Below are 57,671 nucleotides of genomic sequence, written 5' to 3' on the forward strand. Positions count from 1 at the left end.
GCGATTTCCCGCTATGTTTTGTGTTTGTAAACGGGCAGCAATTGCTCTGGCGCGTTGGTCTAACTCGCCGTACGAGAGCCATGGGGTTTCATATTGGCCTTCTTTTAAATAAAGAAGTGCATTATGGGCAGGAGATTTTTGTGCTCGGTTTTGGAGCACAGTAACAATATTGTGCATAGACAATTTCCATTTGCAAAACGATCCCTTTTGATAGCGCCATGCTACCAATACTGTTAAATAAAGTCATCCTGATTTTTCATATTCCGTGCCAGAGTGACACAACAATTAGGTGGAGCTTGGTTTTTAGACAAAGCTAAAAATATCTAAAGGCTAGGTGGTGGGAGAGGGATAATGGAGGTTTTTTAACCAAAAATTCCTATAATATAATAAATACAGGCATACAATAAATTGGGGGAGCCACCCAATGCCCATGAAAAATTTTCACTAAATATTGGATTATTTTAATTATTTTGCCTACGCTAAAACAGCACCTGCTCGTACTATTTAAGGCGTTTTTTATCAAAGGAATTGATAAGGAATAAATAATGAATATTTTGAAAATACAAGTAATGAGAGGCCCTAATTACTGGTCAAACTATCGTAAGCAATTGATAGTAATGACGATTGATTTAAAACAATATGAAGAGCTACCTACAAATTGTTTACCCGGGTTTAAAGATAAATTACTAAGTTATTTACCTGGCTTAAGAAAAGATTTTTGCTCTTTGGGCTATGAAGGTGGCTTTGTCGAGCGTATGGAAGAAGGTACCTGGCTAGGACATGTTATTGAGCATGTTGCCTTGGTAATGCAATGTGAAGCAGGCATGGACTGTGGTTTTGGTAGAACCTATGGGACTGATAATCACGGAGTTTATGAGGTCATATTCTCCTATGAACTGGAAAAAGCAGGTCTTTATGTTGCCTATGCCGCGGTGAATTTAGTGCGTGCTTTAGCTGAAGGCAAAGAATATCCATCTTTTGCAGAGGATATTACTTATTTAAAAGAAATAAAAAGAACAGAAGGATTGGGTCCCAGTACTCAAGCCATTATTGATGAAGCGCGCAAAAGAAAAATTCCTTATAAACGTCATAATAACTCCTCTTTGATAACCTTGGGTTATGGACGAAATCAGCAAAAAATATGGACGGCTCTTACCTCAAAAACTAGTTCGATTGGCGTGGATATTGCGGCTGATAAAGAATTCACGAAGCGGCTTCTTGAGGAGCATTTTGTTCCTGTGCCACCAGGTATTACCATCGAATCAGAGGATGAACTACCGCAAGCTATTGAGCAATTAGGCTACCCTTTAGCGATCAAGCCTTGTGATGGTAATCATGGTCGAGGAGTAACTACTAAGATTCATGATTACGAAAAAGCTGTTTTTGGTTTTGCCTTGGCGAAGGAAATTTCCGATAAAATCATTGTTGAACGCTACATTGCAGGCAATGATTATCGATTTTTAGTGGTCAACCATAAAGTCGTTGCGGTGGCACAAAGAACACCGGCAATGGTTGTTGGTGATGGCCTATCTACCATTGAACAATTGATTCAAGTTGCGAATATGGATCCTAATCGCGGTGATGAACATGAAATGCCTTTAACCAAGATTACCATTGATGAAAGTACGCTTTTGATTCTTTCCCAGAATAATTTAACTTTACGTAGTGTTTTAGCACCTGGGCAAATTGCTTACTTAAAAGAAACTGCGAATTTAAGCGCTGGCGGCACGGCCACTGATGTGACGGATAGGGTGCATCCGCAAAATTTATTTTTTGCAGAGCGTGCGGCAAAACTGCTTAATTTAGATATTTGTGGTATTGATGTGGTTTCCGCAAACATTCAAATTCCACTTAATGAGAATCACGGTGCCATCATTGAGGTTAATGCGGGCCCTGGTTTGCGTATGCATTTGGCTCCTACTTATGGCCAAGCAAGAAATGTCGCTGAACCTATTTTAAACATGCTTTACCCTTCTCCTGCCGAAGCAACAATCCCCATCGTTGCGGTGACGGGAACTAATGGTAAAACGACTGTAGTGCGTCTAATTGAGCATATGGCTCATCGTGCGAATTATGTTACCGGAGCGACGACTACTGAAGGTATTTATTTAAATACGAAACTAATTTACCGAGGGGATTGCAGTGGGCCTTTAAGTGCCGATACGGTTTTACGTGATCCTTGCGTTGATTTTGCGATTTTAGAGTGTGCTCGTGGGGGGATTTTGCGTGCGGGTTTAGGTTTTGATGAGTGTGATATTAGTATTATTACTAATATTGGCAATGATCATTTGGGGCTTAATGGCATTAATACGCTCGAAGAATTAGCCAATGTGAAATCTGTAGTCGCGTTTAGTACTAAGAAAAGCGGATGTGCGATTTTAAATGCGGATGATCCCATGGTTTATGCTCTGCGCTCTGAGTTGAACTGTAAGATTGCTTTATTTGCCTTATCTGAAAATCCTGCCATCCAGGCTCATTGTGATGCGGGTGGCTTAGCTGCTTATATTAAAAATGGCTATATCGTGATTCGGACTGGTCATAAGCGAGAAATTTTAGCCGAAGTTAAAGAAATCCCGATTAGTTTTAAGGGTATGGCAACCAGCATGATTCAGAATATTCTGCCCGCGGTGCTTGCTGGAGTTATTTGCCAATTTTCTTTAGAAATGCTCCGTGATTCGGTATTTAATTTTCACCCCACTCCGGAAAATCTACCCGGCAGAATGAACCTGTTCCATTTGCCCAATAACTGCGATGTATTAGTGGATTATGCTCATAATGAAGGGGCTTTCATCGAGTTAAAAAATTATCTGGATACTATTTATCGCAAGAGAAAAATAGGCATTATCGGGATGGCAGGTGATCGTCGTTCAGAGGATTTTCATGCAATTGGTTGTCATATTGCGACGATGTTTGATGAAATTATTATTCGCCATGATGCCGATGGACGTGGGCGAACGAATGATGAAATTACCGACTTGTTATTAACGGGAATCAAGCGTTCTAACGCTAAACCGGCAATTAAGATTATTTCGGATGAAGTACACGCTTTGGAAACCGTGTTGGATGGTAACTGTTCTGATGCCTTTGTATTTTGTGCTGTTGAAAATGTATTTAGGGTGACTGGCGTCATGCGAGAAAAAGTAAAAGACGCTTATGTACAAAGTGAGGCTTATGATGATACCCAAGGCTAAATTGCTTATTATTGGTGGAGCTGAAAATAAGGGTGATGCTCCACCAGATGTTTCTGAGCAAAAAAAAGAATTTAGACGCTATGAAATTTTGAGTGAATTATTGCCTCCTTCAAATAAAAAGATCGAAATCATCACTACGGGTTCGGAAATTCAAAATGAAGTAAAAAAAGACTATGAGCAAGTCTTTCAAAACATGGGCTATGGCAATATTGATTTTCTCCCTATTAAAAAAAGAGCCGAGGCTCGGGGGAAAGAGTATCTAAAACGGGTTGAGGAAGCCGGAGCAATTTTTTTTACTGGGGGTGATCAATTTCGCTTGTCGACTATTTTAGGAGGCACGCCAATAGTTGATCTTATTAAAGAGCGTTACTATCAGGACAGCGATGTCATTATCGGAGGCACTAGTGCGGGTGCAATGGTGATGTCTTCGGTCATGATTATGGGAGGCGGTTTGTCGGAAGCCTTAATTTATCGTAATTTATCCACCTGTTCCGGACTTGGTTTTTTGCAATCATGCATCATTGACACGCATTTTATTAAGCGGGGACGATTTAGCCGTCTTGCACATGCCATTATTATGAACCCAGAACAATTAGGAATTGGTTTGGGGGAGGATACCGCCTTGGTAATAAAACATGGCTCTGATGCGGAATGTTATGGTTCAGGAATGGTTGTAATCATTGATGGCAGGGATATTAATCAAACAAATATTACCGACGTTGACGAAGGTGGGGCCGTATTTGTCGAGAATCTCAAGGTGCACCTTTTAGTCAAAGGATGCCAATTTTCTATTAGTAATCGTGCATTGAGAAATCCAGCAATTCCTGTGGAGCAGGAATAAAGTTCGAGGGACATTATGAACAAGATTGCGATCGCGGTACATGGTGGTGCAAGCGAAGACAGTAGCTTTTTACGTGAGAATCAACGAGACGTTGAGCAGGGCTTGGCCCTAGCGGTGGAACAAGCTTATGCCGTTTTGGAAAAACGAGGGAGTTCACTAGACGCGGTGGTCGCTGCGGTGCAAGTGCTTGAAGATAATCCATTATTTAATGCGGGTTGTGGTTCTGCTTTGAACTGTCGAGGTGAGGTAGAAATGGATGCCTCCATTATGGAGGGGCGTTTGCTGCAGGCTGGAGCGGTATCAATGGTCGAGTGCGTTAAAAATCCAATCAGCCTTGCTCGCTTGGTGATGGAAAAAACCTCCCATGTATTTCTTTCTGGCTATGGTGCATTAGAGTTGGCAACGGATTATCAGCTTCCTTTGGAGCCTAAATCTTATTTTATCAAACCTCATCAATATGAAGCTTTTCAACGCGCGTTTTTAAGCGAAACCAAGGAAGAGCAACGTAATAAAAAAATGACCGGCACCGTCGGTGCAGTTGCTTTAGATGTGCACGGAAATATTGCTGCAGGCACTTCAACTGGGGGAGTAAGTAATAGCCTTCCCGGACGAATTGGTGATAGCTGCATTATTGGTGCGGGCTGTTATGCTAATAATGAAACCTGTGCAGTTTCAGGTACAGGAGTAGGGGAATATTTAATTCGAGGCGTTGTTGCGCATACTATATCGATGATGATGGAATTTAATATGCCCTTACAACAAGCGTGCGATCATGTGCTCCATGAACGTAATCAGCGATTAAAAGGAGAAATGGGAGTAATTGCTTTAAATCGTCATGGTGATTTTGGTTTTTCTTTTAATTCTGAAATTATGAAAAGAGCGTGGAAAAGTACTACGGAAGCATTACAAGTAAAAATTGATAAATAAGTCGCATAGAACGCTCACCCAATCACAAGGAGAATCGCTATGGGATATATTATTGCATGGTTACTTGGTATTCCGGTTGGCGTTGGTGCCTTTTCCAGTTGTATTGGTGCTTGTTATGGTATGCGTAGTAAAGAATCTCACGTAGTTAAATAGTTAAGGCTGCGCTAAATATAATCGGGGTTTTTCCAGGAAAACCTTGGTTACATTGCGCGGTGAAAGAGCGAACCCGTCAAATAATAGACATCTAGTGCATGCGCGCTTATACTCTGCCCAAAAAATGAAAATGCAATTATAGCTAGGGTTTTACATGCTTGATCATTTGCAGCTCGCAATTCTTAGTAAACAAGTCTATTACAAAAATGAGATAAAATTAGGCGATTGGCAACGCATTTTCTGGAACAGTGCCGATGGGCTAGGTGTTGCTGTTTATCAGAATAATAAAAATGAAATGGTTATTGCCTTTCGAGGCCCGGATGCGAGTACGCTAAGTGATCTTATTGCCAATATTAAAACCATTGTTCCTATGCTTTGGGGAAATAAACCCAACACCCTGGCCTCAGCCAAACAGCTGGTAGAAGAAACCCGTAATCAACGTGGGGTATTCATACGATTGTGTGAGTTTATTCGCACCCAAGCGCATAATCAATTGTATTTAACGGGCTATTCTTTAGGTGGGGTTTTAGCAGGGCTTGTTGGTTATGAATTACTTAAAGAGAAAGGGAAAAACTATGTGGTTGTGACCTTTGAAAACCCTGGTTATGCTCAATATATTGAACAAGAGGATAGAGCGCGTTACGCTCAGGACTTTCAGGCACGATATTTTACCTACCTCACTAATCCAAATTTAATTAATACCTTTAATAATCATATAGGCACTATTTATCGGGTTAAACTCAAAGCGTATAACAATGATTTAGTTTCACAAGGAAATTATTATATTCGTCGAGGCATGGAATGTGTCATTGATGATTTCTTGCGTTTTATGTTGCTCGCCTGTGCTTTAAATGCCTTAGGTATCGTATTTTATGGCCAAGAGATTATTCCACTTAGTTTTTTTTATGTGCTTAATCAATTGATGGAAAATACCGGTAAATTCTTACCTATTTCTGAATTTGATACTCATAATTTTCTCGCGCTATTTATTAGCGTGTTGGGAGCTGTGAGTTATCGTGCTGGAATGCAGCTTATCGATAAAATGGTCATGAGTATTTTAAAAAAACATCCCTTGGATGGAATTATTTTAGAGTTATCTAAGATGCAAGGAAAAAATAATATTTATACTATCGAGCAATGGCCTCGGAGTGGACAATATATGAGGCATCAGGCTCAGCATCTTTTAACGTGGCTAAATCCGCAAGGGCATTCTAGTGTGGTAAATCTCCCTAATTTAGATCGAGTAGAGGAAGAAAATATTCTAGCTATGCCAGGCTATAAGCAAAAATAATGTAGGTGGTGCCCATGGTCCAACATTGAGTTCTGGCTCAATGCCTTGTTGGCACCACATGTTATTTAGCATTCGCCAGTTTTTCATGGGCTGTTTTCGAGTATTTTTTCAAGAGCTTAAAAAATTCTTTAGCCTCTAGGGGCTCACTGAAATAAAATCCTTGCATGATGTGGCAACCGTTTTCTTTTAAAAACGTGACTTGCTCCATGGTTTCCACACCCTCGGCCAGGCATTTAATTTCCATGCTGTTGGCTAAGGCGATGGTGTTGCACACAATGTTCCGGCTGTCGACACTGACATCAATATCCTGAATAAAAGACTTATCAATTTTAATCTGGTCTACTTTGAACAGTTTGAGATTGCTAAATTCAGAATACCCCGTGCCAAAGTCATCAATAGCTAAGGAAATACCCATCTCTCTGAATTTATTAATTATGGGGATGGCTTCATTCTTAAAGGCTTCCGATTCGGTTAATTCTAATTCCAGGTATTTTGGATCTAAGTCTTGGGTGGCTAGTATTTCTGCAATGCATTCGACAAGATTCTGCTGAGCTAATTGTCTTGCAGATAAGTTCACTGACATTTTGAAGTTTTTAAAACCGCTCTTTTGCCATTTTTTTAATTGCAGACAGGCAGAACGCAATACCCACTCGCCAATGGGAAGGATCATATTATTCATTTCCGCAATGGGGATAAACTCTACCGGCGATACTTTGCCTAATATCGGGTTTTTCCAACGCAGCAAGGCTTCAGCACCGCAGATTGTACCCGTCTCCAGGTCAATAAAAGGCTGATAATTTAAGGTTAATTCATTTTTCTCAATTGCACGATAGAGTTGATTTTCTATGTTGAGCTGTCGAGTGGCGTCTGCATTAATCATCGTACTGTATATACGCACACTATTTCCCCCGCTTTGGGCGGCTAATACGCGAGCCGCTTCGGCATTGGTGATCAATGTATCTGCATCACGACCATTGAGGGGAAAGATACTGACTCCAATACTAGCGGTTAATTTCAACTCTTGTTTGGCGACATACACTGGATCTTTGATTACCGCAAAAAAATCTTGCACGCTAGTGCTTATATCCAGTTCATCGGAAATCGCATCAATTAAGATGACAAAGACATCTTGACGTAGTAAGGAAATGAAATATTGATTATTTTTACCAAATAGTAGCGCAAATCGTTGGGCAATGCGGTGAATAATTGTTGCTGCAGCTTGATGGCCAATACTGTCATTAATTTTTACCATTCCATTAAGGGAAAAGCAGGCGATTGCAAAGCTATAATGATTGTTCATGGCATTTTCAGTCGCGTGATGTATTTGCTCATAGAGTAAGCGTTCATTTGGCAGTTCCGTTAATAAATCATGGGTTGCCTGGTAGGTGACTAATCTTAATGAAGTTTCTAATTCTTCAGTTCGTTCTTTTACTCGCTGCTCCAGAATGGCATTCATGCTCGTTAATTTTGCCATCAGTAATTCATTTTCATAACCCAGACGAACGACTTGACGGATGATTTTATTGCCAATAAAGCAGGCAATGGTCATGAATAGCCCGAGCACCAAAAACGCGGCAGTAATGGGCATATTGATATGATGATTGCTCTCCATGCCTGGATACAGAAAAATTGCTGCATAAAAATGATAAAGAATGGTGGGGGCGAGTAAGCAGACGATACTTGATAGCCCCATGGTCAAATCCATCGCTGTTGAGAATGAAAAGCAAATTAAGACGGCAGATAAGAAGATAATCGTAGTAAGTTGTTGTTGTGGGCCATCCATAAATAAGATGCCTATACTACCCCAGATCAAACAGATTGCTATGAGGGGTCCTGTGGAAGAACTGACAAAAAGTGGGATTTCAAGATTTAGCCCAACAATCCGTGCAATTTTATTGCAAATAATTAAAAATGAACGCGTTACTTAAGTAACTTTCCAAAAATGCTGCTTTAAATGTTTTTCCAGTTCCTCAACCATTGTTGCAATATTAATATCACCATTACTTTTTTTAAAACTGTACTTTCCGGTAAAGGCAATATGCGCCCAAGCAATAGGTGATATTCTAATAAATTCATCAATAATGTTTTGGCTAACTCCTTCTTTAAGCATTTTTTCATAAATAGTATTCAAAATAATACCGTTGTAGGCAATGATACAGTTTGCAACAAGTCTTACTGCATGTGCACTGACTCGATTATTAACAATTTTCTTTCCCTTAAAGACCCCACGATAAACTTTCCTAATGAGACCTTGCAATTGGTGATAAGCCTCTGTTCGATTTCTTGCTGCACGTATGGCCTTCCTAAGCGCCATGTTATCTATTAAATTTAATACATGCGTAGTTTTTAATATTTTATTGTACTCAAAAAGTGCTTTTTTTAATCTTCCATACCGAGCAGAAGAGTTTATTTTTTTAACGATGATGCTCTGAGTATTTTCCTGCAAAAGTAAGGAGAGTAAAACCCGTAATATCCCTCTTTCCTCAGATTTAATCAGACCTTTATTAATAACCCCACTAGGACGAATAATTCCAGTGTAGTGATCAACTGATTTAACTGAAAACAAATCATTTGTCGCTTCTTTAACATTTTTTATACTTGGAACATATTCAATATCTATTGAATCCAGTATAACAAAATTGAGTTGATTTAAAGAGTGGTTGTCTCCAGTCACCATGTCAATATCAATGTCTGTCTTATTGCCAAAGATTACATCATAGAGACAGTGTCCTTCATACTCGTTAGGTCCAATATTCTTGGCATTCACAGCAACAAAATTTGCAATTAATGTATACACAGAAAGCCCAGGTTCCTTACCAAGAAATTTTTTTGAATATCTTGACTGAATTGTACTTTCACTAGTTGGAAGCTTTTGCCCGTCTGCATCAGCTAATAATTGTAAATCCATTAAATTCCATTGTTTAAAAATAGGCAATGAATGGAGTAAATTGCTTGCTATATCATTCGCAGGGCATAAAGTATCCACACGAATGAAATCTTCATGAGTTGATCGCAAAAGATTATGGCTAAGATCTGACATATCAGCCATTTTTTCCTCACCAATACCAAAGGCATCGGACAGTACGCACGCATTAACAACCAAAGGAACAGGCTTTCTTTTTTTATGATAACGGGTTTTCATGTGGGTAAATGCACGCCACATATCAACGTGATTACCAATATGCATAGTAATATCAGGGATTTCTACTTGTGTGAGGGTCTTAAAAAAAGCATCATCTAGCTTATCCAGGCTATCGTAGCCTAGACTCCACTCTTGCTCACCAGATTTAGTTTCTTTTATCAGAAATCCAGGATTTTCGCCAAGACTAATGCGTTTTGTTGCCCTATCCCACGTGTTATCTAGGACGTTAAGCACTTCATCTAAGTGCTCACTGCAATAGATTGGAATATTTGGATAACCAAATTCATGGGCTATTTTTTCTACATCATCCACTAACGCATCATCAATTAAATCATGGTCTATGTCACAATAAGAGACACTTTCATTGCAACAGAGCAGTCCTTTATCTAAACGACGATACATTTTTTGATAGACAAAAAATTCAAATAAATGGGGATCTACATGCTCATCAGTTGGATTTGCTTTCAAGTAAGGAATCATTGTTTTAGAGATGGCGTCCTCCAAATCCTTTGGCAGCTTAAATGATGATGGACTTTTATCAGCACCATAGTGTTTTTTGAGTAAATCGATAAGCCTCATAATATCGCTGTCTTTTTTATAAAATACGAGCGGTACTGCTAACATAATAGGCCGGAGATACAATGCAATTTGCCTTGATGATTCCAGAAAAAATGCCCATTTGGCTGCTTTTTTATCAAATACACTGCCTTCCAAAAATTGTGCAAGAGCAGGGAACTGTTCCACTGGTAAAATATTATAAGCTTGGTGGTTTAGCTCATCATGGGTTAAATTATGCTTACGATTTGGAAACCATTTTAGAAATCGAGCCAATTTTGGTAAGTCAACAACCAAACCTGAACTATGCTCAGCCATTGCCTTTTCAGCATATATTTTACCCTCATTCATTATACCTCTGGTGTGATATATAAAGCTGGTAATTAAGTGATCCATAATTTGTTGATAACGATGATATACAAAACACAAAGCTTGAAGCCATTGTTGTGGCTTACTTAAACGTCTGAGCCTAGAAGCCGCGTACTGTTCCGCTAAATCAGCATAATAGCGAATAGAGTTCTTGGATATTTTGAGTCTTGGGAGGAAGCTTTTTGCAAAATCATATAATTCGGCAAGTCTCAAGGCCTTATCTACCTCAGCCTTGATAGCCTTATATTTAAAATTCTTCTGATCCAACCGGATTACATTCAATGGAGTTATCCCATCCTCTTTATTGATTAAAACCGACAGTTGTTCTTTTTTTGATTCTGGAATAACTGAAATAAGTGCATCAAGTCGAGCATCTTCTATTGAATATGCATTGGTAAACATATCCTGTATGGTGCGATACGAAGGTAAAACAATCTGTTGATTACTAAAGTAGTTTAATAATTGTCGTAGAGCATCATGTCCTTTTGGGTACAGCTTGATCAGCTCACTTAAATGAAGCTGAATTTTGGGCTCATACGGTGGCTGCCAATCTTTAAAGCCAAACAACAAGAGAATATCAGTTTTTTGTTTTTGATAAGTTTTAAAATCGATTTGACCTGTAAGTCCTAGTAGGTGTTCCCCGAAATATTTTCCTAAAATAAATTGTGAGTCATTATCTTGGCCTAAATTAAATTTATAAAACTGTTGCTTGGCCTTAAAATACCCAAGCAATCGAATAAAATAAATCTGTGCCTTCGTAGTGCGATATTTTTTGACGATGAGCATTTCCTCATCCGTTATTGAAAAATACAACTCTCGTTCAGCTTTATTAAATTCAGGGATAGCATAAATGGCTTCAATTTCTTGATCAGATAACAGGTTTATTCGATTAGGGCTATACATTAATTACTTGGATACCTATTATTGAAAACGTTCGTTTTTGAGTAGATTAAACTACGTTAGGGTAGATCCCCGTTTTTATTGGATTCTGTTATTCTCAATAACCATTCTTGATATTGCTTTCTTACTGCATTATACTTGATATGAGTTTTGAGAAAAGAGGACAACGAGTAAATGCCAACAATTAGTGCATTTTATGGAATACTGATTCAAATGTTTTGGGGTGATCATGCGCCACCTCACTTTCATGCCTTATATGCAGAATATGAAGTGCTCATTGATATACATACACTTGAAGTAATTAGGGGCTCTATGCCTCGTCGAGCATTGGCTTTAGTATTGGAATGGGCATTTGCACACCGCGCAGAGTTACTTGAGGATTGGACATTATGCGAACAAAATCAGTCACCAAAGAAAATATCGCCCCTGGAATAGTATGCACTGCTCCTTGGCGTTTAACAAAAGTAAAACCACTACAAAATTATGAAATTGAAGTCGAATTCAATGATGGCACACATGGTTTTGTTGAAATGATTACATTAATAATGAGTGAGCGAGCGGGCATTTTTGCTGCACTTAAAGATAGAGACGTCTTTAATCAAGCCCATCTTGAATATGGGGTATTAACTTGGCCTGGAGAAATTGACTTAGCACCAGATGCGATGCACGATGCAATCAAACAAAAGGGTCGCTGGGTTTTATCATAGAGGATTTGTTATGTTGGTTGGTTATGCGCGTGTTTCAACAATTGATCAAAATCTGGAACTTCAACTTTCTGCATTGAAGGAAGTGGGCTGTGAGAAGCTATATCAAGATCACATATCAGGAACCAAAGCAAATCGCCCAGGTCTCGATCTAGCTCTTGAAGTATTGAGAAAAAATGACACTTTGGTTGTTTGGAAATTAGATCGATTAGGACGAACTGTTAAAGGATTGATTGACTTAGTTAATCATTTGCATCAGAAAGAAATCCACTTTAAAAGCATTACCGATAATGTCGATACGTCCACACCAGCAGGCCGTTTCTTTTTTCATGTTATGGCAAGCCTTGCACAAATGGAACGTGAATTAATGGCCGAACGAACTAAAGCGGGCTTAGCTGCTGCGAAAGCAAAAGGTAGAGTTGGTGGTCGTAAACGAAAAATGACTCAAAGCAAAATTGAGTCGGCTAAACAATTACTGTCTTCTGGCTCGTTACCTCGGGATGTTGCACAAAATCTTGGGATATCTATACCAACTTTGTATCGATGGATACCTGCTTCTAACCAGGGATAGGAAACAAAGCTCCGTATAGTTACTATAATAATAGAATAATTCTTACAAAACAAAACCAGAGAAAGACCATGCCTGAACCTATTGCCTATATATATAGACAAGCTCGCGACTCCAAGGGGAAGATTAATGCTGATGCTTTGGGTAGTCTGATACCTAAAGACACGGTGGAAGAAACAATGGAAGGTGATCGCATTCTTTATATTCATCAGCCACCCTCTACTGAAACTCAACCAGGAGTTTTAATACTCATGGATGGCGAACAAGAAATGCGGCCAGGGGATTCTGTTAAATCTACCCCTGCAATTTTAGATGAGTTGTGTAAAAAGAAACAAATATCTCCACAAGTCACTGTATATATTCCTGCACCGGAGGATAGGATAGGTGAGTACGCTTGTAATAAAGAATTCGCTGATTTTTTAAGTAATAAACTTGTCCCTCTGCTTCAAGAACCTCCATTTGGATGTAGTAAACGCCGAGAACAAACAACAATAGGTGGCACCAGCTTTGGTGGGCTTGCAGCAACACATGCTGCACTTACAAATCCTGAAACATTTGGTAATGTTCTTTCTCAATCAGGTGCTTTCTGGTGGAATAAAGATTGGAAAGGATTTGATAAATTTGAGGAGTGGGGAAAGGCAGCCAAAACATCAATACTTGAAACAACTAAACAAGCAACGGCGATGGCGTGGTTGAGTAAAATACCTCATAAAGATGGCTTGCCAATAAAATTTTATCTAAGTGGTGGTGAAATTGAGGAAGGTAAAACTCCTAGTTTAAATGGTGAATCATTCCCTGGAGCAATTACATTAAACAAGGGGTTGAGTTTACAGTTAGCCGAACGTGGACATATTGTAAAAACAGAAATTAAAAGAGGAGACCATAATTACGACTCTTGGCAAGCTGATAAACCAACGGCGTTGCGAACGTTGCTCCCTAAACCAACACCACAGTTAATATCCGAGAAAGAAAAAACAAACCAATATAGAGATCATGTTAGAGAAATGAGGCGACCTGAGCCAGGATATATGGCACCTACAGAGTCATCTAAGGCAAAAGAAAGAGAAAAATTTAGTCCTTTGCACACAACACCAAAACCATGGAAATAATACATATCAATGGCTATTATTTTTATTTCCTAGCGCTTTAATTAAAACCGAATTAATTGTTGGGGTTTTCCTGAAATCCCACTTTTTGTCAGTTCTTCCACAGGACCCCTATGAGCAAATAGAGGAATCCTTTGCGGCACTTACGGATTTCAGCAGAGGTGATATGGCTGTATTCAAAACGAAGACCCCACATGACATTGAGTAAATTTGCCGCGACTAGAATAATGTACCAATAGATACTTAATCGTGATTCAGTGGAATGATACAGTGCCAGAACATAAAGGAAGGCTCCTATTATATTTGCAAATGCACCAAGTTTAACCATGCTATGAAAAGAGAGTGACGTTTCAAACTCTATTTTTTTATCAATTTCTCGTTGTTCACTTAATGTTAACTGCGGTGTTTTAGTAAAATTATGTTTATTAAGGGGCTTAGACATTTGTGATCCTTGCCTCATACGAAAAAAATCCATGAGCGCTGTTGGTTTAATCAACATAATTAATTTATGCGTATTAAATCGCTTTTTTTAAGTATAGCGTAATCGGCAAAAAAGAAAGGGATTTTGAAAATACGTTATTTTGAGGGTGGTTATGATTTAATTATCTGCGTATGAAAGAGAGCTTATTCACGTGAGCGTTCGCGTGAATAAACTATACCCCTTGCAATATCAATGCAGCCGCAACTGCCCCCGCGGCAGGGATAGTCAATAACCAGGAAAAGAAAATCCGGCGTATCACGTTCCAATGAGCTCCCTTGAATCCGTGGGTTAGGCCTACGCCGGTTATGGCCCCGGTTACGGTATGGGTCGTGGATACAGGCACCCCAAAATGAGTGGCGATGAATAAGGAAATTGCGGCCCCACATTCTGCAGAACAGCCTCTCATGGCATTTAGACGGGTAATTTTAGTACCCATGGTATGGACAATGCGCCATCCTCCACACAATGTGCCCAGGCTAATTACTGCCTGACATGAAATGACTACCCACAAGGGAACATAAAAAGGGCCTTCAAGCCAAGCGTTTGAAAATAATAGTATGGCTATAATGCCCATGGTTTTTTGAGCATCGTTACTGCCATGAGTCAAACTGAGTAAGGCTGAGGTACACAGTTGGAATCCACTAAACAGTCGTTTCATACCTTTTGTGCGTTGGTGTGGGAAAAATTTTTTCAAACTGTAAGTAATCAGCAGCCCCACTATTAAACCTAGCATTGGGGAAATAAATATACCCGCAATGACCTTAGTAAAGCCGAGTATTTTTAATGAAGTAAAACCGCTTTTGGCAATAGCCGCTCCTGCCAGGCCACCGATAAGGGCATGGGAGGAACTTGAGGGAAGGCCATAATACCAGGTGACTAAATTCCAAAATATAGCTCCAAGTAAGGCTGCTAAAATTACATGTGAATCAACAATTTGAGGATCAATCAACTCTTGACCAATGGTTTTTGCCACCGTTAAATTAAATACTAAGAAGGCAATAAAGTTAAAAAATGCAGCCCACAGAACCGCTTGCCGAGGGCTCAGCACTTTGGTTGTCACAATAGTTGCTATTGAGTTTGCCGCATCGTGGAAGCCATTGATAAAGTCAAAGCAAAATGCAGCAAAAATTACGACGAGCGTAAGAGCGGTGGTATGATCCATATACAATAATGCTCCTTCTGTATTGATGTTGTTATATATGGTAGCTGCTGTGCGTCATCAACTTAGATACCAAGCTCATCATCTGTTTAATCGGTATGGGAAGCTCAATGCCGCCTGATTCTATAGCTGTCTTTGCGTGTTGCTCTTCATCTACTTGCATTTGTTTTAGTATGGCTTGTGATTTTTTATCGTGTACCGGTAATTTTTGCAAATGATTTTTTAAATGTGCCGTTACTTGGCGTTCGGTTTCTGCAACAAAGCCCAGACTGACTTTGTCTCCGGCAAATCCTGCGAGGGCACCGAGCAAAATGGAACCGCTGTACCATATTGGATTAAGTAGGCTGGGTTTTGAGCCTAATTCATAGAGACGCTCTTCACACCATGCGAGGTGATCTACTTCTTCAGCGGCAGCATCACTCATTTGTTGCTTTATATGTGTCAATTGAGCGGTTAAAGCTTGCCCTTGATAAAGGGCTTGGGCACATACCTCTCCAGCATGATTAACCCGCATTAAACCCGCGACATGTTTTTTTTCGCGCAAACTTAATGGCGTGTCTTCAATTTCCGCTGCTGGAGAATATCGAGTACTGACCCGTTTGTTAGGAGGTAATATTGTGCGTAGCGCGGTGTCTACTTCAGATATTAGGGCATCAATAAAGCTTATAGTGCGCATAACCGTCTTAGCTAGGAGAAGATTATCATATATTAGCTGAATGATGGCCTTTTTTAAACTACTCTAAATGATGGTGTATTGCGAATGCGGGTAGTGCTTAGGGTTCTCTATTTTGCGTTTGGAATACCAACTAGATCTTGCTAGCTCCATTATGGTTATTTTTGATACAAAGCTTAAGAAAATATTAAGTGTTTTTATGGCTGTTTAATTTTAAATCATTTATACTAGGGGATTCCGGACTTCTCGGCATCAGGATTGGCATGTTTTTTTGCGTTGGTTAGATTAATAGATAAAAGGGTTAGTTCAATGAGAAACCTTAAGACCGCTTATAAACATAACATAATTGAACTATTTGAGTCACAGGTACAGCTCCTGCCGCAGTACCCCGCTATTAGTGAATGCGATAAACAACTAACTTATAACTCCCTCAACGAAAAAGCGAATCAACTCGCACGCTGTCTAAAAAAACACAAAGTATGTGCAGGTGAGTTTGTCGGTATCTTATTAGAACCTGGGATTGATTTTATTGTTAGCGTACTGGCGGTGGTAAAGCTAGGGGCAGCTTATTTACCCTTAGATGCTTTAGCACCACAAAATCGATTAGTAGAGCTCTTAAAAGATGCGCAGCCGAAAATAGTCATTACTAATGAGCAATACTTATCCCTGATTAGTGAAGATAAAACCGCCGTTCGACTCATCAAGAATTTGAATATGGAGTCCATTAGTTTTTCGCGAGAAAACTTAGCTATTCCTCTGGCACCTGATGCCCCCTTGTATATGATGTACACTTCGGGGTCTACAGGAAGACCTAAAGGGGTTATTGTTCCACATCAAGCAGTTGTTAATTTGGTGTGCGAACAAAATGACTTTGGTTTGCGTGCAGGAGATGTTATTGCTCAGTTTAGTAATCTTGCCTTTGATGCCAGTCCCTTTGAAGTGTGGAGCGCGTTGCTTAATGGCGCCAATCTAGCCATTGTACCTTATACCATTAGAACGGAACCCTCACAGCTTAAACAGTTTATTGACGAGAATCAGGTACGTTATTTATGTTTGCCTACAGGCTTTTTTCATCAGTTGATTAAATCAGCCGCGATGACTCTTGATGGAATTCGGGTCATTATTTTCGGTGGTGAACAAGTTAATGCCGGCTTATTAAAAAAATTTTTAGCTTATCGTAAAGAACACGCTTTAGCGATTGAGCTTATCAATGGTTATGGTCCTACTGAGGCGACAGCGTATACTTGCCGGCAGCGTAGCGATGAACACAGCCTCCTGTCAGATGATTTGTTATCTGCTATTGGTACCCCCATTAAAAATGTCAGGATGTATGTTCTTGATGAAAATAAACAACCAGCTATTGAGGGGGAGTTGTATGTTAGCGGGATTAATTTAGCGTTAGGCTACCATAATGCACCAATGCAAAATGATGAAAAATTTATTGCCAATCCTTTTTGCCAAGACGAACCGTTCCAGCGGTTATATAAAACCGGGGATCGCGTGCGTCAACTTGCATCTGGGGAATATCTGTTTCTAGAGCGTTTTGACGATCAGGTTAAAATTGGCGGTTTTCGCATTCATTTAAGCGAGATTGAAACGCAGCTCATGCGCTTTCCTGGTATTAGTCTGGCTGCCGTTAAAGTGGAGCTAGGTGGTAGCTCACACAAGATGCTTACCGCCTATATTATCTTATCGACGCCAGAAACAGTGGTCAGTGCCGATGAGATTCGCAATTTTTTAAGTAAGACCTTGCCTCCTTATATGTTGCCTGCCAAGTACGTCATGGTCGACGAATTGCCACTGACTTTGGTTGGCAAGGTGGATAAATTCAAATTGGATTCTCTACCTCATACGGATTTGTCATTCCATATTGATACTTCCTCGTCCAGTATGATTGAAGGGACAATCAAAAAAATTTGGCAACATTTGCTAAATCGCAAGGCCATTGATGCTCATAAAAATTTATTTGAATTGGGCGCCAATTCGCTATTAATCACCGAAGCGTGCAGCAAGATTAACAAGGAATTACAATCGGAATTGCAGGTAGCGGATATTTTTTCGCATCCAACTATTTATAAATTAAGTTGCTATCTTGAGGGGCAGATTGAGACGCCAAAGGTAAAAGCCATTAAAGACGCAGTCGACAATGAGGTTGCGATTGTCGGTATGGCTTGCCGTTTTCCTGGCGCCAACTCGCTGCAGGAGTATTGGGATAATTTGTGTCTAGGTAAGGAAAGCCTACAACGATTTGATAAGGAGCAATTAGTCAATCAACCCAGGCAAGTTACAGAAAAGAATTTTGTTCCCGTACGGGGAATTCTTCAAGGGATTGAGCAATTTGACGCAAACTTTTTTGGTTTTAACCCTGGGGATGCACAAATCGCTGATCCACAACAACGCGTTTTTCTTGAATGCGCTTGGGAAGCCCTAGAACATGCCGCCATTGCTCCAGAAAAATTACAGGCGCAATCGATTAGTGTTTTTGCCGGAATGTCGGACAGTACTTATTTGCAAGAGAATCTGTTAAAAAGCACTTGGTTTAATAAGGAGCATGATCTTTTACAACAACGAATTGCTACCAGTGCCAACATGCTCAGTACCCAAGTTTCCTATCGTCTTAATCTTAAAGGCCGCAGTATCAATGTGAATACTTCCTGTTCTACAGGTTTAGCTACGGTAGACTATGCATGCCAGGATTTAATTCTTGGATACAGTGATATTGCTTTGGCGGGTGCTGCATCGATTGTGGTGCCGCAGAGCGATGGTTATGTTTATCAACATGAGAGCATTGTTTCTCCTGATGGGCATTGCCGTCCCTTTTCTGATGCGGCTAATGGTACGGTTTTTTCTAATGGTGTGGGTGTCGTTATTCTAAAGCGCTTAGCGGATGCTCTTGCTGATGGTGATACTATTTATGCCGTAATTAGAGGGCGTGGTGTTAATAATGATGGTTCAGACAAGCTGGGATTTACAGCCCCCAGCACCCGTGGGCAAATGTCGTGTATTCGTGACGCGTTAGGGCAGGCACAGATAACGGCAGACGAGGTGGGCTATCTCGAGGCGCACGGTACGGCCACTGTGCTAGGAGATGTAGTTGAAATAGGGGCTTTAAGTGCCGTTTATCGCGAGCAAACAGAACGAAAACAGTTTTGTTTCTTAGGCTCTGTTAAAGGCAATATTGGTCATACGGATGTAACTTCCGGAATTGCGGGGTTGATTAAGACGGCTTTATGTCTGCATCATCGGCAAATTCCCCCTATGTGTGGTTTTCTGCAGCCTAATCCTGATTTATTTTTACAAGACAGCCCTTTTGTGATTAATTCCCAATTACAGGATTGGCAAGCCGTGGGAGGGCAACGTTATGCAGGAGTTAGTTCCTTTGGCGTTGGGGGCACCAACATCCATATGGTATTGAGTGAGCATAACCAAGAATCCAGCTCTATGGCCGTCAATAAAGAACAGCTCTTTGTTCTATCTGCAAAAAGCAAACGTGCCCTGCAACAAAATACGGAACAGCTAGTGCACTATTTAGCCGCACAAGCGCCAGCGATTAACTTGGCCGATGTTGCTTATACCTTGCAAAAAGGACGAGAAGATTTTTCCTGGCGTCGTTTTGCGGTTGGTAAAACCGTAGATGAATTAATGCACAGTTTAAGTCAAAGCCCTATCGTTCAATGTCATGAGCATGACCAAAATGTGGTATTTATGTTTCCGGGACAGGGGGCGCAGTATCATTTAATGGCGATGGAGCTGATGGATAAAGTACCCCTATTTACTTTGCTGGTTGAGCATGGGGTAAATCTTGCCAGGAATTACATCAATTGTGACCTATTGGAATTGCTTCACACCCCAGATGATGTCCGTCTAAACCAGACGCAGTACGCCCAACCCATTTTATTTATCATTGAATATGCTTTGGCTCAATTATTAATGAGTTATGGGGTGAAGCCGGATGTACTTATTGGGCATAGCATTGGTGAATATGTCGCCGCGTGTTTAGCGGGTGTTTTTTCTTTTGAAGATGCGATTATTATCGTTTGTGAGCGTGGCCTATTAATGGCTAGTGCCGAGCGCGGCGATATGCTGGCTATTGCCTGCAGCGCAGAAGAGTTTAACGTATATCAGCAGCTTATTCCTGTAGAGTTGGCTTTGCATAATGCCAGTAATCATTGTGTTGCTTCAGGATCTGCAGCGGAGATTACGGCCTTGGCCCTGCATTTGTCGAGCATTGGTAAACCGTACCAAAAATTGAAAGTGAGCCACGCCTTTCATAGCCGTTTTATGGAGTCAGTGGAGCGACCTTTTAAAGAAATGCTGACTAATATTTCGTTGTCTGCACCGACTATACCACTCATTTCTAACGTGACTGGCACTTGGTTATCCTCAGAGGAAGCCTCGAATCCTGACTATTGGTATCGCCATATGCGCCAGACTGTAAATTTTTGCGGTGGTTTGCGTACGTTGCTTGCGGATGCGCGCTCATTTTTTATTGAAGTAGGGCCGGGCTGTAGTTTAACTACTTTTCTTAAAGAAGTGGCCGAGGGGGAGGTATCGGGTATTTCTATGACGCAGGTTTTGGCCGATCAGCATGCTGCGTCACAGGATTATCAACAGCTCTTGTCTGCTTTAGGTGCCTTGTGGCAGCAAGGTATTCACATTGATTGGAATAGTCTTCATGCAAATGAAAAAAGACAACGTATTCCATTACCCACTTATGCATTTCAACGGCAGCGTTATTGGGTTGAGCCAGATAATGTATTGCATGGCGAGGTCAGTAAGGAGCAAATGTATGTTCCTGCTTGGTCGCACCAACCCGTATATTTCGACCCTTTTGCGCTCAATGCAAACGAGGTTTCGGCTCATAGTTGGATTGTTTTTCACGATCAACATGGTTTTGCCTCTCAAATCGTTGCTTTTCTTAGGGGGCATGGGGTAACGCCTATTTCGGTCGACTTTGCTAAAGAGTATGCAGCGCATTCCGCATCTCATTTTAGTATCAATGTTAGGGAGAAGGCCCATTATGAGACGCTATTTAAGGCACTAAAAAATAGACTGCATCAGCCTATTATTGTGCATTTATCTTCCTGCGATAATGATGCTGTAAGTGTGCTCAATAATACAGAAGTAGAACAGCAATTGGCGCGAAGTTTTCATAGCCTGCTTTATCTGACACAGGCTTATTTACAACAGATTGGCGAGCAAATGCCCTTGCAATGTGCGCTGCTAACGCGAGGCACACAACGGGTCGTTGGTACAGAAACCATGGTCCCGACTAATGCCAGTTTAATTGGGGCTTGCCGGGCGCTCATGCATGAACATCCCGCTCTAACGTATCGGATATTTGACTTTCACCCTGATGAGTTAGCGACGGCAAGCCCATTGTTAGTGAATGAACTTGTGCAGAGCTGCGTGCAGGGACAATGGGAGCGGCATCGCCCCATTGTTGCCTATCGTCATGGCTTGCGCTGGGAGCTGGCTTATACTGAAAGTAAGGCTCTAGGTGTAAAAAATCGTTTTAAAGATAACGGGGTTTATCTGATTACCGGCGGTGTTGGGGGAATTGCTTTAATTTTATGTGAGGCCATTGCCAGGAAGGTTGCTCAGCCTACATTTATTCTTTTATCGCGTAGTTCAGTTCTAACTCCCTCAGCCTGGACGGCTATTTTGCAAGACAGCCAACATCCGCTGTATGCCAAAGTAAGTCGTTTGCAACAATTGCAGGATTTAGGCGCAAGGCTTTTCTTCCATCAAGCCGATGTCAGTCAGGAGGCGTCGCTCTGTGATGCCGTTACCTATTACCAACAGCAGTTAGGCCGTATTGATGGAGTGATTCATGCGGCAGGAATTGCTGGAAGTGGGCTGGCGCAACTAAAAACTAAAGCTAAGGCTGATGCCGTATTCGTACCTAAGCTCCAAGGTACCTACAATTTAGCGCGCGCATTGCGAGGAAACGTGTTGGATTTTGTGGTTTTAACTTCTTCCCTTGCGGCAATTACCGGAGAAAGAGGGCAAATTGATTATTGTGCAGCTAATGCAAGCTTGGATGCATTTGCCCATGCTGGACTGTTTTCTACGCGGTTTATGCTGAGTTTGAATTGGAATAGCTGGCGGGAGCTAGGCATGACGGTTGAAACCCCGCGCCCGCAGGAGGTTCGTTATTTGGGGCGTGGCAATGATATTTCCCCTCAAGAAGGACAGCAATTATTTTTACAGGCAATGGAGCGCAATCATGCTCAAGTCATAATTTCCAATTATGAGCCAGAGCGTTATAGTGTGATGTTATTGCACCCGCCCTTGCAAACGTCATCTGTACAACCGAAAATAACACGCCATGATTTAAATGTGGTCAGTAATTATGCAGTGCCTACCAATGAGGTGGAAACGCAATTGGCACAATTATGGCAAGATAACTTGGGTATTGAGGATGTAGGTATCCATGATGATTTTTTTGCCTTAGGAGGGTATTCCTTAAAGGCCTTGAGCTTAATTGAAAAAATAAATAAAACCTTTGTGGTTTCTGTATCGATCCACCATCTGTACACAGCACCTACGATTAGGCAGCTCGCTCAACTCATCCAGACGAATCAAGATTGCAGATAAGAAAAGTATTGGGAATAAATAGATGAATATAACTCGACAAGAAATACCAAATTTTGGTAAAGCCTATGATTTACTCAATGTATCTTTTATTATCCTCAACCCACAACTGCATATTGATTATATAAATGATGCGGCACGTAACATTTTACACTTAACGTCAAAACCAAAGCATGCTGCCCAGTCTTTCTTTGAGTTATGGTCTGCTTTAGAGCTTCCGGCACTCTTAGATGAACATGGCAAAATAATTAATCCAAATCCGACTGAAATTAATGGGATTTTTCTTAGTTGGAAGTGCATTGCGGTGCAGGTTGATAATGAGGAAAAACTCTTCTTGCTGGGAAAAGATGTTACTGAGAAGGAACGCATGTTCCAATCGATGGAACGTGCTTGTGAGCAGATTTTAGGTTTTAAATTCAAGCAACGCTACGCGCTGCCTTATTATATTAATGAAGTGTATAATTATTTAAACGGAATTATTAATAAGATTCCTTGTTATGTTTATTGGAAGAACCGAGATTTGCAGTATATTGGTTGCAATCAGATGGCTGCTGATTTCATTAATTTACAATCGACCGATGACATCATTGGCAAGACTGATTTTGATGTGTTTAATGATTGGGAGCTAGCCAAAGAGTATCGCGCAACGGATGAACAGATTTTTGCGACCGGAAAAGCGGTAATTAATGAGCCTGGGCAATTGGTTAATGATGCAGGGGATTTGATTCATACTTTGGTTAGTAAAGTCCCTATTTTTAATCAGGCTGGCGAGGTTATGGGGCTTGCAGGGATTTCAGTCGATGTCACTGACTTAACCAAGGCGCAAGTATCTTCAGAGTTAGCCAACAAGGTCAAAACGGAATTTATCGCCAATATGAGCCATGATATCCGTACTCCCTTAACTGGAGTAGTGGGTATGGCCAAGTTATTAGAAGATAACCTAAGTGATGCTTCGCAAAAGCAATATGCTCACTGGCTTGGTGAAAGTGGTACGCAATTACTCTCCATGCTAAATGGAATTCTAGATGTAGTGTCTGCGGATAATGTGAATGAAGCGGATGTGCATGAAGAACCCTTTGATTTGCGTCAACTGGTGCACAATATCGAGCAGTTAGAGCGGCCCTCGACCTTGATTAAAGGCTTGGATTTTGTGGCTAGTATTGATGAGCGGGTTCCTTCATGTTTAATCAGTGATGCGACTAAAATCCACCGTATCTTACTTAATTTATTGGGTAATGCGATTAAATTCACCCAAGCAGGTCGGGTTGAAATCACACTAGACCTTTTAGCACAAAATGAAACGCATTCACTGATTCGCTTTCATATTACCGATACCGGCATTGGTATACCTGAAGAGTTGCAAGATAAAATATTTGATCGTTTTTACCGGGGAACTCCATCAAATAAAGGAACTTACACTGGGCATGGTGTCGGTTTGCATATTGCGCAGTCTTATGTGGCGTTGTTGGGAGGTGAAATTCAGGTAAGCAGTGAGCTTGGCAAAGGAACAAGCTTTCATTTTGATCTGTCATTGAAAACGGGTGAATCTAGGCTTAATATAATGCCCTCGCGCGTATCTGATGGCATGAACAATAACATGGCGACCGCCTCAGGAATAAGTCCAACGCCCAAACCTTATAAATTATTGTTAGTTGAAGACAATAAGATTGCTTTATTTACCTTGGAAAATCTAATTAAGCTCGCAGGCTATCAATTCACTAGTGTGATGGATGGCGAAAGTGCGCTGCATCTGGCAAAAAACCAAAGCTTTGATTTAATTATTACGGATCTCGGCTTACCTGGTCTTTCAGGTATTGATTTGACACGAAAAATTCGTGAATTTGAACGAGAGTTACACAAAGAACCGATGCCTATCATTGGCTTAACAGCGCATTCAGAAGAGAAAATAAAAAGAAGTTGTTTAGAGTCTGGTATGAATGAAGTGTTTACTAAACCGATGACTACTGAAATGTTAGCGGGGATTAAAACCACGTATTTTTCCGAAACAGCTCCCCCCCCCGTTTCTACTAAACCTTGGGTAAAAACGGAAGTACGAGACTCCAAGTTGCTCGATAGCGAAGAGTATTTATTTCAATTGGATGGTTATAAACTCTTTAATGTGAATCGAGCTTTAGAAGATATGGGTGGTGATATTAATCTACTTAGGAGTATTTTAACGTCTATTATTGACAAAGAAACTCCAGCGGATTTATTTGAGCTTGAGCAGGCTCATCGCCAAAACGATTGGCACTCGGTACAAAAATTAGTGCATCGTATCAAGAGTGGTTTTGTGTATTGTGGGGCCGAAAAATTGGTACAAGCCTGCCAATATTTAGAACGGTATTATAAAACAGGCCATAGTTTCTTGTTGGAAGCTTTATATAAGCAATTGCTTACGGTGGTTGAGGAAACAAGGAGGGCAGTGAGGTCTTGGTTATTAAGTAATTGATTTGAAATTTATGCACTAATTACCACGGTTTGACCGTGGTAATTAGTGCATAAATTTCAATGTTGTTTTTATGTATTCACTCAAAACATCGATAAAAAGCATGATCGGCATAATTGAGTAAAGCCATATCATGAACACTATCTCCATAAGCATAAAGCTCATAGTTCTCTCGAACAGCATACTGTTTTATAAATTCATCAACCTTTTGTTGTCCGGTACAGTAATTATTGCGCATACGGCCAGTGCTTTTATTACTCTGTGTATCAAATTCTAGTTCGGTACAAATTAGGTGTTGAAACTGATATTTTTTGGCTAAGGGTTCCAGGTAAATATCCCAACCGCCACTAATTAAAATACAGCGGTGGCCTTGTTGCTGATGAAACTCGAGACGGTCCATCGCTTCTTTACGTAATTTTTTGATAAGTACTTGTTCGATAAACTGCAAGGCCTGCTTATCGAGCTCCTGCTTGTCTCGACCTTTTAAAATAAGGCTATCAAGATAATTATGCCAACTTAAGTGTTCCTGGCCTTTTGTTGAGTAAGCAAAACTCGACACTACACTACTCAGCATTTTCGGTAAACCGGCCAAGTAGTTTAAAAAAAGTAGCCGACTTGGCAGGCCCGTAGTTAATGTCCCATCAAAATCAAAGAGTGCAAGTACTTCTTTATCCATAATGTCTCATTAAAAAGGTAAGACCAATGAAGGATTAATGGTCGTAATTAATTTGCCAAACAAATCTTTAATGTTTTGCAGGGCACTATAAGTCGTTGCTTCAAAGCGCAGAGTTAAATAAGGTCCTGTATTGGATGGGCGAACCAGTCCCCAGGCATCAGCATGTTTTACTCTCAGTCCATCGATCTGCACCAGTTCTCCTCCTATGTACATCGGAGCATGGGTAATCAGCTGTTTCATGAACTCGTCTTTGTGCTGCTCTTCAATGTCAATTTTTAATTCACTAGTACTTAAGGATTTAGGAAATTTTTCAAAAAAATTATGACTATCTTCCTGCTGTTCACTTAACATCTCTAGTGCTCGGGCGGCAGCATAAATACCATCATCATATTCCAGCCAGCGATCATGGAAGTAGAAATGTCCACAATATTCACCACCGATTGCGGCTGTATGTTCTGACATACTTGACATGATATGGGCCATACCAGTTCGCGTCATGATCGGACGTCCTTGGTTGGCGAGGAGGTGTTCAGTTAAATGTTGGGTACATTTAATATCAAATACCACGCCTGTATTCGGTTCTTTTTTCAGTAAGGCATCCGCAAAAGCTAGCAGCAAATAATCGGAAGGAATGATGCAGCCTTGGTTATCCACAATACCTAAACGATCACCATCGCCATCAAAAGCCACACCTAAGTCTGCATGTTGTTCCACCACCATTCGGCATAGGCTAGTTAAATTTTCTTCTACGGACGGGTCGGGATGATGATTGGGAAAGCTGGATTGTACGTCACAATATAAGGGAATAACCTCACAACCTAAGGCGCTTAATAATTGAGGGGCCACATGTCCAGCTACAGCATTGCCACAATCGACCACAATGCGAAGTTTTTTAATGTTTCCCGTGCGCTCTTTAACGAGGCGAATATATTTATTAATGATTTGTTCCGAGGGATATTGAATCAGCTTTCCCCGTCCCTCTCGGTCAATTAAAAATTTTTCATCCATAATACGTTGGTATAAAGCATAGAGCCTATCCCCATAGTAGTTCTGGTCTCCTAAGGTCATTTTTAAGCCATTATAATCTGCTGGATTATGGCTCGCAGTCACCATCAATCCAGAGTGGCATTGCAAATCATACATCGCGAAATGCATTATTGGCGTTGGTAAACAGCCAATATCGATGACTTGAGTACCACTTTCTAATAAACCTTTAATCAAGGACTCTGCAAGTGCATCGCTACTTGCACGGCTGTCGCGAGACAGTAAGAGGGTGTGTAATCCGTGAACCTCTTGTAGTTCACTTCCAATCGCTACCCCTAAGGTATAGTAAGTGTTTTCATTTAAGTCTTCGCCAACTTTACTGCGAATATCATACTCCTTGAATATTGATAAAGGGGGTTTTATTAGGTATGACTTGCTCATAATTAGCTCCACAAATTAGCTAAATTGTCACATGTACTTTCAGGTTTCTCGACAACCTCCTCAATTATCTTCAGAAACTGCGTAGCCAGATGATAAATAGTTTCACGATCATATAGGTCGACTCGATACTTAAGATATCCAGTCAGTAAGCTTCTATCATAATTAAATTTTAATGATAGTTTGCGCGGGCTAGAGCCCCAAAGAGGTATCCTGGTATCTTTCTGAGTTAATGGCTTCAGTTTAAAGCCAGGATCAATTGGTTTGATAGTCAAGTGCTGGAAGTCAAAAGACACGTCAGGTACTGGTAAATCAAGTGCTGCAATTTGTTCTGGTTGCATGTACTGATATTCAAAAAACTGAACTAAGTCATTTTGTAATTGTTTGGCCATATCAATGAAGCTCATTGTAGGAGCTGAATGGATAATCAGCGGCAGTTCATTTGCCACATTACCCATCGTTGTTTGGTATTTTTCAGTTTCTCGTCCAGCACAAAGCATAGTAACAAAGGCTTGCTCTGTTTTACTAAATTGCGCCAACACTAATGCATAGGTTGCAAGCAGTAAATTAGGCAGCGTTACTTGGCTTTGTTTCGCTAAATTTTGCAGTTTGCTAAGTAATTCCGTAGAAATAGTAATTGCTTCTTTTGCTCCAAACGTGGATGCTTGCTGCGGTAAAGGTCTATCCGTAGGCAATAGCGGGGGATTATAGTTCTGTAGGGTATCACGCCAAAAAGCAACGTATTTTTCATAAGTACCATCAACTACGTTGGTTAATTGCCAATCCACGAAATCTTCATACGGTGTAGCCACAGGCAAGGTTTGCGTAGTGCGATTTTGATTTTGTGCATAAAAATGCAGAATATCTTCAAACAGAATCAAACTGCTGCCACCATCGGTTAATAAATGACTCACACTGACGGCCCAAACATAACGTTCGTCAGTTTGTTGAATCAAATAGCTTTCCAATAAGGGGGCTTTACTCAAGTCAAAGGTATGAGTGCTTATTTTTCGCAGCAATTGGTTTATTTTTTGGGTTTGTTCTCCTTCTTCTAAGGTACGAAGATCAACGTAGTGTAATTTAAAATCAACCTCATCATGGCAAAATTGAAATGGTGCTCCCATTGAAATATGAAAACTGTAACGCAGCATCGGATGTCGTTCGATAACCTGCTGAATGCTTTTTTCCAAAATAGCGACGTCCACAGGACCCTCAAGTTGGAACTGATTGGTCACTACATAAATAGGATTTGTGGGTTGATCTTGAATATGCTTCCAAATACGGGTTTGTTGCACCGATAGTTGCAATAAGTGGTGCGGCGCTACTGCTGTTGATGGTGTTGCAAGCACTTGCACTGCGGCATCACCTATTTTTTCATTCAAAAAGTGAACTACATTTTCCAGTGAGCGGTCCTCAAACAGCAAGGCTTGGATGCTTAAATTTTCCAGCGACAATTTGGATTGCAGCTGACGTACTAATTCCATGCCCAGAATTGAATCCATACCCAGTGATAATAAGTTGGTGTTCATTGGCAAGGGGTCACTTTCTTTTAATCGAAGAATGCTACGAACCTCTTTCATGAAAAATTCTGTTAACTCAGTGACCCGTTGCTCCGGTTGTTGACTCTTTAATCGCACTATCAGGTCTTGACTCTGTTGCTTCGTTGATGCGTGTTGAGCTTCTTCAGTTGCAGGAATAATCTCGGCCAATAATTTTTTATAGGAACGAGGTAAATGCGCTCGCTGTGACGCCATATTATTAGGCATTAAACACAACTGGGTGAAAGACCCTGACATGGCTTGTTTTAATGCGGCTAAGCCTAAAGCTTCACTAATATTGTGAATACCATAAGCCGACCAAGATTGTGCTAAATCTCGAGTCATGCCTACTTGCTGCCAAGGACCAAAATTAATACTAAGTGCGGGCAAGCCTGCTTGCACGCGGTAGTGGGCTAAATTATCGAGAAAAGTATTCGCTGCGGCATAATTTGCTTGTCCTGGGGTACCCAATAAAGAACTGAGTGATGAAAACATCACAAACTGTTCTAGCTCAGGGAGAAGCTCCACACTTAAGTGGTGCAAATTACAAGCCCCTTGTACTTTTGCGGCGAACACTTGGTCGAAATTCTGCCAGGTTAACTGTGACCATAAGCCATCACTTAAAGTGCCGGCGGCATGAAAAATTCCTTTAATTGCAGGCAGCGTATTTTGGATTTCCATTAACGTTTGACGCAGTTGTTGGCAATCGCTTACATCGGTTTGCATGTAGTTTATGCTTATACCCTCAACACGCAAGGGATTAAGCATTGCGGTTATTTCATCGTTTAATGGACGTCTTCCCAGTAAAATAATCGAATTTACTTCTTGCTGAATCAGCCATTTACATAAAACGGAGCCTATGCCGCCAAGTCCACCAGTAATGAGATAAGAGGCATTTTTTATTAATGCTTTTTTGTTGGTGATCGGAGGCAATAATGCAGGAGTGACTCGTGGTACGTATAATGAATCGTTGTGATAGGCAAGGATGGCTTCATCTTGCTGTTGGGCAAGCAATTGTTGCAGTTGTAAGGCTGCGTTTTGTGTCGTGGTTTCCAGCTCAACATCAAAATGATGATAATCCAGTTCAGGGTATTCAAGCACCAATGTTTTTCCCATACCGACTAATGGTGAAAAGAGCGGTAAGGAGCGAGGGGCTACGGTGGTTGTTCCTCTGGTTACGGTCCATAGCTTGGCTTGTTGTTTGTGCAGCATGAGTGTTTGCACTAAATGTAGCAAGCCGACACAGGAGTTTTTAATTAATTGATTAATATCATCACAAGTTAGCGATTGTATTTGCTGTTCCTGGAAAAACTCAGTACCAACTAAGCCCCATAAATAGACGATACCTTGAATTTCTGCGTGTCTACTTAACAGGCTTGCAAACTGTTCTGGCTCAGCAGGATTGATCACGGCTACGTCTTGAGACAACTCAAATTTTCTTCCTGGGTGTACCTGCACAATCTCTGGTAAATAGGTGGATAAGAGCTCTATCATATTCTGGCTTTCTGCATCTTGATTTGCAAAAACCAACCATTTTCCAGTCTGTGTTTGCGGTCTACTTAATGGCTGCAGTGCTCCTAATGGCTTCCATTCCAGCTGATAAAGTGCCTGACTTAAACCTCGATTTATGGCGCTACTTTCTGGAGTCTTCTGTCCCCCTGCCAGCCAATAGGATTGATGTTGAAACGCATAAGTAGGTAACTGTTTTGCATCGCCTGAGAATCCATACGGAGCATCATAAGCCTGCCAATTAATGTTATGTCCGTTTTCATAGAGTTGAGCGACCGCATCAGATAAGATTTGCCAATCAGGGTGATTTCTTCTAAGCGAAGCAAGCCATAAAACCTGTTGTGAGCGATTTGTCTGTTGTCTGGCAAAGGCTAATAAAACAGGTTGAGGTCCCACCTCAATAAAGGTTTGATAGTTTTCTGAAATTAATTCTTTGATTCCTGTACTAAATTGTACTGTAGCAAGGACATGCTCGGCCCAATACTCTGCGTTGATGGCGGAAACTTCTTTACCACTAACATTAGAGATAAGCACACGCTTCGGTGTATGGTACTCAATGGTTGTGGCAATTTGCTTAAATTCAGCAATCATTGGGCGCAAAAGCTCGGAATGAAAAGCATGAGACACTTGCAACTCAATGGTGCGGATTCCCTGTTGTTGACATTGCTGGTTTAATTGGCAAATGGCTTCATCTTCGCCAGCAAATACCACTTGGCTGATGCTGTTTACTGCAGCAATATTTAAGATTGCCTCCGGAGACTGTGTTTTAAACTCTTGCAGTAACGCTTGAGCTTGAGTTTCATCCACATTCACGCTAAGCATACTGCCCTTTTGTTGAGCTTGCATGAGTCGTGCGCGGGCGGCGATAAGTTTTAACCCATCGGCTAAACTCATAACCCCAGCTACAGTTGCCGCGACATATTCACCTACGCTGTGACCAATAACCGCTGTTGGCAAAATTCCCCAGCTCATCCATAATTGCGCTAAAGCATATTGCAGAACAAACAACGCGGGTTGCGTATACTGAGTTTGATTTAATAAAGATGCCTTCTCTGGATCAAACATTATTTTAGTCAGAGGTTCAGGCAAATAATCCACCAATATTTGGCTGCATTGATCGATCTCTTGCCTAAACAAAGGATGAGTATTATAAAGTTCCCAGCCCATTCCTGAATATTGAGAACCTTGCCCTGTAAATAAAAAGGCGGTTTTCGCTGTATTTATTTCTGCAGCTTTATTGGTTGGCATTGTTGTGCGTAATTTCTCAATTAATTCCTCATGAGTTTGTACTGGAAAAGCCAAGCGATAATCTAAAGTGCTGCGGCCAAGAGCAAGTTTATGACATACATTGGCTAACTCAAGGCTCGTTTCGCCTTGAACGAATTCTGCTAAGCGTGCTTGTTGTGCTGCTAAAGCCTCTGGAGTATGCCCTGATAAAGTGAGGACATGCATTGGTCTTTCTGGTGTATCCGCAGAGCCAGTCACTATCTCGGCAGTTGGGGCCTCAGTAAGGATAAGGTGCGCATTGGTTCCCGTAAAACCAAAAGAACTCACCCCTGCATAACGTATTTGTTTTTGCATGCCAGGTTCCCAGGCTTGTAAGCTTGTAGGTACTTGTGCAGGAATAGCGGCTAAGTTAATTAACGGATTGACGGTTTCAAAATGCAAATTGGCTGGAATTTGTTTATGCTGTAACATCAAAATCGTTTTGATAAGACCGGCCATACCAGCAGCCGCTTCCAAATGACCAATGTTGCTTTTCACCGAACCTATATATAGATCCTTTTGGCGTGTTCCAGTGGCAAAAACCTCTTTCAGCGCATTAAACTCAATGGGATCACCTAAGCGTGTACCGGTACCATGAGTTTCAATATAATCAATTGCATCAGGAGAAATTCCTGCGGCCTGGATGGCTTTACTAATTAAATCGTGTTGGGCTTTAGGACTTGGCGCAGTAATACCATTACTGTGGCCATCACTATTAACTACTGCACTTTGAATCACCGCCAAAATAGGATCTTTATCTCGTTGCGCATCGGCTAATCGTTTTAAGATGAGCACACCGCATCCTTCACTACGGACATAACCATCCGCCTTGGCATCAAAGACTTGGCATTTGCCATTAGGTGATAACATGCCTGCTTGAGAAAAACTTACACTTAAAGACGGATCGAGAATGATGTTCACTCCACCCACAATCGCTAAGCTATAGCCTTTTTCATGTAAATCCTGACATGCATTGAATACAGCGACTAATGAAGAGGAGCATGCAGTATCCACGGCGATCGATTCACCATGAGTTCCTAAAAAATAGGCAATACGTCCAGCTGCTGCACTATGGGCGTTACCTATACCATAATAAGCATCCGTATTATGGTGTGCCGTATCATGTGCTAATTGGCTGTAGTCATTTGAAGCAATCCCAATAAAAATAGCTGCATCAGTATTATCTAAAGATAAGGGAGCAATACCTGCACGCTCAAGTGCTTCCCAGGTTAACTCCAGCAACAGACGATGTTGCGGATCCATCGCTTCTGCCTCACGGCGACTGATATTAAATAAAGCGGCATCAAATTGATCAATATTATCAATAAAACCGCCTTTAGATGTGGCTATTGTTCCCGCAACACCTGGTTGTGCCGTATAAAGTTCAGAATCCCAACGACTCAAAGGAACGTTGCTGATTCCATCTTTAGCACTTTGTAATAGCTCCCAAAATTTTTGTGGGCTGTTACTACCTCCAGGAAAGCGGCAGCTCATACCGATGATTGCTACCGGCTCAAAGCGTTTTTGGTGGTGTTGCTGCCCATTGTGTGGCGTAGGCGAATGAGCCTCAGGGAGCAAATGGCTTGCTAAAGCGTCAATAGTGGTAAAGGACCATAATAAACTAGGGTTGATTTCTTGGTTTATCAATTGACTCAGAGCTGCGGTAAACTGCACTGCGCTTACGGAATCCATGCCGTAGTAAGAAAAATTCTTGTGAACATCAATTTGTTCCAGTGGCAGCGATAAATTACTGGCTAGCCATTGTTTCATCCATGAGGTTAGACTGTTTTTTTCATGCGCATTAGCTAAGCTAGGCACTTGCTGTTCTGGTTGGAGCGCTTTTCGCTGCCATTGGGCATATACGTGCAATTGCTTCGCTAGAAAAGCTTGTTTGCATCCGCTACGTTGCACTTTGCCACTAGAGGTTCGGGGTAATGATGATTGTTTGATTAATACAATCTCACTAGGCAATACAGGTAACTCTTGGGAACAACAATCTAAGATTGCTGAAAAAATTTCATCGAATTGTTTCGCACTACGATGCACTTCCTGAACCAGGATTAATTCGGGTTCATTATTTTCCTTTTCAATAACAAAGGCAGCACCACCATGTTTTATTAACAAGGAATGGCTCTTTTCAACACAATGCTCAATATCTTGAGGATAAAGATTTTGCCCACGAATGATAATTAAATCTTTAAGACGTCCAGTTATAAACAGTTCACCATTGGGGTTTAAAAAACCTAAGTCCCCGGTTCGTAAAAAGGATTTGTCTTCAGTGCTTAATCTTAGGTTAAAAATTTCTTGATTCAGTTGGGGTTTGTTCCAATATCCCTTCGTAACCGAGTCACCATGAACAACAATTTCCCCAATTTTATTCGTAGGCAAAATGTCCAAACTGGAAGGGTCAATGATTTTTAAGTCGTAGTTACTATAGGGCGTACCGCAGCCAACCAAAAGAACATGCTCTTCATCTTCTTGAGCTTCTCTAATGATGTTATTTTGAAATGCTTGCTTATTCGCTCGCATGAGCACTGTTTTAGTACCCACTTCTTTGGTTGATATCAACAAGGTGGTTTCGGCCATACCATAGGAGGGATGACACGCATTCGCGCTAAACCCACATTCTGCGAATGCCTCACTAAATTGTTTTAAATGCTCAGCATTCACTGGCTCAGAACCATTAACTGCAAAAAGCCATGAGCTTAAATCTAAGTCCTTTTTCTCTTCTGCGGTAATAACTCTGGAGCATAAATCGTAAGCAAAGTCAGGTGCTGCTGTACATTCAGCGCGATAATCACTGATAGCTTTTAACCATTTTAATGGGTTTTTCAAAAAATCAGTGGGCGACATGCTGACCACATGGCCATTGTAGGCCAAAGGAAAAAGTGTACAGCCAATCATCCCCATATCATGAAATGGAGGCAGCCAAGAACAGAGCGTGGTCACTCGTCTATCTAATTTTTCATTGATGCACTGTGCATTAGCAATGATGTTCCCATGGGTTACCATCACCCCTTTGGGGTTTCCAGTAGAGCCAGAGGTATATTGTAGAAAGGCTACGTCTTTATCTGAAATCGCAGGAAATTGGGTTAAGGAGGGCGTGGTATCTTCTTTTTCCTCCACAATGAGGACTTGTGTTTTATTATCTTCATTAAAATCTAGGCGATGAATTACCGCAGCAGAAGTAATAATCACTTGCACAGAAGCATCTTCGATAATCGATAATAATCTAATGTTATGGCGACTGTTGGTGGGAGGATATGCAGGAACTGCAATAACTCCGGCGAGTAAACACCCTAAAAAGGATACCAGATAATCTATTCCCGGATTTAATAAAATAATTGCCCGTGAGCCAGGCTCAGCAAGCCTTAGAATTCGCGTTGCAAAATGCTCGATTTGTTCTAGTAATGCTTTATTGGATAAAGAAATGTTCTCTTTCTGAGTAAGGAATGTTAAAGCAGCTTTATCAGGAGTGTTTTGAGCATTTCTTCTTAGTCGGTCGATGATGGTTTCTGTACTGATTACATCTGGGCTCATTTTTCATCTCTGTTAACAGCGGTATTGCTTTTTAAAGGTAGCACAAAATTTATACAAATCCAGGTTGTTTTTTAACCTTATTGTGCAATGCGGCATTAAAAATGAATATTTGTTTTTAAATTCAATATTTAGGGGAAATCAAAAAAAACCACGCAAATTGATCTATAATTACTCAAACCTCATTTTATTGGTTTTTAAACTTATGAGTAGCTGAATTTAGGCTTTAGAGAGGGGGAGGCTTAGGAACCGAATGAGTGGTTTTTAATAAGGTTTTAACTTTGTAATAAAAGGAAACAACTATGCATCAACCTATTGAATCCAGTCTAGGGGCTTTTTTACGAGAACGCCATTTTTCAAATCCCGTTCTAATAAAAGAATCAGAAAATATGTCAGGGGCGCTGTATTTTGCTCGAGAAGAGAGTGGCGAAATAACAGCCACCATAAAAATGATAAATCGAGATAAATTAGAAGAGTTATATCAGTTAAATCATGCAGAACTGATTAATTTCTTTATGTTACATACGGCTTATATCGATGACATTACTAAGAAGATAGCATCCCCCAGGTTGATTTCAATAAATAATTCATTTGTGCAGGAATATGATGATCTTGTATTTTACATGATGCATTTCGTTCCCGGCGAAAATAAAGAACCATCTCATCTTAATCTCGCTCAAAAAAGGGAAATTGCGCAAGTGCTCGCTACCTTACATCGAAGCGAACTGTCTCATTATAATAGGGATTTTTTTAATCTTAAATCGTATTTCTTTGCTAGTTGCTGGAAAAATCTGGTCGCTAGTCATGGCTTGGCTTTAGTGGAAAAACTAGCGATACAATATTTGAATAACCCTTTAAAAAATTTGTTAAGTGGAGTGTATGCAAGGGTAACCCCTGAGGAAATTTTGCGCCTGGGACAAGATAAATCATCAGTTATTTGTCATTCCGATATAAAACCTAAAAATGTTATTTGGAATAATGCGGGTGAATATTTTCTAATTGATTGGGAAAATTTTTGCTTGATGCGTGCAGAAATCGATTTTATCGATACGGTTACCAGCTGGGTTCTGCAAAAAAATGGTGATGAACCGTATTTAGATATGACTGCGGCAAAATGCTTTAGAGATGCTTATGCACGGCCTTTAGCGATTAATGACATTGATGTTTATATTTCTGCGGCTAAATGGATTTTTTGGGTTTTGACTTGTTATTCCTTGGCAAATGAAGCAATGCTTCGGGATGGCTTATCCATGCTTGCACTTTTGGAAAATAACCATCAAGCATTACTTGCGTTATCCTAGGGATGTTGAAGCATGAATAAAAAGCAATTCTTACAAATTTGGGCAAACCATGGATTATTGACGGTTTTATTTAAGGTATTCAACTTTTTTATCTTGAATACCTTATTACAGAAGTACATTACGCTGGAGGAATTTCCGCTTTATGGAGCATTAATTTATCTGCCTACAGTGGTTTTGCTTTTTATTGTTCCTAAGCTGCTGGAAAATACGAATGTATTTACCGCATTAAAGCACTGTCTTGATTTTATTTTAATTTTATTTCTGGGGTTTTGGTTTATTATTTTAACGGACAAACTGCCTCTGGATACTTTGCTCATTGTTCTAGCTTGTGTTGCTTTTTTAGCCTCAATGGAGTCTATTTTTTTTGATAAAGTAACGGCAACTTATTGTGATTACACAGATTTACCTTTTGTCATTACTACCACGCGACTTGCAAATACGTTGGGATATATTATTGGCCCACTTATCGGTAGCTTCTTTTTCCATCAATTATCGTTTGCTAGTTTATTAATTACCTCTATTGCAGTTATTTTGATTTATCGCATTTTCTTATTATTAGTGCATTGGAATTTACAGAAGAATGTTTCATTGCAGTCGCAATTTCAATCACAAGGAGTTGAGCTCAATGTAAGCAGACAATCGATATTGTATTTATATAGCCTAAATTTTATGTGGCTTAATTTAGTGGCCATTATGATCATTCCTTTTTACTCTTTGTATTTTTCAGTCTCGCAAATAGGGGTAATTCTTTCTTTTGCCGGTGTGGGTATGCTTGTGGGTAATTTATTTTCAATTTCACTATTCAGGCGTTTTAATTATCGTATTCTTTTTCACCTGGCTGCATTGGGTTTGTTATTTAACTTGTGTATGGTTGCTTTTTTTGGAGAGCATTATTTTTTAAGCTGTTTTTTCATTGGGTTGGGTAGCTTTTTTAGTTCTGTTTGTTACGCGTTGGCTCAATATTTTTCTTTAAGCATTGTTGATTCTGGGGCCTTATCACATTTTTATGGCATTAGAAATTTTATTAATACACTCATTTCATTAGTATTATTTATTCTTTTATGGTGTTTGGTCAGTAGCTCGTTAAGTCACTTTCTGCGGGATTTTTTCCATATCCAACAAACCAGTTTAATGTCTTTGTTTTTCTTATCGTTGGCATTTATCTGGATGGTGTTTTACGTTTTTAACTTTATTTACAGCCGTCAATTTAAAGAAGGTACGTCATCCTGAACTAAGATTCATCCAGGCCAAACCAAACTTAAGGTTGCCTGGATGTAACGCCGTGAAATTAGGGGGCGTATACGGCAAAGTTAGAATGCGCCGGGAATCAGTGAGGCAACCACTCCCTTGGGGGTTTTGGGGGTGCTAAATGGATTATTTATTTCGATGGAGGCTATATTGCCTTCGACTACTCCTAAAAGTAACAGGGGGGCTGTATAAGTGCGAGGGCGCATAATTTTTTCAAATTTATCTTGTAATTTAGTATCTTGGGGATCAAGTAACTCTATATCTAAGAGCAAACTCGCAGGTTTTGTATGCTTAATCACTTTTTTAAAATTATTTTCTGCATGCTCGCCTGATAATAAACCTAACGGAGCGATGAGGGTTAAGATTTTAGCTACTGCAGCAGGATTAATTGGATGAGTGGTTACGGCTATATTTTTTGCATTTAATAAATCGGCTTTATGTAAGATGGCCAAGGCCTCCGCAACTTGCCGGGGGGATTTTTCGTGCTGCATTACAACGGCCAAATACACTTGTTTTTCAGCATCCACGAGTAGGCCGTGATCTTGTAATGTGCAAATGGCAGAAAAAAGATGCTTCAGTTTTGGCAATTTTAATTTGGGGAGCTCCTGAGAAGGTTGCTGAGATTTTGGATAATTTAAAACGGCCATAGCATTTTCATCAGAGAAAAGCTGGTTTGCTTTTAATAACCTGCAACATTGGAACAGAGCGCTTTCGATAAAGTTACTAATGCATGAGAATTTTAGTAGTTGTGGGGTATCACATAGATTAATAATATCTAATGCTGTTTTAAAATCTAATTCTGTCTCAAGGTTGGCTTCAAGCACTTTTTTAATTTCTTTGGGAAAAAGGGCTTTCTCTCTTGAGCTTAGGTTTTTATAGCTATTGATTAATGTGTTTATTGTTAAGGTGGTTTGAGGCGATAGGGTGGTCATAATGCCATTCCTTTGTTCTAAATGATTATGTGTTGAGCATATTTTATTGCAAATAGACCTAAAAAAGCAATATATTATTAATTTTGCTTCATAGAAGAGGTGTTTTGAGGCTGTTATGAATAGGGTTTTGCTGGGCCTTGGGGAAGCCCAGCCTACATCTTAGATACCGCTTATTGCGTAAATTGATTAATAGTGTGTGTTAAACGTTTCACTAATTCATCAATTTCTTCTTCAGTAATGGTGAGCGGAGGTAATAAGCGTACAACGGTATCTGCAGTGACATTAAAGATGATGCCATTGGCTAAACCTATATTACGCATGTCCATAGCTGGTCTATCCAATTCTACGCCAATCATATAACCTTTTCCACGAATTGCCTTAACATGTGGATGTTCACCTAAGTTTTGAATGAGCTTATCCATTAATAGGGCACTATTACGGGTAACCAGATCGCAAATTTTATCCCGCTCAATGATTTCTAATACAGTTAAGGCGGTGGCACAGGCTAGTGGGTTACCTCCAAAGGTAGAGCCATGATTTCCTGGTTTGAATAAATCCGTAGCTTTTTTACTCATCAGGCAAGCACCGATGGGTATGCCATTACCTAGACCTTTCGCCGTAGTAAGAATATCGGGTTGAATATTATGGTGCATGCATGCATACAGTTTACCAGTACGCCCATTTCCAGTTTGGATTTCATCCAAAATAAGCATCCAATCATGTTGTTCACATAATTTGGCCACTGCGCGCAAATAGCCTTCTTCGGCGGCGTAAATCCCACCTTCACCTTGAATCGGTTCTAGCATCACCGCGACCACATCTTCCCGATTAGCCGCAATCGTATGGATGGCTTCAATGTCATTAAAAGGGGCGCGAATAAATCCGGGGACCAAGGGTTCAAAACCTGCTTGTACTTTGCGACTTCCTGAGGCGGTTAAGGTTGCCATCGTGCGTCCATGAAAGGCTCGTTCCATCACAATAATAGATGGGGTTTCAATGCCTTTTTTATGACCGTAAAGTCGTGTTAATTTAATAGCTGCTTCATTGGCCTCAGCACCTGAGTTGGCAAAAAATACTTGTTCCATTCCAGCCATGGAGGTAAGTTTTTCCGCAAGTAATTCTTGTTGTTTAATGTGAAAAGTATTTGAGGTATGTAAGAGTTTTGCTGCTTGCTCTTGTATGGTTTTGGTCACATCTGGATGCGCATGCCCTAGCCCACAAACGGCTATCCCACTTAAGCCATCAAGATATGCTTTTCCCTGATCGTCATAAAGCCAAACGCCTTCACCATGAGTAAAGGTTATGGGCATGGGATTGTAACTAGTAATTAAAGCCATTATCTATCTTCCTTTTTATAATCTTTTTGCCGTCCATATAAAATCGTAGGCTGGGCTGTCAGCCCAGCAAACACCGCCAGCAACGCATCCGATGCTGGACTTGGTAGCCCAGCCTATAATGGCCGAGCGCTTAATTTAATGGTAGTGATTCGGCAATTATCCCATCACTTACTTCATATTATCAGAGACGAACTCCCAATTCACCAATGACCAAAATGCACTGATGTAATCAGGACGCGCATTACGGTAATCAATATAATAAGCGTGTTCCCATACATCACAGGTTAATAGAGCTGTTAAGCCTTCAGTCATGGGGGTGCCTGCATTACTGGTACTCATAATCTTTAAATCACCAGCCTTATCTTGAGCTAGCCATGCCCAGCCTGAACCAAAAGTAGTAGCGGCTGCTTGGGTAAATTGTTCTTTAAAGGTACTAAACGAACCGAAATGCTTGTTGATGGCATCAGCAAGTTTGCCTGTTGGCTCACCACCACCGTTTGGGCTCAAACAATGCCAGTAGAAGGTATGGTTCCAAATTTGAGCAGCATTATTGAATACCCCACCTTTTGATTTCATAATAATATCTTCAAGAGACATTGATTCAAATTCAGTTCCAGGAATTAACTTATTTAAGTTATTCACATAAGCTTGATGGTGTTTTCCATAATGATATTCAAGAGTTTCTTTAGAAATATGTGGTGCTAAAGCATCCATTTCATAGGGCAATTTGGGTAATGTAAAAGTCATGAAATTCTCCTTATTGTGAGTTGCCCTAAGTGTAGCAGGACAAATATGATATTCAATTAATATTTCCTTAAGATTCCATGCCTATTATTAAAACAATTACTCATTCGCTTGGTGTGTGCGGTACCTGCTTTTACCTTGATGCGTCGGGGTAGGGAGAGTGAAATAAGTTGCGGCCGCGCTAGCTTTTCGCCATAATGAGCGTTTTTATTATTTTAAAGGTACACAAGCGTGGATACAATCGAAAAAATTAAAAAACAAATCGCAGAAAATACGATTCTGCTATACATGAAAGGATCCCCAAAGATGCCTCAATGTGGTTTTTCTGCGCGTGCAGTTCAATGCATCGAGGCTTGTGGTGTTGATTTTGCTTACGTAGATGTTCTTGCTAATCCCGACATTCGTCAAATGTTACCTCAAGTTTCTGATTGGCCAACTTTCCCTCAATTATATGTTAAGGGTGAATTGATTGGTGGCTCAGATATTATTGCTGAATTATTCCAGCAAGGTGAGTTAGAAATCATGTTACGTGATGCAATTGCCGTATAAGGCTATTATATTTCGATTGTCTTAGCCAAAGTTGGCTCATTTTTCACTTTTGGTTACGGCTAGCGAAATATAAACAAGCTCTCGATAATAATAATCTGCGCAAGGATTCCTCTTGCGCGCAAATGGAGATCATAGAATGAGTGTACTAGTCGGACGTAAAGCTCCTGATTTTACCGTAGCTGCGGTGATGGGCAATGGTGAGATTGTCGATAAATTTAATTTACATGAGCACATCAAAGGGAAATATGGATTAGTGTTTTTCTATCCTTTAGATTTCACTTTTGTATGTCCTTCTGAACTGATTGCTTTAGATCACCGCATGGATGAATTCAAAAGCCGTAATGTTGAAGTGGTTACCGTGTCTATTGATTCTCATTTCACTCATAATGCATACAGAAATACTCCTGTAGAAAAAGGTGGAATTGGTTCCGTGCGTTACACTATGGCTGCTGATATGACCCATAGCATTTGCCAGGCTTATGGTGTAGAGCATCCAGCTGCTGGCGTAGCATTCCGTGGTGCGTTTGTTATCGATACTAAGGGTGTTGTTCGTGCACAAATCGTGAATGATTTACCAATTGGTCGTAATGTTGATGAGCTCTTAAGAACTATTGATGCAGTACAATTCTTCGAAGAAAAAGGTGAAGTTTGTCCTGCTGGTTGGAGAAAAGGCCAGGCAGGTATGACTGCCTCTCCACAAGGTGTTGCAGAATATCTTGCAGAGCATTCTGGTTCATTATAATAGACATAGCCTAATTGTAGCCCGTATTACATTGTGTTAATACGGGCTCCTTCTTCCCGACTATCCATGATTATCTTTATTTAAGCTGTGACTTTCGCCAGGTATTTGTCATTTCACAAAACAAATCTGCGGTTTTTTCTGCATCATAAATTGCAGAATGTGCTTCATGAGGATTAAATGGAACGCCTGCCGCCTGGGCCGCTTTTGCTAATACGGTTTGTCCATAAATTAATCCACCTAAGGTGGCGGTATCGAAGCAAGTAAACGCATGAAAGGGAGATTGTAGCCCCGTTCTTTTGACTGCCTCTTTAACAAACAATAAATCGAACCACGCGTTATGGCCAACCAAAACTGCCCGTTGACAGTTCTGTTGTTTAATCGCACTAAAAATGGGTTTAAATAGCTGTTCCAGAGCGATTTTTTCTTCTACCGCAAAACGCAGAGGTTGGAAGGGATCAATTTGGTTGAATTCTAGCGATTTTTGGTCCAGCTCAGCTCCAGAAAAAGGTAAGATGTGTTCAAAGTGGCTGGTGCTGCGTTGTAAATTGCCTTGTTTATCCATGGTGAGCAAGACAACACACATTTCCAGCAAGGCATTTTTCTGCGGATTTATCCCTGCCGTTTCCACATCGACAACTACGGGCAAGAAGCCACGAAAGCGGCCTTTCATTGTACTACTTAATACATTATCAAGAGGGGACATGAATACTCCATTGGATTGTTTCACCCGCCGCAATCGGTACAACCAGTTCTGTACCCAATGGCATTGTTGTTGGTAAGGTTTGCGGAGACTTAATCAATTCAACCTGTTTTGGGTTAATGGATAATTGATAAAATTCAGCACCATAATGGCTCATAAAATGATTAAGCTTGGTTAGTTGGTTTAATTCATCAAATACTTGGGCATAAAGTGCAAGGGCGAAGGGAGCTGAATAAATCCCCGCACAGCCACAAGCATTTTCTTTGTTGTGAATGCTGTGCGGGGCACTGTCTGTGCCGGCAAAAAACTTGGGATTACCACTGCAAGCTGCTTGTTGCAGTGCCTTTTGGTCACGCTCATGCTTTAAAATAGGAAGGCAATAATAATGAGGCCTAATACCTCCTGCAAGCAACTGATTACGGTTGTACAGTAAATGATGAGGGGTAATGGTGGCGGCAACAGTTTCTGGTGCTTCGCTGACAAAGTTTACCGCAGCTTGAGTGGAAATATGCTCCAGAATGATGCGTAATCTTGGGAAATTAAGGACTAAGGGTTTTAGATATTCATCAATGAATAAGGTTTCACGCTCAAAAATATCACTATGTGTTACTTCACCATGAATTTGTAATACTAAATTCTGTTCTTGCATGACTTCAAGTAAAGGATATAGCGCGCTCAGGGACTTGGCTCCGGCTTCGGAATTAGTTGTTGCCCCGGCTGGATAAAGTTTGGCGCCTAATATATAGGGAGTAGCCGCGGCGTGTTCCAATTCTGTAGCAGTGACCGACTCGTTTAAATAGAAGGTCATGTAGGGAGTGAAGTTATGGTCATTAGGCAAAACTGCAAGAATTCTCTCCCTATAAGCACTAATCGCAGGCAAATTGGTCAACGCAGGCTTGAGATTAGGCATTACTAAGACACGGGCAAAGTGTGCGGCACTGGCTGACACGGTATGCTCTAATACCTCATTATCCCTAAAATGAACATGCCAGTCATCCGGTTGGCTGATAATTAGTGATTTCATAATTAAAGATTCTTAAAACAGTGTCGATATCTAAGGATAACATGAATTCAATCATGGGGATTATTAATAATGGAATTCAGTAATAAGAGATACGCGTTTGTAAAACGCGTTGCAGTCAGCTACGTACTAGCTGTAAGTACAACGTTCGCAATGGCACCAATCAATTATGCCTTTCCAATGGGAGGGGAAAAAAGTTGGAAGGTAACTGGAAATCCAATCCGTTGTGGTTTATCACTAACAATACCTAATTATGGTATCGGGTATTTCGAACAATTTGCTGCCCAGTCACCGCATTTTGTGTTACGCAAATGGGATGCCGTGACTCGCCCATTGCCAGCGCGGATTATCGCTAGAGCACCCATGTGGAAACCGGAAGGTGCTACCTATATGGTCGGCTCATTAATGATAAATCCAGGCGCTTATGGAATTTTTTTAAAGCGAGATTCCACATTAAAATTATTGACTTATTTATCTCAAGGCTATGAACCTACATTTAAATATCGCTCGGATATAGGATTTGATGTGTCTGTTGCATTGACACCTCGTGGCTTTCAAACACCTTATTCTCACTATCAGCGATGTATCAGTAATTTATTACCCTTTGGTTTTGATCGGGTGAAAGAAAGTGTTTTTCATTTTGCTCCTGATAGCCGTGAATTATCGGATCAAGATAAGGACCAATTACGACGAATTGCACGTTATACCGCAGCAGATCATCAGATTAAAGTGATTCGGATTATTGGTTATGCCGATGAAAGTGGTCGCAAGGGTTATAATAATGCAATCTCGCAATATCGTGCGCAGGCTGTGCAAAATTACCTAATAACTTTAGGGGTTCCAGAAGAGCAATTATCGGTCACTTGGCTGGGGGCGCTAAAACCCGTGGCTAGAAATGATACAGATGCTGGCCGTGCGGAAAATAGAAGAGTTGTTGTCAGCCTGATTAAAAAATAGCGACGGTGCCCAAAAAAAGTATCTTTATGAAAAATATTATTTTTTTTTTTGTAAATTTACTTGCTTTATTAATTTTCGGAGCCATACTCATGGTGTTGCATGCTTCGAACCAAAGCGACGAAAGCATGCTGCTGGTAACTTTTAAATTGTAAGTTATCAAGTAAACATTCAGAATTAATAAAAATAAAAATAATACGGAGACTTAGCATGTTAAGTTTGAAAAAGACAACAGCAGCAGTACTCGCTTTAGGTAGCAGTGCAGTATTCGCAGGAACAATGGGACCTGTCTGCACTCCAGGAAATGTGACTGTACCATGTGAGCGCACTGCATGGGATATCGGTGGTCAAGCCATTGATTTACAAGTCGTTAATAACAATGATTACTTCATTGCTGATACTACTGGCCAATACCGCGATCACAGTCGCTGGAATTGGGGCTTCCAATTAGAAGGTTCTTACCACTTCAACACTGGTAACGACATTACTTTAACTTGGTACCATTTAGATGGCAGCAGAAACCGTTACGGTTTCGTGACTGATTTTGACGGTGTAGCTGATGTAGTTGGTTTCGCCAACGTTGGTCGTAAGTGGGATGCTGTTAATGGTGAATTAGGTCAATTCGTTGATTTCAGCGCGAACAAAAAAATGCGTTTCCATGGCGGTTTCCAATGGGCTCGTGTTAAGACTGATCACGCTGTAGGCCTTGGTTCTGCAGGTACTCTAGTTGACTTCGCTTCTTCTGGTGAAACTCAATACAATGGTTTTGGTCCACGTACTGGCCTTGACATGAACTATGTGTTCACAGGTTATGGTTTCGGTGTTTATGCTAAAGCAGCAGCAGCAATTTTAGTAGGTAGCTCTAAGTTTAACTCAGCTGCTGCTGAGTTTGGCGCACTTACAAATAGCCTCCATGGTTCTAAAACTTCTATCGTTCCTGAGTTAGAAGCTAAATTAGGTGCTAACTACACTTACTCAATGGCTCAAGGGGATATTACTCTGGATGCTGGTTACATGTGGTTTAACTACTTCAATGCATTAAGCAACGTTAGTGCTGCTACTGGCACTGCAAGAACTATGGACTTCGGAGCTTCTGGTCCTTATGTTGGCTTAAAGTACGTAGGTAATGTTTAATTTGTACATGTTACATTTTGCTTAATCTCCCACTTTATCACCCCATTTTTTATTAAAAAAATGGGGTGATTTTTTATAAAAGCACAAACGTATTATCCGCGCAAAATGGATTATTAATCCGCATGTTGGGTCGAATAAATACAGTGACTCAAAAAAAAAACCTATAAATTTTAGTTTTTTTAACTAATTGTCTTGACTTATTTTCTCTCGGTATAGATACTGCTCACCTTTTCATGCTTGCGTCAAAAAAACGACGTGCATGTTTTGTTAATAGCTTCTTTGTGTAAGTTAATAACAAAATTGGAACTTAATAATAACTTATATGGAGACTACGCATGTTTAGTTTGAAAAAAACAGCATTAGCGGTACTCGCTTTAGGTAGCAGTGCAGCAGCATTTGCAGGTACTATGGGCCCAGTTTGCACACCAGGAAACGTAACTGTTCCTTGTGAGCGTACTGCATGGGACATCAGTGGCCAAGCTATTGATTTGCAAATCGCTAACAACAACCAATTCGTTGGCCTTCCTGATGTAAACGGTAACTTCCGTGACCACAGTCGTTGGAACTGGGGTTTCCAATTAGAAGGTTCTTACCACTTCAATACTGGTAACGATGTAACTTTAACTTGGTATCATTTAGATACTGGAACTCATCGCTTTGCTTACAACGGTGCTGTTGATGGTGAGAACTTCACTGTCGCTGCTGAATCTAAGCACAAGTGGGATGCTGTTAACGGTGAATTAGGTCAATTCGTTGATTTCAGCGCTAACAAAAAAATGCGTTTCCATGGTGGTTTCCAGTGGGCTCGTGCTAAGCACAACGCAGGTTATGCTTCACTTGTAGCTCCATTAACTGTTGACGCTGCAGAAGGTTTCAGCACTCAATTCAACGGTTTCGGTCCACGTACTGGTTTAGACATGAACTATGTATTCGGTAACGGATTTGGTATTTACGCTAAAGCAGCAGCTGCTGTATTAGTTGGTAATACTAAGTTCACTTCTGGTTTCCGTGATTTTTCTGAGCCTGCTGCAGTTGTATACCATGGCTCAAAAACTGCAATCATTCCAGAACTAGAAGCTAAATTAGGTGCTAACTACACTTACTCAATGGCTCAAGGTGATGTTACTTTAGACGCTGGTTACATGTGGTTCAACTACTTCAATGCGTTCAACCGTGTTTCAGCTGTTGACCTGACAAGCCATGTTTCTGACTTTGGTGCTTCTGGCCCATACGTTGGTTTGAAATATGTTGGTAATGTTTAATTACTAGCTTTTTCATTACCCACCCTAGTGTAAATAGGGTGGGTTCTCCTAATTTTATTTTCATATTACCTCCTTCGTATTCTCTTTCCTGATTTATTGTTTCTAACAAACTACCCGCTTTGTTATCGTGTTTAGTGCTTATCACTATTAGTCTAATTGTGCCAAACCGCGTAAAGATTTGCTTTAATCAATTTCTTCAAGAAGACCTTTTGAGATCTTTGTAAAAGGTGACTATCAGGTTGATTTTCTTGACTTATTTCTGTGTCATGATGGATACTGTGTGCCCTCAAAGGATAAGTGCTGCTATCCGTTTATTGTTTGTACAATAAGCAATAAAGAGAATACTCATAAATATTTATAAACGTGGAGACCAGGGATGTTTGTTTTAAAAAGACTAATCCTTATTGTACTCATTTTTAGTAGTGAAATACTTTTTGCAGGTACCATGGGGCCTGCGGGCACGCCAGGAGCGGTGACATTGCCATGCACACAAACTGCATGGAGTGTGGCGGCCAAAACGCTGTATTTGCAGACTAATTTTAATCAAAATTTTTCCTATTATCCTCGAGGCGACAATGACATTTATAATGGCCTTGGTGGGCAATGGGGCTGGGGTTTCCATTTAGAGGCATCCTACCTATTGAATTCCGGTAATGATGTGACGCTCAATTGGTATCACTTAGATGGGACGAGCGGAAATTTAAAATTTAATCCATTCGGTGAATTTGATCCACTTAATGTACGTTTAGCATTGAAAACCCAATGGGATGCTGTAAATGGTGAATTGGGCCAATTCGCCAAGTTTACGCGAGATGTTAACTATCGCTTTCATGGTGGCTTTCAATTTGCCCGACTAAAAAATACGATGAATGCGCGACTTGCCTTTATTATCCCTGCAGACCTTTTAGGCTTGGTTGATGCAGACAGTATACCAGCACCACGAAATCTTGCTTACAATACCTCCTTTAGTGGTTTTGGTCCACGTACAGGTATTGATATGCATTACATTCTTGGTAACGGATTTACTATGTATGCTAAAGCTGCTACGGCACTACTCGTTGGCACCATTAAGTCTGGTGTTACGGGTTTGGCTGAGCCATTAACCTCAGTGCATGGCTCTTACGCTGCGATGGTTCCAGAGCTTGAGGCCAGTGTGGGGCTTAACTACAGTTACCCAACAAAAAGAGGGGACTTTCTTTTTGATTTAGGCTATTTGTGGGTGAATTATTTTAATCCATTAAGAAATCAAAATATTATTGAAAATATAGCAAATAATCAAACAGCTACTTCAGAAAATAGATCAACTGATTTAAGTATTTCAGGTCTTTATTTTGGCTTAAAGTATGTTGCAAATATTTAAAGATTATCCTTCAAGATATTTCGGTGATTGTGTTGACTTTGCTAAAGTTGATCGGGGATAATTTGGCGAGGTGCAGTGCTTTATAGAGCGAGAACGTACCCTTGCTAAAGAATTTAGTTTCTAGTTAGAATGAGCTATAAACGGAAATTAATAGGCCGTGTAAACAGGCCCTAATAAGAAAGTGGAGATACGCATGTTAAACTTGAAACAAACAGCGATGGCTGTCTTTGCCTTTGGCAGCAGCGCCGTATTCGCTGGGACCATGGGACCTGTTTGTACCCCTGGTAATGTTACAGTTCCTTGCGCCAAAACTGCATGGGATGTTGGCGGACAAGCTCTCTATTTGCAAACCACTGTAAACCACGATTTTGCTTATTATCCAACTGCGGCTGATCCGAGTGAATACAATGATCAAGGCGGGCAATGGAGCTGGGGTTTTCAGCTCGAAGGTTCATACCACTTTAACACGGGTAACGATTTTACATTAACCTGGTACCACTTAGATTCAGGCAATCACGACATCCTGATTAATCCACTTATTTTTTCTGCCCTTGACGCTTTTTCAAAAGAAAAGGTGAGATGGGATGCTGTTAACGGTGAGTTAGGGCAATTTGTTGATTTTAGTGTAAACAAAAAAATGCGTTTCCATGGCGGCTTCCAATTTGCACGAATCAAGTCCACGTCCGATGTGGATATTACAAGAGTAGCTGTTTTGGATACGCCGGCTAGCGAAAATTTCCAAGTTATGTCTGTATATAATGGTTTTGGTCCACGCACAGGTCTTGATATGGCCTATGAGTTTGGCAATGGCTTTGGTGTTTATGCCAAGGGGGCAGCTGCTGTTTTAGTTGGTACTGCTAAGTTTAATGATGATGGTTTCCATTCTGTATCTGGAGCCATTGTTCCCGGAGTTACGGTTACCCCATTTCGTTTTTCTACAACGGCGATTGTTCCTGAGTTAGAAGCTAAATTGGGAGCTAACTATACATACGCAATGGCGCAAGGTGATATTACCCTGGATGCTGGTTATATGTGGTTTAATTATTTTAGCCCAAACAGACAGGTTAGCCCCGCATTGATTGCTGAAAGGTCAGATTTTGGTGCTTCAGGTCCGTATTTTGGCTTGAAGTATGTTGGTAATGTTTAATTTCTTAATTGATTAAGATCTTAGGGTTTGTTTGCATGATTATTTTCTTGGCCGTAATGACAAGCAAGTGATGTGTAAATAGGCCTAGTGAAGCCCGTCGTCAGTTGATGGGCTTTTTTTCAAACGGAGTTTTTATGCTAAAAAAGACAACTATTGCTGTATTGGGATTGGTTGCTAGTGGCTATGCAGCTGCTGGCGCTATGGGGCCTGTATGTACACCTGGAAATGTTACTGTTCCTTGTGAGGCAAGAAAATGGGAATTAGGGGCTGATGCACTGTACATGCGTCCTATCTACAGCGCTCACAAAAGCCTGCAGTTCGTTCCAAATGTGGCTACAGGTGCAGCTAGCTCAGAAGTTGCTGACGTACGTGATGATTGGAGTTGGGGGTTCCGTGTAATGGGCTCTTTTTACTTCAACACGGGTAATGACATCACGGTAAACTGGACGCACTTAAACTCTAAAGGGGATTTCAATAACCTTTTAGCTCCTTTGGCAGTTCCACCTGCAACTGTTCTGCAAGTTCCCGCTAATTACGAAAGCCGTGATCAATTTGATCAGGCAAATATCGTGTTGGGCCAGCATGTTGATGTAAGTGCTAGAAAGAAAATGCGTTTCTTTGGCGGTATGCAATATGCAAATATTCAGTCTAATGCGACTAGCTATCTAAATTATCCATTGATTCCATTACAGTTTGGTTCTACCGTTTCTGTATTTGATAATACCGACTTTAAAGGTATTGGTCCTGTTGCAGGAATCGATTACTCTTATGCTTTGTTTAATGGTTTAAGTGTAACTGCTAATGGTACTGGTTCAATCCTGGTCGGAACCTCACGATATCATGAAGGCTTTGTGGTTGATAATCTTCATGCTATTTATGCGCAAGTGTCTGCTCGTAAGAAATCAATTGTTCCAAGCTTAGAAGCAAAACTTGGCTTGAATTATGCACATGATTTCTGGGAAGGTACTATAAACATTGATGCAGGTTATCAAGCGATTAACTACTTCAATCCATTGTTTAGCCAAAACTTCCAGTTACCCAATGCTCAAGTTCAAGCAGTTAACTACGGACTCTTCGGCCCTTACTTTGGTCTGAAGTATGTAGGTAACGCGTAAATTATCAACAGTGAAACCCATATTAGCGTCGCGTAATATGGGTTTCTATGTCAGACATATTTCCATATTACGACCTCCTCTAATACTGACACAACTACAAATCCTCGCTTTTTTAAAAATTCCCCTGTCTATTATTTTTTCAATTAAGTTTTAATTTAGCTCTAGTCATCATTAAATTCACAAGATATACTTTCTGCCCACACCCTGTGTGGAAGTAAAAAATAATAAACAGGAGTAGCCGCATGAAGATTAAAAAACTTGTATTGGCTTTAGTCTGTTTTTCATCGCCACTCTATGCGGAAAATGATCAACAGTTGCAACGTGAAATAGAACGTTTACAAAAGCAAACACAACAACTGCAATCACAATTAATTGCTTTACAAAAAAAACTAGTAACCCATAAAACAAAACATTCTGCCGCACCCGCTCGTCTGCAACGAGCTACTACGACTTCGCGCCCAACAACGGCTGTAGCGCAGCAAGGTGAAAAAAAACAGCAAGGCAGGCATAAAAACAGTAGGTTAATTAAATATCATTCCTCACCCATTACTGTTCATGCGCCGGAAGCGAAACCAGCATCAATAGGTTTTTACCCTACTGCTTTAGTCGCTGATAATCGAGTTGTTACCTACATTGCCGGAACCCCAGTTGTCACCTCCCCATATTTGGGGTCACGACCCGCATTTGATGGTTCGGATTATATTGTAAACATTTCCAGTATTAATCGTGATATTCGCTTAATGCAGCAACGACGTCGTTTATATGATGCGTATAAAAAGATTGGTTATCCCATTCCGGAGCGCCCTATTATTGCAATTAGTGGTAAGGCCGAACCTATAGGGATGGTTAACTCTTCCTACATGGGGGAAACGAATACAGATTTAACCTTAGGTTCCAGTGAATTAGCAGTGGCCGCGGCACTGAACCAGAATGTTGAAGCCTATATGTCGATTGCTTATGATGAGAGCCCTCCGGAAATTGGGCCTCGTATCAATAACTCGGCATTCAGTTTGAACTTGGGATTTGTGAATATTGGTAACTTGGATAAAACGCCATTTTATTTTACTGCCGGACAATTATATGCTCCATTTGGACGCTACTCGAGTGCGATGGTTAGTGCTCCACTCACGATGAATTTAGCGCGAACAAAGACGCGTCCTTTTATTTTAGGATATAAATCGCAAACGGATCGTGGATCTTTTGCGTCAATGTATATTTATCGTAGTGACACTCAATCAGGGAAATCCGGTGTTGGTGGTGCTAACTTAGGTTATAGTTTTGCTGTAAATGATATTACCGGAGAAGTTGGCGCAAGCTATATTAGTTCAATCGCTGATTCATCGGGTATGCAAAATACTGCCGCAAATCCTGGAACCTTTGGCGGGTTTGGTTCCTTGTTGCATGGAAGTGAAATTGTCCGCAAAACCCAAGCGGTGGATGTTTATGGTAGCGTAGGTTTTGATCGCTATAACTTAACAGCAGAGTGGGTAGGGGTAACTCAACCATTTAGAACGGAAGATTTAAGCTTCAATGCACGTGGAGCCAGACCGCAAGCTTTGCAAACCGAATTTGGTGTGACCTTTAAGAGCTTTAATCGACCCTCATCGATTGGCCTTGGTTATCAATGGACTAAGGATGCTTTAGCATTGAACTTACCCCAGCAACGTCTTATCGGGGTGTACAACATTTCTATTTGGAAAGACACGGTTGAAAGTCTTGAGTACCGACATGATATGGATTACGGAAAAAACAACTTTGCCAATGGTAATGCTCCAACAGGTGTTACTAATGCCCCGACACTAGGAACAGGGCGTTCTGCAGATACTGTTTCAGCACAAATAGGCGTTTACTTCTAAATAGCCGTAGCCTGGTTGCTTGCAACCAGGCCTTCTTTCATGGCATCTTTCATTTGCCGAGAACCCCGAAACTTGGTTGCAAGTAACTACGCCACACTCTTTGTGCTATCTTTAAACATATAATGCTTCGCATAAAGGATGGCTATGCGTTATTTGAGTTTAGCTAAAAAAATAATTACTCTATCCCTTGTGGTTTTCATTTACTCTTCGTCACTCTATGCTGCAAGAATAGTAGAACTAAGTATTAAAGGTCCTATTGGTCCTGCCACTGCCGATTACATTGTACGTGATGTAAATCAAGCCCAACATGCAGATTTAATCCTGGTACTGCTTGATACTCCAGGAGGACTTAATGAGTCGATGCGAAGCATCGTGCAAACCTTTTTGGCCTCTAATGTACCCATCGTCGTTTATGTTAGTCCTACTGGGGCTCGTGCTGCCAGTGCCGGAACTTATATCTTATATGCGGCAACCTTAGCGGCGATGGCACCTGGAACTCAATTAGGTGCTGCCAGTCCCGTTAATATTAGTACCGAATTTTCAGGTGCCCCGCAATTGGGTCAGCATGCAGATACCATAGATAAGAAAGTCACGAATGATGCAGTGGCCACCATTCGTTCTTTGGCACAATTACGCGGGCGTGATCCCGTATTTGCACAAAAAGCGGTATTAAACGCAGAAACACTTACGGCAACAGAAGCATTAAAACAAAAGGTAATTAATTTTATTGCTAATGATGAACAGGATTTATTAGCGCAACTCAATGGGACAGTCGTCACGCAAAATAATCAAAAAATAACCCTAAATACGAGTAATCCACAAATCCACCGAGTCAATCCGGATTGGCGTACCTATGTCTTATCCTTAATCACCGATCCCACTATTGCCTACTTGTTACTGCTTTTGGGTATCTACGGTATTTTCTTCGAGTTAGTTAATCCTGGTTTTGTTCTGCCAGGAGTAATCGGGGCTATTTCTTTGCTTATCGCTTTTTACGCATTACAGTTATTACCGGTGAATTATGCCGGTTTTTTACTCATTATTGTGGGAATTGGATTCATAATTGCAGAGGCTTTTTTGCCTACTTTTGGCTCCTTGGGTGTTGGCGGCACCATCGCTTTTCTTATTGGTTCAGTCATGCTCATTGATACCCCTGGATATACTCTCCATGTTGCGTGGTCTGTAATTGGGGGCATGGCCGTGGTTAATATTGTTATTTTCATCATTCTTTTAGGCAGTGTAGTTAGGGCCCGTAATCAAAAGCTGCAACATGGAGTAGAGATTTTAATTGGTGGCCAGGGGCAAGCGTTTGAAGATATTAATCTGAAAGGGCAGGTGCTGATCCGCGGTGAAATTTGGAGTGCTGCATCACGCCATTTTATTGCTGCAGGTAAGCCAGTTATTGTGGTGGGCTCTTCAGGATTAGTGTTACATGTTGAGGAAGATACTGGAACACAAGGAGAATGAGATGACGCCTTTTTTAGGGGTAATATTTGCAGCCATTATACTGCTATTAATATCCGCAGTTAAGGTTTTTCGGGAGTATGAACGTGGTGTGGTGTTTATGCTTGGGCGCTTTTGGCGGGTTAAAGGTCCTGGATTAGTGCTAATTATTCCGGTAATTCAGCAAGTAGTGCGCGTGGATTTACGTACTATTGTTATGGATGTTCCGAGCCAGGATGTGATTTCAAAGGATAACGTGTCCGTCCGTGTCAATGCGGTACTATATTTCCGGGTTGTTGCACCAGAGCATGCGATTATTCAAGTGGAAAATTATTATGAAGCCACCAGTCAGCTAGCGCAAACTACCTTGCGTTCGGTTTTGGGACAACATGAGCTTGATGAAATGCTTTCCGAACGCGAGCGTTTGAATAGTGACGTGCAAAAAATACTCGATGCACAAACGGATAATTGGGGCATCAAAGTCTCTAATGTCGAAATCAAACACGCCGATTTGGATGAAAGTATGATTCGTGCAATTGCTAAACAAGCTGAAGCGGAACGGGAACGTCGTGCGAAAGTTATTCATGCCGAAGGGGAATTACAAGCTTCAGCAAAACTACTGCAAGCATCTCAAGTATTAGCACAACAACCAGAGGCAATGCAGCTACGTTATTTACAGACTTTAGCAGCGATTGCCGGAACAAATAATTCCACGATTGTATTTCCCATGCCCATGGAGCTGGGGGATATTTTAGCGAAGATGGCGAAAAAATAATGGGCAAACTGCAAAAGTATTGCTTTTGCAGTTTTTTGATGTTTCATTGTTTTTTATAATATTTATCTACACTGGCAGTGTCCTCGGTGTGTGGCTCCCTCTTTCGTTTCTTTGTTTTTTATGATAGAACTCCTTTTTTGAAAAAATTATGAGGTTTCATCGTGTCGATTAAATCAGATAGATGGATTGAAAAAATGGCGCTTGAACATGGAATGATTTCTCCATTCGAGTCGAACCAAGTACGTGAAAAGGAGAGTGGACGGATTATTTCTTATGGAGTATCTAGTTATGGGTACGACGTGCGCTGTTCAAGAGAGTTTAAGATTTTTACTAACATCAACTCATCTATAGTCGATCCGAAGGCATTTGATGAAAATAGTTTTGTGGATGTGGAGTCTGACGTATGTATCATTCCTCCAAACTCGTTTGCTTTGGCGCGCACAGTCGAGTATTTCCGTATTCCACGTAATGTACTGACTATTTGCTTAGGTAAATCCACTTATGCGCGTTGCGGTATTATTGTTAACGTTACTCCCCTAGAGCCTGAGTGGGAAGGACATGTTACCTTGGAATTTTCGAATACTACGCCCTTGCCTGCAAAAATTTATGCTCATGAAGGCGTTGCACAAATGCTCTTCTTGGAAGCAAGCGAAGTTTGCGCTGTTTCCTACCGCGATCGTGGTGGCAAATACCAAGGACAAACTGGTGTAACCTTGCCACGTACTTAAGTAAAGGCATCATTATTCTTAGGATATGTGATTTAAACTGCCGTCATTGCTTTGCCAAGGCTCGCAATGACGAAAAGTTCATATCCAGATACTCTATTCTTCCTCAGCTGGCAATTCGTATTGTGACCGAGACATATCAACACGCTCACGTAATTCTTTACCAGGTTTAAAGTGGGGGCTGTACTTAGCCTTCGTGACTACTTTTTCCCCTGTTTTCGGATTATGGGCATTACGTGGCGGACGGTAATGTAGCGAAAAGCTACCAAAGCCACGAATTTCAATCCGTTGATTTTTAACTAGTGCATCACTCATTAGTTCTAATATCTTATTAATCCCATCAGCTACTTGTTTTTCAGTAAGATGCGTCATTCGAGCAGCAATGTGTTCTATGAGCTCCGATTTAATCATACCCACCTCGTGATTGTCGCTTGTTCCAAAGTCTGTCACCATTACAGATTTAGGTGCGGACAATGCCCTTGTTCTATAAGTATAGATCGGGTAAAAAATTATTCAATGTTTTCAAGACAGTTAGTATTTACTCTTTTTTCGCGCATGTATATAGGCAAAAACCACCCCCCAGCTCATTTCAATTTGTGTTTGCAGAATTACCTTAAAGTGCTTGCCTGGTAAGGTTTTGCTGGTAGTGATGACGATTTTTAGTTGGGGTAATTGCTCAATGCGAGCGCAAATTTTCTCCCAGGTTGGACCAAAAAATGAAGTTGAATTAATAAAAATAATGGTTGCTTCATCCAAATTTACTTCAAGAAAATCTCCTAAAATAAATTCAATTTTTTTTGCTTGCTCCGCATAATTGGGTAGTTGGGCTAAGTAATCTACTTGTCTGCAGGCATTAAAATAAAGTTGGGGCAGAATTTCTATCCCAACACTTTTATTTATAGGATAAACCATCGCGCAAGCGAGCACTGCTTTTCCTACCCCACAACCAAGATCATAAAATACGGTTTGTTTGTCAGGCTGGGCTAGTGAAAATAAAGCGAGGAAAGGTAAAAGTTTAATTTCACCATAAACATAATCGAGTGAATCACTTTTTTGACGCGCTTGCTGGGATAATAGGAACCCATTTGCATGATGATATAACTGTTGAAAAACTCGTTCATGTTCATCGATATGCAGGGATTTTTTCCATTGCTCGATGCGCCCTTGTTTGATACGGCGGCATAGATAGCGGCCGCTCAAGCTAAGGAGCAGGATTAAATAAATAGTAATCGTAATGGAGAAGATCAACGCGAGGTCCTTAGAATAGGTTGCGACAATTTAGGAGTGATTAATATAGGTTAGTATCTTTGTTTTTTCTTCTTGGCTTAATTTAGGCCATACCTGTAATAACATTCGCCCAGCTTGACGCTCATTTTTGGCGACATGATGCATTTCCCAAGGGAGTTCCCCATTAAGATAAAGTACGACAATAAACGCGGTTAAAATAGTGATAAGTACGGCAAAAAAATTAAAACGTAATTGAAAGCTATGCAATAGTTTATTGCTTTTATTTACTGCATCATTAGCGCTCTGTTTTACGAGTTCACAGCTTTCGTGGGCAATGCGTTGAAATTGATCTGGAGCATAGGGGCTTAATTGCTTGTGAAGATGCTGTATCAGTTGATCTCGATGCTGGTTAATTTGCGCTAAGGATTTGTCAGTTAATAGGCTGATGGATTCTTGTTGTTGCTGTAGGCGCAGCGCATGGCGTTCAATTTCTTGGCGCCATTCATCCATTTTCGCCTCTGCCAATTCAAAATAGGCCATAAATTCACGTGAGTGCTGTAACAGTTCTTGGGTGCGAATCCAATTATCATCCTGATATTGTTCCATATGTTCCTCTTTAGATCCGTTAAACGTTATTAAATTTGGCCGAACTGGGTAAAGCTCTGGCAAATGGTCTAGAATTATGGTGCTGACGTTTATTTTATAGTGAATAGTTTATTTTGAAAATAATGGCTAATATATATACAAGGAAACCATTAGTTAATATTTCCTTAATTTAGATTCATTAAAATGGACTTAAATTGATAATTAAGGGGCGCGTTATGGTGGCACGCAGTAACAGTGGATTCTTTAGAGCTCCTGTGGAAAATGTACCAAATCAGGGCAAAGAATACGAATATATTAATGTCGGAGGCGAGCAATTTCATGCAGTGGCCGTGGCATTAATTGATTATTTACAAAATAACTCCCCTATTAATGATGCTGCTTTGAAAAAAGTGTTAGGTCGTTTTTATCAGTATTTTCCACAACATGCGGCGGCTAATGACGC

Annotated in this window: 42 protein-coding genes (2 of these 42 cut by a window edge); 25 read left to right on the forward strand and 17 right to left on the reverse strand. The window is 40.7% G+C overall.

Translation table 11 applies throughout. From position 1 onward, the window contains the following. Positions 1 to 177, reverse strand: the start of a protein-coding gene (locus J2N86_RS00175; RefSeq protein WP_252580128.1) for an SDR family NAD(P)-dependent oxidoreductase. The gene continues 14,103 nt to the left of window position 1, outside the view; only the first 177 of its 14,280 coding nucleotides appear in the window; the start codon lies at positions 175 to 177; the stop codon falls past the left edge of the window. A gap of 368 nt (positions 178 to 545) precedes the next feature. Here J2N86_RS00175 and cphA point away from each other — a divergent pair, with 368 nt between their 5' ends. The 4 genes from cphA (at position 546) to J2N86_RS00195 (ending at position 6,403) form a co-directional block, all read left to right on the forward strand. Further along, entirely contained in the window at positions 546 to 3,191 is a 2,646-nt protein-coding gene (gene cphA / locus J2N86_RS00180) for a cyanophycin synthetase (RefSeq protein ID WP_252580130.1), read from the forward strand. After that, the gene (locus J2N86_RS00185; protein WP_252580132.1) at positions 3,172 to 4,032 is read left to right on the forward strand and encodes a cyanophycinase; all 861 of its coding nucleotides are present in this window, start codon (positions 3,172 to 3,174) and stop codon (positions 4,030 to 4,032) included. The genes cphA and J2N86_RS00185 overlap by 20 nt, the downstream gene beginning before the upstream one ends. A gap of 15 nt (positions 4,033 to 4,047) precedes the next feature. Beyond that, complete coding sequence (locus J2N86_RS00190; RefSeq protein ID WP_252580133.1) at positions 4,048 to 4,959, forward strand: isoaspartyl peptidase/L-asparaginase family protein; 912 nt, start codon at positions 4,048 to 4,050, stop codon at positions 4,957 to 4,959. Between the two features lie 307 nt (positions 4,960 to 5,266). After that, the gene (locus J2N86_RS00195; RefSeq protein WP_252580134.1) at positions 5,267 to 6,403 is read left to right on the forward strand and encodes an alpha/beta hydrolase family protein; all 1,137 of its coding nucleotides are present in this window, start codon (positions 5,267 to 5,269) and stop codon (positions 6,401 to 6,403) included. A gap of 61 nt (positions 6,404 to 6,464) precedes the next feature. Here the strand turns inward: J2N86_RS00195 and J2N86_RS00200 are convergent, their stop codons facing one another. Further along, entirely contained in the window at positions 6,465 to 8,186 is a 1,722-nt protein-coding gene (locus tag J2N86_RS00200; protein ID WP_252580136.1) for a putative bifunctional diguanylate cyclase/phosphodiesterase, read from the reverse strand. 141 nt (positions 8,187 to 8,327) lie between these two features. Next, positions 8,328 to 11,372: a Tn3 family transposase gene (locus J2N86_RS00205; protein WP_252578683.1), complete on the reverse strand. Its 3,045-nt coding sequence runs from the start codon at positions 11,370 to 11,372 to the stop codon at positions 8,328 to 8,330. Between the two features lie 171 nt (positions 11,373 to 11,543). Here J2N86_RS00205 and J2N86_RS00210 point away from each other — a divergent pair, with 171 nt between their 5' ends. The 4 genes from J2N86_RS00210 (at position 11,544) to J2N86_RS00225 (ending at position 13,750) form a co-directional block, all read left to right on the forward strand. Beyond that, complete coding sequence (locus tag J2N86_RS00210) at positions 11,544 to 11,804, forward strand: DUF4160 domain-containing protein (RefSeq protein WP_252578685.1); 261 nt, start codon at positions 11,544 to 11,546, stop codon at positions 11,802 to 11,804. Next, complete coding sequence (locus J2N86_RS00215; protein ID WP_252578686.1) at positions 11,759 to 12,076, forward strand: DUF2442 domain-containing protein; 318 nt, start codon at positions 11,759 to 11,761, stop codon at positions 12,074 to 12,076. The genes J2N86_RS00210 and J2N86_RS00215 overlap by 46 nt, the downstream gene beginning before the upstream one ends. A 10-nt stretch (positions 12,077 to 12,086) precedes the next feature. Next, on the forward strand, positions 12,087 to 12,644 hold the full coding sequence (locus J2N86_RS00220; protein WP_252578687.1) for a recombinase family protein: 558 nt from the start codon (positions 12,087 to 12,089) through the stop codon (positions 12,642 to 12,644). Between the two features lie 68 nt (positions 12,645 to 12,712). After that, positions 12,713 to 13,750, forward strand: a complete 1,038-nt coding sequence (locus tag J2N86_RS00225) for an alpha/beta hydrolase (protein WP_252578688.1) — start codon at positions 12,713 to 12,715, stop codon at positions 13,748 to 13,750. 88 nt (positions 13,751 to 13,838) lie between these two features. Here the strand turns inward: J2N86_RS00225 and J2N86_RS00230 are convergent, their stop codons facing one another. The 3 genes from J2N86_RS00230 to coq7 form a co-directional block, all read right to left on the reverse strand. Beyond that, entirely contained in the window at positions 13,839 to 14,189 is a 351-nt protein-coding gene (locus J2N86_RS00230) for a hypothetical protein (RefSeq protein ID WP_252580137.1), read from the reverse strand. Positions 14,190 to 14,400: 211 nt separating this feature from the next. Continuing rightward, positions 14,401 to 15,390, reverse strand: coding sequence for an inorganic phosphate transporter (locus J2N86_RS00235; protein ID WP_252580139.1), 990 nt, complete (start codon positions 15,388 to 15,390; stop codon positions 14,401 to 14,403). Between the two features lie 31 nt (positions 15,391 to 15,421). Further along, on the reverse strand, positions 15,422 to 16,063 hold the full coding sequence (coq7, locus tag J2N86_RS00240) for a 2-polyprenyl-3-methyl-6-methoxy-1,4-benzoquinone monooxygenase (protein WP_252580141.1): 642 nt from the start codon (positions 16,061 to 16,063) through the stop codon (positions 15,422 to 15,424). A gap of 306 nt (positions 16,064 to 16,369) precedes the next feature. On the opposite strand from coq7, the gene J2N86_RS00245 reads away from it, so the two are divergent. Further along, positions 16,370 to 22,660, forward strand: a complete 6,291-nt coding sequence (locus tag J2N86_RS00245; protein ID WP_252580143.1) for a polyketide synthase — start codon at positions 16,370 to 16,372, stop codon at positions 22,658 to 22,660. A 22-nt stretch (positions 22,661 to 22,682) separates the two neighbouring features. Next, positions 22,683 to 25,106 carry an ATP-binding protein gene (locus J2N86_RS00250; RefSeq protein ID WP_252580145.1) on the forward strand — a complete coding sequence of 808 codons (2,424 nt, stop codon included), beginning with the start codon at positions 22,683 to 22,685 and terminating at the stop codon, positions 25,104 to 25,106. A gap of 76 nt (positions 25,107 to 25,182) precedes the next feature. On the opposite strand, the gene J2N86_RS00255 is transcribed toward J2N86_RS00250, so the two are convergent. From J2N86_RS00255 to J2N86_RS00265, 3 genes are read right to left on the reverse strand one after another with little or no spacing between them, the layout of a single operon-like run. Then, entirely contained in the window at positions 25,183 to 25,779 is a 597-nt protein-coding gene (locus J2N86_RS00255) for an HAD family hydrolase (RefSeq protein WP_252580146.1), read from the reverse strand. Between the two features lie 9 nt (positions 25,780 to 25,788). Continuing rightward, positions 25,789 to 27,204: a phosphomannomutase/phosphoglucomutase gene (locus tag J2N86_RS00260; protein WP_252580148.1), complete on the reverse strand. Its 1,416-nt coding sequence runs from the start codon at positions 27,202 to 27,204 to the stop codon at positions 25,789 to 25,791. Positions 27,205 to 27,206: 2 nt separating this feature from the next. Next, on the reverse strand, positions 27,207 to 35,054 hold the full coding sequence (locus tag J2N86_RS00265) for a type I polyketide synthase (protein WP_252580149.1): 7,848 nt from the start codon (positions 35,052 to 35,054) through the stop codon (positions 27,207 to 27,209). Positions 35,055 to 35,353: 299 nt separating this feature from the next. On the opposite strand from J2N86_RS00265, the gene J2N86_RS00270 reads away from it, so the two are divergent. Next, positions 35,354 to 36,352: an aminoglycoside phosphotransferase family protein gene (locus tag J2N86_RS00270; protein WP_252580151.1), complete on the forward strand. Its 999-nt coding sequence runs from the start codon at positions 35,354 to 35,356 to the stop codon at positions 36,350 to 36,352. Positions 36,353 to 36,364: 12 nt separating this feature from the next. Next, positions 36,365 to 37,582, forward strand: a complete 1,218-nt coding sequence (locus J2N86_RS00275; RefSeq protein ID WP_252580152.1) for an MFS transporter — start codon at positions 36,365 to 36,367, stop codon at positions 37,580 to 37,582. 80 nt (positions 37,583 to 37,662) lie between these two features. Here J2N86_RS00275 and J2N86_RS00280 read toward each other — a convergent pair whose 3' ends face one another. From J2N86_RS00280 to sodB, 3 genes are all read right to left on the reverse strand, one after another. Further along, on the reverse strand, positions 37,663 to 38,532 hold the full coding sequence (locus J2N86_RS00280) for a hypothetical protein (protein WP_252580154.1): 870 nt from the start codon (positions 38,530 to 38,532) through the stop codon (positions 37,663 to 37,665). A 170-nt stretch (positions 38,533 to 38,702) separates the two neighbouring features. Continuing rightward, on the reverse strand, positions 38,703 to 39,869 hold the full coding sequence (locus J2N86_RS00285; RefSeq protein ID WP_252580155.1) for an aspartate aminotransferase family protein: 1,167 nt from the start codon (positions 39,867 to 39,869) through the stop codon (positions 38,703 to 38,705). A gap of 168 nt (positions 39,870 to 40,037) precedes the next feature. Then, complete coding sequence (sodB, locus tag J2N86_RS00290) at positions 40,038 to 40,616, reverse strand: superoxide dismutase [Fe] (RefSeq protein WP_252580157.1); 579 nt, start codon at positions 40,614 to 40,616, stop codon at positions 40,038 to 40,040. A 228-nt stretch (positions 40,617 to 40,844) separates the two neighbouring features. Between sodB and grxD the strand changes: the two genes are divergently transcribed. Together grxD and J2N86_RS00300 are read left to right on the forward strand one after the other, a co-directional pair. Next, a complete protein-coding gene (gene grxD / locus J2N86_RS00295; RefSeq protein ID WP_289781836.1) occupies positions 40,845 to 41,162 on the forward strand; it encodes a Grx4 family monothiol glutaredoxin in 318 nt (105 codons plus the stop codon). 136 nt (positions 41,163 to 41,298) lie between these two features. Then, positions 41,299 to 41,904, forward strand: a complete 606-nt coding sequence (locus J2N86_RS00300; RefSeq protein ID WP_252580159.1) for a peroxiredoxin — start codon at positions 41,299 to 41,301, stop codon at positions 41,902 to 41,904. Between the two features lie 76 nt (positions 41,905 to 41,980). Here J2N86_RS00300 and rnt read toward each other — a convergent pair whose 3' ends face one another. Continuing rightward, complete coding sequence (gene rnt, locus J2N86_RS00305; protein WP_252580160.1) at positions 41,981 to 42,607, reverse strand: ribonuclease T; 627 nt, start codon at positions 42,605 to 42,607, stop codon at positions 41,981 to 41,983. Next, complete coding sequence (pyrC, locus tag J2N86_RS00310) at positions 42,594 to 43,628, reverse strand: dihydroorotase (RefSeq protein ID WP_252580162.1); 1,035 nt, start codon at positions 43,626 to 43,628, stop codon at positions 42,594 to 42,596. Before pyrC ends, rnt begins: the two co-directional genes overlap by 14 nt. Positions 43,629 to 43,697: 69 nt before the next feature. Between pyrC and J2N86_RS00315 the strand changes: the two genes are divergently transcribed. The 10 genes from J2N86_RS00315 to dcd all read left to right on the forward strand — a co-directional run bounded on the left by J2N86_RS00315 (position 43,698) and on the right by dcd (position 55,399). Continuing rightward, positions 43,698 to 44,582: a flagellar protein MotY gene (locus J2N86_RS00315; RefSeq protein WP_252580164.1), complete on the forward strand. Its 885-nt coding sequence runs from the start codon at positions 43,698 to 43,700 to the stop codon at positions 44,580 to 44,582. Between the two features lie 207 nt (positions 44,583 to 44,789). Beyond that, positions 44,790 to 45,713 (forward strand): Lpg1974 family pore-forming outer membrane protein, encoded by a 924-nt coding sequence (locus J2N86_RS00320; RefSeq protein ID WP_252580165.1) that lies wholly within the window; start codon positions 44,790 to 44,792, stop codon positions 45,711 to 45,713. 335 nt (positions 45,714 to 46,048) lie between these two features. Beyond that, a complete protein-coding gene (locus tag J2N86_RS00325) occupies positions 46,049 to 46,975 on the forward strand; it encodes an Lpg1974 family pore-forming outer membrane protein (protein WP_252580167.1) in 927 nt (308 codons plus the stop codon). A 376-nt stretch (positions 46,976 to 47,351) separates the two neighbouring features. Continuing rightward, a complete protein-coding gene (locus J2N86_RS00330) occupies positions 47,352 to 48,335 on the forward strand; it encodes an Lpg1974 family pore-forming outer membrane protein (RefSeq protein WP_252580168.1) in 984 nt (327 codons plus the stop codon). Between the two features lie 193 nt (positions 48,336 to 48,528). Then, positions 48,529 to 49,482, forward strand: a complete 954-nt coding sequence (locus tag J2N86_RS00335; protein ID WP_252580169.1) for an Lpg1974 family pore-forming outer membrane protein — start codon at positions 48,529 to 48,531, stop codon at positions 49,480 to 49,482. 134 nt (positions 49,483 to 49,616) lie between these two features. Then, positions 49,617 to 50,597 (forward strand): Lpg1974 family pore-forming outer membrane protein, encoded by a 981-nt coding sequence (locus tag J2N86_RS00340; protein WP_252580171.1) that lies wholly within the window; start codon positions 49,617 to 49,619, stop codon positions 50,595 to 50,597. Between the two features lie 242 nt (positions 50,598 to 50,839). Further along, positions 50,840 to 52,453, forward strand: coding sequence for an LbtU family siderophore porin (locus tag J2N86_RS00345; RefSeq protein ID WP_252580173.1), 1,614 nt, complete (start codon positions 50,840 to 50,842; stop codon positions 52,451 to 52,453). Between the two features lie 138 nt (positions 52,454 to 52,591). Continuing rightward, positions 52,592 to 53,920 carry an NfeD family protein gene (locus tag J2N86_RS00350; protein WP_407658964.1) on the forward strand — a complete coding sequence of 443 codons (1,329 nt, stop codon included), beginning with the start codon at positions 52,592 to 52,594 and terminating at the stop codon, positions 53,918 to 53,920. 1 nt (position 53,921) lies between these two features. Next, a complete protein-coding gene (locus J2N86_RS00355) occupies positions 53,922 to 54,671 on the forward strand; it encodes a slipin family protein (RefSeq protein WP_252580176.1) in 750 nt (249 codons plus the stop codon). A 161-nt stretch (positions 54,672 to 54,832) separates the two neighbouring features. Beyond that, positions 54,833 to 55,399 (forward strand): dCTP deaminase, encoded by a 567-nt coding sequence (dcd, locus tag J2N86_RS00360; RefSeq protein WP_252580178.1) that lies wholly within the window; start codon positions 54,833 to 54,835, stop codon positions 55,397 to 55,399. A gap of 93 nt (positions 55,400 to 55,492) precedes the next feature. Here the strand turns inward: dcd and J2N86_RS00365 are convergent, their stop codons facing one another. The 3 genes from J2N86_RS00365 to J2N86_RS00375 all read right to left on the reverse strand — a co-directional run bounded on the left by J2N86_RS00365 (position 55,493) and on the right by J2N86_RS00375 (position 57,229). Continuing rightward, positions 55,493 to 55,807 carry an integration host factor subunit beta gene (locus tag J2N86_RS00365; RefSeq protein WP_058534152.1) on the reverse strand — a complete coding sequence of 105 codons (315 nt, stop codon included), beginning with the start codon at positions 55,805 to 55,807 and terminating at the stop codon, positions 55,493 to 55,495. A gap of 120 nt (positions 55,808 to 55,927) precedes the next feature. Next, on the reverse strand, positions 55,928 to 56,644 hold the full coding sequence (locus J2N86_RS00370; RefSeq protein ID WP_252580180.1) for a class I SAM-dependent methyltransferase: 717 nt from the start codon (positions 56,642 to 56,644) through the stop codon (positions 55,928 to 55,930). Positions 56,645 to 56,674: 30 nt separating this feature from the next. Next, positions 56,675 to 57,229 carry a hypothetical protein gene (locus J2N86_RS00375; protein WP_252580181.1) on the reverse strand — a complete coding sequence of 185 codons (555 nt, stop codon included), beginning with the start codon at positions 57,227 to 57,229 and terminating at the stop codon, positions 56,675 to 56,677. A 215-nt stretch (positions 57,230 to 57,444) separates the two neighbouring features. Here J2N86_RS00375 and J2N86_RS00380 point away from each other — a divergent pair, with 215 nt between their 5' ends. Then, positions 57,445 to 57,671: the beginning of a hypothetical protein gene (locus J2N86_RS00380; RefSeq protein WP_252580183.1), read on the forward strand. Its footprint extends 811 nt past the window's final position; only the first 227 of its 1,038 coding nucleotides appear in the window; the start codon lies at positions 57,445 to 57,447; its stop codon lies off the right edge, out of view.

Origin of the sequence: Legionella lytica, assembly GCF_023921225.1 — a bacterium.
Taxonomy (GTDB): Bacteria; Pseudomonadota; Gammaproteobacteria; order Legionellales; family Legionellaceae; genus Legionella; species Legionella lytica.

Excerpts from the sequence above, each read along its gene's own strand:
- rnt (WP_252580160.1), bottom strand. The coding sequence starts at position 42,607 with ATGTCCCCTCTTGATAATGTATTAAGTAGTACAATGAAAGGCCGCTTT.
- J2N86_RS00205 (WP_252578683.1), bottom strand. The coding sequence starts at position 11,372 with ATGTATAGCCCTAATCGAATAAACCTGTTATCTGATCAAGAAATTGAA.
- J2N86_RS00375 (WP_252580181.1), bottom strand. The coding sequence starts at position 57,229 with ATGGAACAATATCAGGATGATAATTGGATTCGCACCCAAGAACTGTTA.
- J2N86_RS00330 (WP_252580168.1), top strand. The coding sequence starts at position 47,352 with ATGTTTGTTTTAAAAAGACTAATCCTTATTGTACTCATTTTTAGTAGT.
- sodB (WP_252580157.1), bottom strand. The coding sequence starts at position 40,616 with ATGACTTTTACATTACCCAAATTGCCCTATGAAATGGATGCTTTAGCA.
- J2N86_RS00260 (WP_252580148.1), bottom strand. The coding sequence starts at position 27,204 with ATGAGCAAGTCATACCTAATAAAACCCCCTTTATCAATATTCAAGGAG.
- J2N86_RS00365 (WP_058534152.1), bottom strand. The coding sequence starts at position 55,807 with ATGATTAAATCGGAGCTCATAGAACACATTGCTGCTCGAATGACGCAT.
- J2N86_RS00220 (WP_252578687.1), top strand. The coding sequence starts at position 12,087 with ATGTTGGTTGGTTATGCGCGTGTTTCAACAATTGATCAAAATCTGGAA.
- J2N86_RS00280 (WP_252580154.1), bottom strand. The coding sequence starts at position 38,532 with ATGACCACCCTATCGCCTCAAACCACCTTAACAATAAACACATTAATC.
- J2N86_RS00355 (WP_252580176.1), top strand. The coding sequence starts at position 53,922 with ATGACGCCTTTTTTAGGGGTAATATTTGCAGCCATTATACTGCTATTA.
- coq7 (WP_252580141.1), bottom strand. The coding sequence starts at position 16,063 with ATGCGCACTATAAGCTTTATTGATGCCCTAATATCTGAAGTAGACACC.
- J2N86_RS00270 (WP_252580151.1), top strand. The coding sequence starts at position 35,354 with ATGCATCAACCTATTGAATCCAGTCTAGGGGCTTTTTTACGAGAACGC.
- J2N86_RS00320 (WP_252580165.1), top strand. The coding sequence starts at position 44,790 with ATGTTAAGTTTGAAAAAGACAACAGCAGCAGTACTCGCTTTAGGTAGC.
- J2N86_RS00265 (WP_252580149.1), bottom strand. The coding sequence starts at position 35,054 with ATGAGCCCAGATGTAATCAGTACAGAAACCATCATCGACCGACTAAGA.
- J2N86_RS00185 (WP_252580132.1), top strand. The coding sequence starts at position 3,172 with ATGATGATACCCAAGGCTAAATTGCTTATTATTGGTGGAGCTGAAAAT.
- pyrC (WP_252580162.1), bottom strand. The coding sequence starts at position 43,628 with ATGAAATCACTAATTATCAGCCAACCGGATGACTGGCATGTTCATTTT.
- J2N86_RS00335 (WP_252580169.1), top strand. The coding sequence starts at position 48,529 with ATGTTAAACTTGAAACAAACAGCGATGGCTGTCTTTGCCTTTGGCAGC.
- J2N86_RS00200 (WP_252580136.1), bottom strand. The coding sequence starts at position 8,186 with ATGGATGGCCCACAACAACAACTTACTACGATTATCTTCTTATCTGCC.
- J2N86_RS00315 (WP_252580164.1), top strand. The coding sequence starts at position 43,698 with ATGGAATTCAGTAATAAGAGATACGCGTTTGTAAAACGCGTTGCAGTC.
- J2N86_RS00230 (WP_252580137.1), bottom strand. The coding sequence starts at position 14,189 with ATGTCTAAGCCCCTTAATAAACATAATTTTACTAAAACACCGCAGTTA.
- cphA (WP_252580130.1), top strand. The coding sequence starts at position 546 with ATGAATATTTTGAAAATACAAGTAATGAGAGGCCCTAATTACTGGTCA.
- J2N86_RS00350 (WP_407658964.1), top strand. The coding sequence starts at position 52,592 with ATGGCTATGCGTTATTTGAGTTTAGCTAAAAAAATAATTACTCTATCC.
- J2N86_RS00285 (WP_252580155.1), bottom strand. The coding sequence starts at position 39,869 with ATGGCTTTAATTACTAGTTACAATCCCATGCCCATAACCTTTACTCAT.
- J2N86_RS00300 (WP_252580159.1), top strand. The coding sequence starts at position 41,299 with ATGAGTGTACTAGTCGGACGTAAAGCTCCTGATTTTACCGTAGCTGCG.
- J2N86_RS00190 (WP_252580133.1), top strand. The coding sequence starts at position 4,048 with ATGAACAAGATTGCGATCGCGGTACATGGTGGTGCAAGCGAAGACAGT.
- J2N86_RS00225 (WP_252578688.1), top strand. The coding sequence starts at position 12,713 with ATGCCTGAACCTATTGCCTATATATATAGACAAGCTCGCGACTCCAAG.
- J2N86_RS00210 (WP_252578685.1), top strand. The coding sequence starts at position 11,544 with ATGCCAACAATTAGTGCATTTTATGGAATACTGATTCAAATGTTTTGG.
- J2N86_RS00345 (WP_252580173.1), top strand. The coding sequence starts at position 50,840 with ATGAAGATTAAAAAACTTGTATTGGCTTTAGTCTGTTTTTCATCGCCA.
- J2N86_RS00255 (WP_252580146.1), bottom strand. The coding sequence starts at position 25,779 with ATGGATAAAGAAGTACTTGCACTCTTTGATTTTGATGGGACATTAACT.
- J2N86_RS00215 (WP_252578686.1), top strand. The coding sequence starts at position 11,759 with ATGCGAACAAAATCAGTCACCAAAGAAAATATCGCCCCTGGAATAGTA.
- J2N86_RS00195 (WP_252580134.1), top strand. The coding sequence starts at position 5,267 with ATGCTTGATCATTTGCAGCTCGCAATTCTTAGTAAACAAGTCTATTAC.
- J2N86_RS00245 (WP_252580143.1), top strand. The coding sequence starts at position 16,370 with ATGAGAAACCTTAAGACCGCTTATAAACATAACATAATTGAACTATTT.
- J2N86_RS00275 (WP_252580152.1), top strand. The coding sequence starts at position 36,365 with ATGAATAAAAAGCAATTCTTACAAATTTGGGCAAACCATGGATTATTG.
- J2N86_RS00235 (WP_252580139.1), bottom strand. The coding sequence starts at position 15,390 with ATGGATCATACCACCGCTCTTACGCTCGTCGTAATTTTTGCTGCATTT.
- J2N86_RS00250 (WP_252580145.1), top strand. The coding sequence starts at position 22,683 with ATGAATATAACTCGACAAGAAATACCAAATTTTGGTAAAGCCTATGAT.
- J2N86_RS00340 (WP_252580171.1), top strand. The coding sequence starts at position 49,617 with ATGCTAAAAAAGACAACTATTGCTGTATTGGGATTGGTTGCTAGTGGC.
- J2N86_RS00325 (WP_252580167.1), top strand. The coding sequence starts at position 46,049 with ATGTTTAGTTTGAAAAAAACAGCATTAGCGGTACTCGCTTTAGGTAGC.